Source organism: Ignavibacteria bacterium (genome assembly GCA_025612375.1).
GTDB lineage: Bacteria > Bacteroidota > Ignavibacteria > Ignavibacteriales > SURF-24 > JAAXKN01.
This window is the reverse complement of sequence record JAAXKN010000024.1, coordinates 1-57,671: the sequence shown is the minus strand read 5'-3', so window position 1 is coordinate 57,671 and position 57,671 is coordinate 1. Positions and strand designations below refer to the sequence as shown.

Sequence of the window (57,671 nt, the reverse complement as noted above, 5' to 3'; positions counted from 1 at the left end):
ATCTCCGTCATCCATGCCTTCAGCCCCTGTGCCTGCAAATGTCCTGCTCGTATTCTCCGCGGGGTCCACTATTTTAATTTTATTATTATACGTATCTGCAACATAAAGTTTCCCGTTAAAGTATGTAATGCCAAGCGGGTGCTGCAGCCTTGCGCGCCTGGAGTCGCCGTCTGTGTCGCCAAAATCAAAGAGCCCTTTTCCTATAATAGTCGAAACCTTTCCGTTTACAGGATTAAAGTCGGCGCTTCTTACAGCGCTGACCTCGCTGTCGGCAAAGTAAAGCCTTTTTCCGTCAGTTGTAATACCGCTCGGCTGTGAAAGAAGGGCACCTCTGAGCTCGCCGTCAACTATGTTCTCGTTTCCCGTGCCTGCGTGAATGCGGATTGTGTTATCGGCCAAATTCAAAGCCCACAGCTGATGCTGCCCGGCCATGGCGATGTAAAGAATGTTATCGTTTATCGTAAGATCCCACGGCGAATTAAGCCCTGCCTGTTTTGCGTCTCCTTTGGGGTTTCTGTTATATACCTGTCTTCCAAGTCCCGCAATTGTTGAAACCCTCTTTGTCTTAAGGTCAGCCTTGCGTATAAGGTGGTTTTCCGTATCGGCAATATAAAGCTCCTCACCCTTAAGCGCGAGCCCCTGCGGGCGGAAAAAAGAGGCCTCATTAAATGGTCCGTCCTTCTGCCCCGGTTTTCCGGATCCTATAATGTCCTGCACGTTCCCATCAAGGTCTGAAATAATAACTCTATCGTGGTTTGAGTCCGTAATGAAGAGCCTGCCGGAAGTCTCATCTGCCAGCACCTTGCCCGGGAAGCTAAGTATCGATTCGGACCTCTTATTTTTCTCAAGACTCAACTTTATATGCGTTTTGTTAATCGAAGAGCTGTTAAGCCTGATAATATCACCGATTGCGCCATCCATGCTTTCAAAAACACCTTCGCCCGAGTGATGCCCTACGACGTCGCCCCGGGGGTCTATTAGCACAACCGTCGGCCATGCGTTTGCGCCGTAACTTGTCCATATCTTAAAATCCTTATCGTTTACAACAGGGTGCTCAATGTCATAGCGAAGGATTGCCTGCCTTATATTGCCGGTTTCCTGTTCGGTGAGGAATTTTGCCGAGTGGACTCCTATAACAACAAGCTCATCGGGATATTTCGCCTCAAGCTTTTTCAGGTCGGGTATAATGTGCATGCAGTTAATACAGCAGAAGGTCCAGAAATCGAGAAGCACAACTTTTCCCCTCAGGTCCTGGAGTTTAATCGGTTTATCCACATTAAGCCAGTCTAGTCCCCCAGGGAATTCAGGTGCATCCCCGTGTGTATACCTGTTAGCCATAGCTTCACTTCCTTTGTAGTTTTTATCTGTGCAGCCGGTAAAACTGAATATAAGCAGAAGTGCTAATGCCGTTAAAGCCCTCATATAAATGCCTTTTTGATTCTGCCATGTTTAATATTCAACAAGTGCCGGAGGGATTTAGTTTCGAAGGGTTGCATGCCACAACCCTATGTGTTTAAATTTGGGAAATGCAGGACTAAATTTTCTTTTCCCCGCAGGGAAGATTTCGGCAGGCTGCGTCAAATTCCTGAATTAGCTTTTCCAAAAGACTTTTTACTGTAGGTATGTCTTTAATTATTCCCACACCCTGACCGGCTTCCATCATGCCCTGATCTCTGTTGCCTTCAAAGATGCCGAGGCGTTCACGCTTTTTTCCCAGAAGCTCTTTTAATTCTTCCGTACCGGCACCGGAGGCCTCGGCCGCCTGCACCTGGTCGGTATACTGGTTCTTAAGCGTCCTTACAAGTCCGATCTTCTTTAATATCAGAACGGTATCGTTGTCATGTGCCTCGCAGATCCTTTTCTTGTATTCCTCGTGCGCCGAGGATTCCACCGTTACGGCAAAACGCGTTCCTATCTGCACCCCTTCGGCGCCAAGAGAAAGTGCTGCCAGTATGCCCCGCCCGTCGGCAATTCCACCTGCCGCCATAACAGGAATACTTACGGCATCTTTAAGCTGCGGGATGAGGACTATTGTCGAAAGCTCATCAAAACCGTTATGCCCTCCGGCTTCAACGCCTTCACCTACAATGGCATCGCAGCCGACACTTTCGGCCTTAAGGGCAAATTTAAGAGATGGGACAACGTGCGTAACCTTTATGCCGTGCTTTTTTAATTCTTCAATGAATTTACCCGGATGCCCCGCTGAGGAGAACACAATCTTTACATCTTCTTCAATTACCGTTCTTACCAGCTCTGATGCATCCTCGCGCAGAAGAGGTATATTAACCCCGAAGGGCTTAACTGTTGCAGCCCTGCATTTTTGTATGTGTTCTCTTAAAAGCTCCGGCTTCATGGAGCCTGCACCAATTAGACCTAGTCCCCCGCAGTTGGATACTGCTGAAGCGAGTCTCCAGCCCGAGACCCAGACCATTCCGGCCTGCACTATGGGGTACTCGATATTAAAAAGTTCTGTAATGCGGTTTTTGATTTTCATGGCTTTAAAATAACAAATCCTGAACAAATTGAAATAAATTATATCTGTTCAGGATGGCATACCTGCTGAAACGTAATGATCTGCTGAAATATTATGGCACTAGAGCGTCCGGGCCAGCTGCGATCCTTTTTCCTCCATATTTGCCTTTACGTCTGCAATTTCCTTTTGCAGAAGAATGATCTTTTCTTCCCCCTTTGAAATTACATCCTGCAGCTTTGAAATTTTGGCCCTGCACGCCTTATCCACAAGCGCCAGGCTTTTGATTTCGCACTTGCAGCTGCTCAGCTGCCTGCTATAGCCGTCTAGTTTTGAAATCAGGTTCTCCTGAAACTTAGGATCACTTAACTCTTCCTTTGCAGCTGAAACAAATTTCTGTGTATAAACAGAAAGAGTGTCGTTAATTTTATCCATACGGGCTATAGTCTTACTGATGCTTTCCTCAGCCCTGGACTTCTCTTTTAGAGAAGACTTTTCCTTCCTGCTGCAGCCCGGGGCAATAAGAAAGACGGCCAAAAGAAAAATGGCATACTTCATAATCCCTCCTCGTTGCACGGACAAATTCTACCGGTCTAACTTATACCGGAAACTAAGCACATTTCTACTGGTACATTAAGGATCTATGACAAACATTCGGAATGGAGGCATAACTTGGGTAACACATAAATGTATGCTTATTTAACGCTATATGCAAGTATCGCACATCACAATATGCCGGGGAAATAATCCCCTAATCAACCAGATAAAGATAATTTGGAAGCTTTATTTTTATGCCCGTGTAGGCCCCTTTAAGATCGCTTAACTGGTCGCCTACGCAGCCTTCAATTTTGTAGCCCATATCGGTAAGCACCGTGCGCTCAATGCTCTTGAAATTCTCGGCCGGAGCCTTCAGCATACTGCCCTGCCGCACAATAAGCGTATCGAATGTTGTATAGCCCGCCTGCTTAAGATTCCTGTACGTGGCTTCGTACTGCGCCATCGTCCTTCCTGTAATAAAAAGTATGCGGAACTTCCTGCCTATGAGATAATTATAAAGGTTTTTTACGCCTTCAATTGCAGGAGCCTTTTCCTCAAGTATCCATCTGTTCCAGTGCTCTCCTTCAAAACCGAAACCAACACTTTTTATTTCGGAATAGTTCGATAGGACCGTCTCGTCTACATCAAACACTACGGCTGAACTGTCACGGACTTTTACGCCGTCAAAATCTTTAATTGCGTCTTCCACCACTTCCTGAACGTCTTTATCGTACTGGCCTGACTCGTAGTAAAGCCCGACTTCTTTTTTGGCAGTGTCAAGATTGAGCAGCTTGGGAGCAGAGGAGCACCCCGCAAGCATTGCGGCAATGACTATGATTGGTAAATAACTGATTGTACGGACATTAAAGTATTTCATAAAAATCCCAAATCAGAAAACAATTTTTTTAAAGGAACTAAAGGTATGAAACTTTTTACTAAATAAAAAACGGGCGGATTTTCCACATTAGAGAAATCCGCCCGCATAAAATCAGTTCATGTTAAAGTATGTATTTGCTCAGATCCCTGTTCTGAACAATCCTCTCAAGCTTATCCTTAACCATTTCACCATTGATCATTACCTTTGAGCCGGGGATCTGGTCGGGTACATTAAAGAGAATGTCGTCCAGTAGAGTGGTCAGAATTGTGTGAAGCCTTCTTGCCCCGATGTTTTCCACCTGCTCGTTTACTATGGTTGCAATGCGGGCTACTTCCTTTATTCCGTCCTCAAGAAATTCAATCTCAACGCCTTCTGTCTGCAGGAGCGCTGCATACTGCTTAAGAAGCGCGTTCTGAGGAATAGTAAGAATCTTGATGAAGTCGTCCTCGGTCAGGCTCTTCAGCTCCACGCGTATAGGGAAGCGTCCCTGAAGTTCCGGTATCAGGTCCGATGGCTTAGAGACGTGGAAAGCTCCCGAAGCAATAAACAAAATGTGGTCCGTCTTAACAACGCCGTACTTTGTATTTATGCTCGAGCCTTCAACAATCGGAAGCAGGTCCCTCTGCACGCCTTCGCGCGACACGTCAGGCCCCTGGCCTTTTCCGCCTCCTGCAATTTTATCTATCTCATCAATAAACACGATGCCCGAATCCTGCACGCGCGTAATTGCTTCTTTCTGCACGGCTTCCATATCTATCAGCTTCTGAGCCTCTTCCTGCGCAATTACTGCGCGGGCTTCTTTGATCGGGGTTTTCCTTTTCTTCTTTTTCTTGGGCATTATGTTGCTCATGATCTCCTGTATGTTTATACCCATGTCATCAAATCCGAATGGCCCCAAGACCTGCATCCCGACCCCGCCCTGCGCCGATGAAGTATCGAACTCCACCATCTTGTCGTCTAACTCCCCGTTGCGGAGCTTCTGCCTCATCCATTCGCGCGTCTTCTGGTTCTGGAATGCCTCGTCGGGCTCGTCGCTGTTCTCCTCCTGCGGAGCTGTGCTCGGCTTCTTTACAGGCGGAATCAGCAGGTCCAGAATTTTTTCTTCTGCTATTCTTTCTGCTTTCTCCTGAACCTCTCCGGTCTTTTCAGATTTTACCATTGTTACGGCAAGTTCCGTAAGATCGCGTATCATGGATTCAACGTCGCGCCCCACGTAGCCCACTTCAGTGTACTTTGAAGCTTCAACCTTAATAAATGGTGCGCCTGAGAGTTTTGCCAGGCGGCGGGCTATTTCTGTTTTACCCACGCCGGTCGGGCCTATTAAAATTATGTTGTTTGGAAGAATCTCTTCTTTTAGTTTTTCTTCAACCTGCTGCCTGCGCCAGCGGTTCCTGAGTGCAATTGCAACTGCACGCTTGGCGTCATCCTGCCCGATTATGAACTTGTCAAGCTCTTTTACGATCTGGGTCGGCGTCAGATTTCTCATTAAATCATTTTTCATTTTATGTAAATCCGTTTTAATTCTTATGTATATTTCTGGTTACAGTTTCCGGAAAAATATCAGATAGTCTCAACGCTTATCTTGTCATTGGTGTAAATGCAAATGTCTGCTGCAGTCTTGAGGGCCTCTGCTACAATCTCTTTGGCCGAAAGGCTGCTGTATTTCTTCAGCATTTTTGCTGCTGCAAGGGCGTACATTCCGCCTGAACCTATGGCAACAATGTTGTCCTCGGGCTCAATGACGTCTCCCGTGCCGGAAATGATATATGCCTGATCCTGCGACAGAACGGCAAGCATTGCCTCCAGACGTCTTAAGTACTTGTCTGTCCTCCAGTCCTTTGCAAGTTCAACTGCCGCACGCCCCACGTTGCCTCTGTACTGCTCCAGCTTCTCCTCAAAACGTTCTAGCAGCGTAAATGCGTCTGCCGCACTTCCGGCAAACCCGCAGAGAACCTTGCCGTTATAAAGTTTTCTTATCTTCATGGAATTGTGCTTTACAACTGTATTGCCAAGCGTAACCTGCCCGTCGCCTCCGATGGCGGCCACGCCGTTATGAACAACACCCAGTATTGTGGTTGAGCGAATTTTTTGACCCACTTTTATCTCCTGTTGTTTTGCGCGTAAAATTAATGGTAATAAAAAACCAATCTTCAGATCCGGGACAAACGCATCTAACACGCCTCTTTGTCCGGGGTTTGAAGATTTAATTGTATCTAATCAATATAATAAATTAAAGTCTTAAAAATATCCAAATGCAGGATAAGGAAATTCCTGGCCTGAATATGACCTTTTTTAAGGTAAATTCGATTTATATTCTAACCAGGGGTTTACCCACTCCGTATAGGGAGCAGTCATAGGTACGGCCGGAAGCTTGCCCCCGAAGCCCATGAAGCGGTAGGTGAACATCGGAACGTTTATTACCTGTGTGGACTGAAGTGCTTTTTCATCTATCCTGAGGCCGTACTCGCCGGCAAGCTTAACCGTGTAATTTAAGACGGATTTATATGCCTTCTCAGTCGAAAGATTCTTCTTTATGGAATCCCTAAGTTCGGAAAAAGGTTTATCCACGTGCAGTGAGTCTTCTTTTTTTCCGGCTAACTTAAATATTGAGTATCCTTCCGGCACCTTTAATGGGCCGTAGACGTCCCCGATTGCCATATTGCCTGCAATGCGGCCGATCTCACCATATTCATTTATGGAAAAGAAACCGGTCTCACCCTGCGTCTTCTTTGTCGACTCACGTTTTGAATACATGCGCGCAAGAACGTGCATATCCACGTCCTTCTTTACGGCATCCAGCACCTTCTCGGCAACTTCAAGGCTGTCTGTAAGCACTTCAACAATGTTTACCTGTGCGGTCATCGGGGCACCCTGCTGCACCTTGTGGAAATACTGCTCCGCCTCAAGATCCGTAACGCTTGCAGAATCCCTGAATGTGGATCTGAGCATCTGCGAAAGGTAATTGTCCTTCCACATGTCAAGCTCTCTTTTTACCTCCGGCAGGTTCTGAAGCCCGCGCCTGTAGCCTTCGCGCGTCAACATCTCGTTTTCCACGTATTTCTTTACCACCCTGTTGAATATCCCGAAAACCATCCTGGGATCCGCCGTCTGGGTGCTGAAGCCTTCCATTGCAAAATCTTCAATGAACTGCCTTAAGCTTACAGGATTTTTTTCGAACTGAACAAAATCCATATTCAGCACTTCAGGCCTGAAGGCGCCTTCAAGCTTAAGAATGTCCGGGGGCTGAAGGCTTACAAGGGTGCTGTCTGATATACTGCCGTTATTTTTTTTCTCTTTTATAATCTTTACAAGGTTATCCGCAAGCTCCTTAAAAAGCCTGCTGCTGACGTTCACTTTCTGATTGGAGAAGAAGCTGCGGTAGAACTTCTGATATACCCTCGCCGTGGCCCTCTCGTTTGTAATCTTTTTAACCAGCTGCTCTACTTTCTGCTGGTCTTTTGGGTCCTGCTTCAGTTCAACTATATCCCTGAGGCGGAAGATGCACCAGCCGTTTGGGGTAAAGACGGGTGAGGTATATTGTCCCACCATTAAGTTGTAAATTGCGTCCTCCACGGCTTCTTCCATCATGCCGTATGAAACGGTCAGTGTATCCAGCCCTTTGCTTCCGTTAGACTTCAGAACAGCATCAAAAGAGGTCCCTTTCTGAAGACGTTCATACATGCTGTTAATTTCTTTTTCAGATCCTGCAATAAGGTAATCGGTCCTGTAGGCAAACCGGGTTCTTAAATATCCCTTTGCTTCTTCACTCTCAGGAATAACGGTCTTGTCCTTAATCTCAAGCTTCCAGAGGGCGTCTCTTACATACATCTTTTCCAGCGAACTAAAGGCCATCTTAACGGCACCTGAGGTATCAAGCCCCATTTCCTGCGCCTTTAAGGCCCAGAGCTTCTCGGCGGCAAGCGAATAAAGAAATCCCAGTTTCAGGTTTTCAGGCGTTACTTTCTTTGGCGGACGCGGCCACGGCGTCATTTCGAATCTTTCCAGGAACTCTTCTCTTGTAATTGTTTTACTGCCGGCTTTGGCCAGGATTTCATCATTATTTGCCTGTGCTCTTAACAAAGCAGGGCAGAGTGCGATAAAAGTGAAAAGTAAAAAAGCTTTTTTCATTTTCTGTTTTTATAATTTTAATTTTGCCGCTTAAATTTAAGCGGAAAGATTCTGGAAACTCTTCCTTTGTAATCGGTATATTCCTGCCCGAACCTTTCTGTAAGTTTTCTTTCTTCGTAAATTGAACCCAGGTAAAAATAAGCCGTTAAACAGATAAAAGAAACCAGGTAAAAAAGATCCATCTGCGGCCTTAAGCCCAGAAACAGTATTGAAAACAGGTAAACCGGGTGGCGGCTTATCTTATAAAGTCCTTTGGTTACTAAAGTTCCTTTTTCATCCAGATCCTCCGCGCTGTAGTTTCCGTTATACCACCGCACAATCTGTTTAATACCTAAGAATTCCATGAGATCGAAATGTGTAAAGGACCAGATGAGGAAGGCAAGGCTTATAACCTGAAGAACAAAAACAATTATGTCGTAAGGAGCATCTAAGTCATAAATAATGCTGTCGGGTTTCGGAACGAATTCCAATAGCAGCATGAAAGAAAGAAAGGAGACTACATTGTACGTGAGCCTGTAGAAGGCAATATAGTCTCCGTACTTTTCTGCAAATAATTTTTTTAGCTTCCGGGAGGCAAGAACGGAATGCACGAGGCCGAAAAGGAAATAGGAAAAAACTATTACAATAACGTCCCGGAAAAGACTCATAATTCCTTGCGCAGGCGTGCAACCGGTATCCTGAGCTGCTCCCTGTACTTGGCTACTGTCCTGCGCGCAATGTGAATGCCTTTTTCATTCAGCAGTTCTGCTATTTTGTCGTCGCTGTATGGAGCGTTCTTGGTCTCAGAGTCGCAGATCTCTTTTATCAGCTCTTTAATGTGCTTGTTCGAGATCTCCTCGCCGTCGTCGGTCGAAAGCCCCTCGCTGAAGAAATATTTCAGCTCGTGAATTCCTACGGGGCTCTGGACATACTTGCCGTTAACAACCCTGCTAATGGTTGATATATCCATCCCGATCTCCTCGGCAATATCTTTATATATCATGGGGCGCAGGGCCTTGGGACCGTATTCAAAAAACGCGTACTGCTTTTCAACAATGGCGCGCATGATCTTCATCAGCGTCTCACGGCGCTGCTGGATCGAGGCAATGAACCATTTTGCCGACTCGAACTTCTCCCTTAAGAACTTGTGGGTTTCTTTCTCGCGGTTTGAAATGTTCCTTTTCCTCTTATTTGAATTCAGCATCTCAAGATACGTGGAGCTGATTGTAACAGAAGGGACGTGGCGGTCGTTAAGTGAAATAATAAAGTTGTCGTCCACTTTCTCAACTAAAAAGTCGGGCGTTATCTGGTTTGCCTGGTCTGACTCTATGTTGCCTTCCCCCGGCTTGGGATTAAGCTTATGAATAAGGCTGATAGTCGATTTCAGAGTCTCAGTCGTAAGATTCATATTCTTCTGTATGGCATCAAAACGCTTATTTATAAAGTCGTTGAAATGATCCAAAAGAAGGTGTTCTGCCAGATAGGAGTAATAAGGGTCAAAAGATGTATTCTTTAACTGTACCAGGAGGCATTCCTGCAGGTTCCTCGAGGCAATTCCTACAGGGTCAAATGTCTGTATCTTTTTTAAGAGGCTTTCGGCTTTCTCCAGCGGAACCTCAACGTGCTGAAACATATTGAGCTCTTCAACTATGCTCTTCAGGTCGCGCTTTAAGTATCCGTCCTCGTCCAGGTTTCCTATTATCTCTTCGCCCAGGGCGAACATGTCTTCGCTTAAATCCAACAGGTAAAGCTGGCGCGTCAGGTGCTCGTTTAAGGTCTCCCTTAAAGGTGCAACGGGCTGGGTCCTGTCCTCATCGCCGTTCTTGTTATAGTATTCGTTCTCCGGCTCAGAGTCGGCGTCGTTCATAAAGTCTTCTAACTCAAACTCGTCGTCGCTTGTATCTGCAATTTCCTCGTCGTCACTCTCGCCGTCAGTAGCAGCGTCATCCACGCGGTCGTCCTGCGGCTTTTCTTCGTCCTGGCTCATTTCAAGTTCATAATCATCCAGGAGTGTTTCTTCCAGGATCGGGTTAAGCTCAAGCTCGGTTTTTATTCTCTGTTCAAGTGAAAGCGTATTAAGCTGCAGAAGTTTCTGGTACTGTATCTGCTGGGGCGAGAGCTTCTGAAGCTGTGAAAGTCTTTGATTTAATGATAACATTTTACTTTTCCCTCCTGGCTATCCTTAATTTTTCATACCAGGACTCTCCGTAAAGCCTGACTAAAGATTCCTTGCAGAAATCGGCAATTCTAACACCCAGCTTTACGCCGTTTTCCACGGCAGCGTAGCATTCGGGAATTCTTTCATACCTCAGTATGTCGCCCCCGAACCTCGATACACGGATAGGGAAGAGATGGCAGGATATCGGCTTATTGACGCCTATTTTGCCTTCTTTAAAAGCCTTTTCAACTGCACACTTGGCAATGTCACCTTCATAATATACAAAGACGCAGGCCCTGTCGTTGACGCTTCTGGTTAAAAGTTCACCCTCTTTTTCCTCCCAGAAACCATTAGCTTCAATCTCTTTGATGTGCCTGGGGGAAAGATATTCCTTTACCACAGGGAGGACCTTCTCAATTTCATCAATTTCTTCTTTTTTTATCGGGGCGCCATACTCGCTTTCCATTGTACAGCATGCCCCTTTGCACTTCGTTAAATCACAGACGAAGTGCGAATCAACTATATCCTTGCGGACAGTTACGCCATCTATTTGTAATACGTTATCTAAATACATGCACTCTATTCTGATTGGGGTTAAACTTTGGAATAATTTTTGTTAAAAATAATAATAATAAAACTAATTGGAAAGAATATTAATTAGCTCTTTTCCATTTTACACGGCAGTAATTTTAGCCTTTTCACCGGTGAAAAGGAGAATACATAATGCTAACAAAAATCCAGGCTTCCAAATTCAATTAATTAAAATAAAAGGATCCGTCCTGCGGGTAAGTAAAACGTAATATTATTCCGGTTTTATTGGAAAGCCTGAGAGTTTAATACGTTTATAAGCACCCTTCTTCTCATCGGGATGGGGAGAATAACCAAGGATGGTAATATCACCTTTGCCGGGACCGTAAGCCCAGAAGAGCCGGCCAGCAGCAGGGGTATTGTTTTCCAGATAAGACTGCCAGACCTTAAAGCCAAACTCACGGCTTAGTTCGTCAATTTCGTGAGTCCTAAGGCTGTTATGCCTGGGATTAGAGCTCAGGAGCTTCATAACCTTACCAATCTGATTAAATCTGCGGCGTTCGTCTTCAGACATCGTATTAGAACGGTATTTATCTGCGAGGCGGTTCCATAGCTCTTCGAAATCAGGAACGCCAAGTCTGATCTTAAAATTCACTTCAGGTGTTATTCCTTATCAAAATCGAATTCATTCAGGTTAACGGGTCTGGAAGCTTTACCCTTCTTCAGGTTTCCGGCAGAGTCCTTAATCATATTGTATGTGTCTTCTGAAATATCATCCAGGTCAACAAGAATCTGAGGTTTGAGCGTAATAGTCCCGTCCCTGCGTACCTGGACCTTATAGTGCTCGAATTTCGAGTCTCTAATGATCAGGCGCCTCTTGCTGTCAAGTTTAGCGGAGTATTCTTTTACAACCGGTGCCATAGCATGACATCCTTTCTATGTCTTAGTTCAATGAAACAGTTGAATATGATAAAAAGTGGGATATCCCACCTATAAAAATACGCAAGCGCATGAATAAAAACAAGGGATGTTTCCTTGACTAAACTTTGTACCAATATATCCGGCCGGAATTACGGAAAGACTGAAAGGGCAGCAGATATGGGTCTCCAGGAGCATTTCAGGTAGATTTTTTATCCCTAAAATTAGAAATGTAATTTGATGTGAACTCCGAAAGCACCAGCTTCCCCGATATCTCGGCCCTCGTCTCAAGCAGGGTGTCCCAGTGAGCTGTGCCTTCCCAGAGTATCGATTTCAGCTTTGCCATAGCCTCGGGATTCGTCTTTGAAAGCCTTACTGCCACTTCCAGCACCGCTTTGTCCAGCTCCTCTCTTTCCTGAAAAACATCCGTATAAAGACCGCTGTTCTCGGCCCACAGGGCATCCCGCCAGTTCGTATCTATCGAAAGCGCACCAAATGCGCTTTTGCCGATCTTTCTTTCAACCGCGGGACCTACAACAAAGGGCCCGAGGCCCAGCTCCAGCTCGCTTAACTTAATTGAGGCCGATGAATGCGCCAGCGCATAGTCCGATGCCGCAATTATCCCCACGCCTCCTCCAACAGCCTTTCCCTGAACACGCGCGATGATAAACTTGGGACAGTTTTTCATGGCGTTAATAAGATGCGCAAAACCCATGAAAAACTCTTTCCCTTCTTCATAACTGCTGATGTTTAAGAGCTCTGTAAAAGACGCCCCCCCGCAGAACGCCCCTTCGCCCTTGCTGGCAAGTACAATAACACGCGTTTCATCATTGTCTGAAAGACTCTCTATATCATCAGCCATACTTTTTAAAAGCGCCGAAGGAAGGCTGTTCCCCTTGGGATGGGAAAATGTGACTACGGCAATGCTGTTGTTTATCTTAACCGATACTTCACCAGTCTCTTCCATAAACTTACCCCTTTGCTTTGTGTTAAAACAGCTGTCCTTTGATATACAGATACTTTTACTTATTTAACCTCATTACTGCCCACTATGTCAATGATTTCCTTCATATCGGAAATCAGGTAATCGGGATTTTCTTTTTCCAGCTCCTCTTTCTGCCTGTAGCCGAAGGTTACGCCGCAGGTAAGAGATCCTGCATTCTTCCCGCACCTTATGTCAAGCTCTGAATCCCCGACCATCAGTGTCTCAGCGGGACCCACACCAGTCTCTCTGCATATCTTTAAGAGGGCATCCGGGGCAGGCTTTATAGCCATGCCGTTCTGGCGGCCCGTAATAATTGAAAAATAATCTTTAAGTCCAAAATGTTCAAGTATTCTTTCTGCCTGGTCCTGCGCCTTTGTTGTAAGAAGGGAGGTGAGTATGCTGTTTTCTTTCAGGAATTCCAGCACCTTAAGCACATTCGGGTAAACTTTCGATTCATCTATAAAATCGAAGTAGAGGGATTTATATCTGTCAATAAACCCTTCCAGATCGGGAACCGATATATTGAAATCGGCAAATATATCCTTAAAGTGGTATCCGATCTTTTTGTTGAACTCCTCTTCGGAAAGCTCGGCTGCAATGTTGAATTCCTGGAAAGTCCTGAGTGTGCATTTGTATATCGTTGCACTTGAGCTCATGAGTGTTCCGTCTAAGTCAAATACAACGCTTCTGATTTTTGGGGTGCTGTTCATATAATTCCGTAATTTTCTTTGAATGTTTGAAATAACTCCATTAATAACAACTTAAGCTTAAAATTTATTCCATTTTTTCACAATAATTCCAAGTTTGTAATGTTATAAGGTTTCATCCTTGCAAAAATATCAAATTATAACTAAGTTTAACGTTTAATTTTAGGCAAGAAGAAAAGATTTTAGCTATTAAAATCAGAAATATAATCAAATAAATCCAATAGGAGTGTTAATATGCCCGTTGTAGATTATAAGAAATATTGCGAAATGCTGGATAACGCAAAGAAAAATAAATTTGCTTACCCTGCAATAAACGTTACCTCTGAAGCTACGGCAAACGCTGTGCTTGCTGCACTTGCAGAAACAAAGAGCGATGGTATAATTCAGGTTTCCACAGGCGGCGGTGAGTTTGCCTCAGGACAGGCTGTTAAGGATGCTGCCTTAGGTGCAATGTCAATTGCACAGCACGTTCACCTTATAGCTGAAAAATACGACATTAACGTAGCTCTGCATACAGACCACTGCCCGGCTAAGAAACTTGATTCTTTCGTAAGGCCTCTGATCGCAGAATCACGCAAAAGAGTCGCTCAGGGATTAAAACCGCTGTTTAACTCACACATGTTCGACGGAAGTGAACTCCCGTTAAAGGAAAACATGGACATAGCAGTTGAACTCCTGAAAGAATGCGCAGAACTGGGAATTATTCTTGAAGTTGAAGCCGGCGTTGTCGGCGGTGAAGAAGACGGCGTTAACAACGAAGGCGCCCCTGCTGAAAAACTTTATACAACTCCTGCAGATATGGTTGAGGTCTACAGACGCCTCTCATCTGTTAAGGGTGCAAGATTCATGTTCGCTGCTACTTTCGGCAACGTTCACGGCGTTTATAAACCGGGTAACGTAAAACTCCGCCCCATTATCCTCAAACAGGGGCAGGATGCCACAGCAGCTGCATTCGGTAAGGATGCCTCCTTTGACCTCGTATTCCACGGCGGCAGCGGCTCTTCACTCGAAGAAATCAGGGAAACTCTCGAGTACGGCGTAATTAAAATGAACGTCGATACTGATACTCAGTACGCCTTTACACGCCCGATGGTCGACCACTTCTTCAAAAATTACGACGGAGTCCTTAAAGTTGAAGGCGAAGTTGGTAATAAGAAAGTTTACGATCCCCGCGCTTACCTGAAAAAAGCTGAAACAGGAATGAAGGAAAGAGTAATTCGTGCCGTTAAGGACCTTTGCGGAGAAGGTACTACTTTAGGCAGATAATTCTGTCATTGATTTATTTGGGGCACAGCCGTAATTTCTTTATGGCTGTGCTTTTTATTAACTGCAGGTTTTGAAATTTGTAAACAAAAATGGACTGGCTTCTAAATACTCCTATTACCCATCGCGGGCTGCACGATAATATAACCGTACCCGAAAACTCTATGGAAGCTTTCAGGCGCTCTATTGAGGCGGGATATCCTATTGAACTGGATGTCAGACTCTTAAAGGACGGCTATATTTGCGTCTTCCATGACATATACCTTTCCAGAATGACGGGTGAGAAGGGCTCAATACTGAAAAAAACTTCAAAAGATGTCAGAAGTATCCGCCTGCTCGGAACAGATGAATATATTCCCCTCCTTTCGGAAGTCCTTAACCTTGTTAACGGGAAGGTTCCGCTCCTGATAGAAATTAAGAACAGAAGAGGCGTCGGACAGCTGGAAAACCGCCTTTTGAACCTCCTCTCGGTCTATAAGGGAGAATATGCCATAGAATCATTTAACCCTCTTGTGGTCAAATGGTTCAGGGATAATGCCCCCGGAATTATACGCGGACAGCTCTCGGGAGCCTTTGGCGCAGCACGCGCGCTCAGCAGAAGAGCATTCTTAAGAGGACACCTGTTCTCACGGCTCTGCCGCCCCGACTTTATTGCATATGATATAAGATACCTGCCCGCAAAAAGGGTCAATAGCTTCCGCCTGAACGGCGTCCCGGTAATAGGCTATACCGCAAAGAGCAGGGAGGAATACAATAACGCTAGCTTCTACTGCGACAACATCATATTTGAGGGCTTTACTCCTTAAAACCTTTTGCTTAAAACCATTTTGCTTAAAACCTTTTCGGAAATTCTATTCTATCTTGATTGCCCGTTTTTTCTTATTTTAGTGCAGACTCTTTGCACACTCTCAAAATCCAATATCTTAGCAACCAGGAGATTCTCATGATTCAAAAGAAATACCCTGTTAAAAACTTTTCAAAGATTATGGCCGGATACATACTGGTTCTCTTAATCCTTTTCATAAGTATTCAGGACATATCTGCCCAGGCGGTAAAGACTTCTGTAAAACACCCTGCATGGACGCGCAACAAAATGATATATGAGGTGAATATTCGCCAGTATACAAAAAGCGGCACTTTTAAGGAGCTGGAGCGTGAACTCCCTAAACTTAAAAATATGGGAGTGGGTATCCTCTGGCTTATGCCGGTTAATCCGATAGGCGAAAAAAACCGCAAGGGATCACTCGGCAGCTACTATGCCGTAAAAGACTATATGGCTGTTAACCCTGAATATGGTACAATGAAGGACTTTAAGTCGCTCGTTGGCAGAACCCATAAGCTGGGTATGAAAATTATAATCGACTGGGTGGCAAACCATACCTCCTGGGATAATGTGCTTACCAAAACCCATCCGGAATTCTTCAGAAAGGATTCCATAGGAAATTTTGTGGCTCCTGTAAGGGACTGGACAGACGTCATTCAGCTCGATTTCGATAACAAGGACCTCCGGAAATATATGATCGGAGCACTTAAGTTCTGGGTTAAAGAGGGAGGCATTGACGGCTTCCGCTGCGACGTGGCAGGAATGGTCCCGACCCCGTTCTGGGATGAAGCCCGCAAAGAACTCGATAAGGTTAAGCCGGTCTTTATGCTGGCTGAGGCTGAAAACGCCGAACTCCACAGGAATGCTTTCGACATGACTTACGGCTGGGATCTGCACCACCTCATGAACGATATAGCACAGGGAAGAAATTACGCTTCTGCCATTAATAATTATCTTGCAAGACAGGACAGCCTTTACCCACGTGACGCCTACAGGATGTATTTTACAACCAACCACGATGAAAATTCCTGGAACGGTACCGAGTTTGAACGCATGAAAGGGGGCGTTGAGGCTTTCAGTGTGCTTACGTTTACTCTTCCGCAGAGTATGCCGCTCATCTATAGCGGCCAGGAAGCAGGCTTAAATAAACGCCTCGCATTCTTTGAAAAGGATCCTATCGACTGGAAGGATTCCGAGTACAGAGGGTTCTATACCGCATTAATTAAATTAAAGCTCGTGAATAAGGCCCTTGCCAACGGAGTTGAAGGCGGGCAGATGCAGCTCCTTTCTTCCAGAGACGATAAGGCTGTATACGCTTTTACAAGGCAAAGAGGCAAAGATAAGATACTTGTTGTAGTTAACCTTACAGGTGAAAACAAAGAGGCTCAGCTAAATGGCCCAGGCTTGAAGGGAAGCTACACTGAACTCTTTACAAATGACAGGAAGCCCTTTGCCGAAAAAGAGACGTTAAAACTAAACCCGTGGGAATACAGGGTGTATGTAAGCGGAAAATAATTTTTGTTTGTTTAATTCGGCGGACCCGCTAACGGGTCCGCCGAATGTCTTAATGGTTAAAAGTTTAAGTTTGTGCCTACCTTAAAGACCGGAAAACCTCCTCTGAAGCTTCCGTTGCTATTGCTCGTCATTAGTCCTGCTGCCCAGAAGAAGTGAAAATATCTGTCCGGAATAATGTTATCGCCGCCCACAGTCATTACTGTAATGCCTTCCTTGCTGCTGCTGAAAAAGTTGGCCAGCTCTCTGCTGTACTCAACAGAGACGTTGTTAAAGCCGGGACCCGAAAAGTAGCCTGTCAGCTTCATGCCGGCAGAGAATTCCTTGAATTTGGGGTTTGAATAAACATTCCAGTTGAGCACTCCGGCTACACTCAGGTAATCCAGAATCTGATAGCCCAGCTGTGTATGAAGAAGGTCCGGGTATCCTGTTCCGCCTGCCAGAAAGAGGTGTCTTTTTTCTTTCAGAGTTTCAACCGCGCTTTCCTCTTTTTCTATAGTGCTTTTTTCTTTCCCTGGAGCTGAGGCTAAATTAAAATTATAACCCAGGCTTAGTTTTATGATGTGATAAAGCTTCTGGTAATCGGTTTGGCGCTCCATGTTTTCGTCCAGATAATAACTCCGGAAGAACTTTTCGTTCAGCGTTTTGTAGTAATGAAGCTCAACTGTAAATTTTTCCGTAGCATTAAAACCTATTCCAGCCCCGAGCAGCGTATGGAATTCGTCTCTTCCCGTACCGTCCTGGCCTTGGTATCCGAAATAGCTGTGAAAGTTTATTCCGCCTAAGGCGTAGAAGTTATCCTGCAGTATATTTCCTCTGGCATAAAGCCCGTACTGCTCGCCGCTGAAGTCACCTGCAAATAGAAGTCCCCACCTTCCCTCCAGGGAAAATTTGTCTCTGAGCTTTATACCCAGGCTTATCGCGGGTTCTAAGTTAAAAGGGGCCTGGCGCACTGAAAGGTCTGTTACCAGGAAGTTCGGCTCAAGCCTGATGCCGCCGTAAATATTCTGTGCGTAAGAAAACCCCTGGAATAATAATGTGAAGCAGAATAAAAGTAAAACAAGTGACCTCTTCATATTCGGATATTCCTTAAAGCTGTAACATCGCGGGTTAAATTTAGTAAAACTACTGTTGCCTGACAAATATTAAACGGAAGGGGATAGATGTGTGTGTTTGCTTAATCCGGCGAACCAGAATCGATCCGCCGGATTATTGTATGGGGTAGTGTCAAACCTTAAAACCGTTTTCTTTCTAGTCTGCTTTGCCGCAGAAAAAAACCACCGTATTATTTTCAATGAAATGCACAAGAGTGCCGTACCTCGCAATGCCTGAGATCCTGGATGCCTGAGAAATCTCTTTTTTAATTGCATCAAGCGCTTCTTCGTAAGAAAGCAGATTATTGTAGACTACAATGAACCTTGCTTCCTCATTTGTCATCTTCTGCCAGTTCCTTTCCGACAATTCCTGATAAAAATCCCTGCACTGTTTTATTGTGGGATCTCCCGGCAGATCAATTTTTAGTACTGCTTTTATTTCCATTTTCTCCGGTTCCAATCATATGCGGCTCTGATTCATTCTGATCAGGCAAGAATAAATTTTGAACTTCCCAGATAGATTTCTGCTTTGATCTTTTTTATTCCGGCCTTATCGAGAGCAAAATTTATATCTGATTTAATTACATCGAAAATGTTTTCTCCGGACAGGCCCTCTTCAAAGATGGTCTGCCATACTGTGTTTAATTTATCAAGCTTCTGCCAGTCGCGCCTGAGGAGTTCATTGGAAAAACTTCTGCTTTGCTCAAAGGTCGCGCTCCCGTCAAAATCAATTGTCATCATGGCTCTTTTCATAATGGGGCTTTCTTTTTAACTCTTCTTTCCCTGTCTGCTAGTTTACCATGCTCTGGGCAATCGTCGTTTTAATCGTCTTAAGCAGGTATTCAAGTATATTCTGATACTTCTGTTCATAATCTTCACGGCTTAAGGATTCCATGTGTGTATCCAGATAGCTATGCAGCCCGTGGCATGAAAAGCCGTGCTTAATATCCCAGGCCATATCAGCTATTGCGGCCTTCAGCGATCCGGCCTCATGGCTGTTTAATTTGTTTTTCCCAAGATAGAATTTATCCAGCTTTGCTGCCGATTTCGAGATCGCATAGCTGATCATATCATTAACATGGATTGAATCGTCCATGTAATTTATGCGGCTTTCTGTTATTGCTTCAGAATTATCCCCGGGGTTTACCTCGCAATCGTACTCTTCGTCTCCTCTCAGGTACCTGAGCCTTCTGATGAGAATATTGACGGGAATTGCCGGAACAAAATCTGTCTCCGACTCCAGGAATGCTGCTATTTCTCTCAGGATCGTTTCATCGTTTGAAAGAAGATAGTAGGGAATTGACTCAAAAGCCTCCTCGTCAATAAACTTCCGGCAGGCAAACGTTACATCCGGTTTTGCAAAGTAGGTTTTGCCGCTGTGCTTTATGATCCTGAAATTCTGCTTCCTGGCAAAATGATAAATTGTCCTCTGCAGCTTTATGTAGTAAGGATCGGAATTTCTTATTGATTCGGACAGATGCTGCTCAACCCTGCTTTTAATGAGCTTATGAAGAAATGCAATGGCCTCAGACTGGGTGCTGATCGGGCTGCCCCAGTTCTTAAAAGCAGTTCTGATCGAGTATTCATTCTGCTGGTTGCGCAAAAATAAGGGGGTTACAGCGCTGATGGCGAAATCCTTGTAATTATATTCGCCTCCTAAAAAGCAGGGGGTTATCTTGTTCCTGTTTTTAATTACAAACATGTAGGAAATATTACAGCAGAATTTTGCAAGTTCGTTTAACTCGCCGGGAGTAATATTTTCCTTCTCAAGAATCTCAAGCGTATTTATAATTTTCCTTTTTCTTTCAGTTTTCATGGGTCCAGCAATTTTATTACATCTTTTGCTCTTGTTTAATGCTGCCTTTGAAAAGGCGGCTTGAAAAAGAGCAGAATTTAATGTCGGTTTTTTATGGGAAGAAATATAAAGAGCACATATTCAAAAAAAATCAGTACCCCTTAACATTAATTGAAACAAGATACTGAGTACTGATTAAGAAATGTGCACAATTGAAGCGTCTTTTACGGAAAAAACGTCCTAAAAATGCCTGGCTGAGGGCCGTTAAACTCTTTTTTTGAAGAAAAATATGTGAAAAAGCGCGATTTTAAGCTGAAATCGCGTATCAGTATGCCTTTATGCCTAAAATCAGTATAAATACTGATTTTTTTTAATTTTTCAGGTCGTATATTTAGTATTAGCTAAAAAAAATAAACAATTTTTTAACAGGGGACCGGTAAAGAATTTTATTTTGACTCAAAGCATATAAACTTTCTGCAGATAACGAAACTATGCTCCAGATGAAAGAACTTGATATTAAGGATGCCCAGCTTACAGCACTGTTGTCGGACTTTAATCCGGAACCGGTAATCAGCATCAATCCCGAGGGCCGGGTAATTCATGCTAATGAATCCTCTATTGCTTTATATCCTTCACCCGATCTTCTGAGGAAGAACCTCACTGAATTTATAAAATTCCCGTTTGACCTCGGGGAATATATCAAAAACGACTGCTCAACTCATTTTTCTGAAAAGATCAACGGCCGCCACTATTCCGTTTACTTCCAGGGTATCTCATACCTCCAGATGGCACAGATTTACCTGCATGATATTACTGAAGTAAAACAGCAGGAAGAAAGGCTGATCGAATCTGAAAGAAGACATAAAGAAATTGCCGGCGTACTGAGGGAGAAGGCTGAACTGGAAAAACAGACTCTGGCAAGACAGCTCTATGATGAAGTAAATCAAAACCTGTCTGTCGTTCGTCTAAAGCTGCAGAATCTGAACAAGCTCCGCGATAACGACCGGGAGTCGGAAGAATACCAGCAGACGATCGGTCTGTTGGAGAGTACAATAAACGTTCTGAAGAACATTTCCTATAACCTGAAGCCAAAAATCCTGGATGAAGTGGGCCTGGGGCCTGCAGTAACCAGCCTTTGTAACGAGGTCTCCAGGCAAAGCGGCATTAAAGGAAGCGTTAACATCATGCAGACGGATGCTAACATGGATAAGAAATGCGCCACTTATCTCTATAGAATAATACAGGAAGCACTGAACAATATTGTTATGCATTCCAGGGCAACTGAATTCAGCGTGCAGCTCATTGATAATGAGAAATTTACCAGGGTGTTCCTCTCCGATAACGGCATTGGATTTGAACCCGATAAAATAATAGACGGACAAACTAATGGTCTTGGACTTTTGAATATAAAGGAAAGAACTGAAGCCTTGAACGGAAAATTAAAAATTGATTCGTTCCTGCAAAAGGGAACAGTTATAATTGTTGAAGTACCAAAACAAGCAGGATTTTTACATGCCTAACCCGAATAGTATAAGAATTGTTGTCGCCGATGATCATTCCCTTTTCCGCAGCGGTATAATCAGCCTCCTGGAAGATGCGGCAGAGATATTTGTGGTTGGCGAGGCTACCGACGGCGGAGACCTCTATGAAAAGTACTTCGAGCTTAAGCCCGATGTTATACTGGTGGATATATCTATGCCCGGCGTGACGGGAATAGAAGCCCTGAAGAAAATCCTTGCCCGCGACCCTTCGGCAAAAGCCCTCTTCCTTTCAATGCACGAGGGAGAAGAATACGTCTACCACATTCTCAAGTCGGGCGGAAAAGGACTCATCAGCAAAAATGTCATGAAGGGTGAACTGGTCTACGCCATTAAAACAGTCTATAGCGGAAAGAAATATTTCGGCGCTTACTGGACTGAGGAAAGACTGGAAGAGCTCAGAGAGAAGTATTCCGGCGGCGACGGAGGCGGCATAAGCGTTCAGCTTGCCGAGGCCTCCTTGACACAAAGGGAAATTGAGATCCTAAGGCTTATCGGCGAGGGCTACACCAGCAACGAGATTGCCTCTAAGACAGGCCTCAGCAAAAGAACCGTCGACACGCACAGGATTCACCTTATGAGCAAACTCGGCATCAAAAGCCTGCCCGAACTCATAAAATATGCAATTCAGTACATGATTCAGCACAGAGATTAGAGCTTACTCTAATCTCTTCCTGAACCTTAACGAACTTGCAATTAAAATTACCACACCGATTAAGAACAGAACAAGCGTCTCAAGCCAGAGCTCCGAAAAACCCGTCCCTTTTAATATTATCCCCCTTAATATCGTAATGTAATACCTGAGGGGAATGGCATACGTAATTACCTGTATTATCTGAGGCATATTCTCAATAGGAAATGCAAAGCCTGAGAGATAGATCATCGGCATCATTAAACCGAACTGCGCAACCATCATAGCCTGCTGCTGCGTTTTTGAAATCGTCGATACGAAAAGCCCCAGGCCCAGCGTGGACATTACGAATAAAAGCGAGGAGAATATCAAAAACAAAAAGCTCCCCCTTACCGGAATCCCGAACCAGAGAGTCATAATTGACGTTACGAGCAATACTTCAAGAAACCCTATGATCATAAAAGGTACCATCTTTCCTATTATCAGCTGATAGGGCTTGATCGGGGTTACTATAAGCTGCTCCAGCGTCCCGATTTCCCTCTCCTTTACAACCGCCATCGACATCAGTATCGTTGTAATTACCATCAGCACCAGCCCCATTATGCTCGGAACCATGAAGTTCCTTGTCTTAAGATCGGGATTGTACCATACCCTGACCTCAGGCGTGAGTGTGCCTGAAATGGAAAGCTTCATTCCGCTTTTCTCCCTCGCCTCAAGAAGTATGTTTTTTGAATAGCTCGATGCAATAGACTGCACGTAGCCGAAGGCAATCGAGGTCTTATTCCCGTCGGAGCCGTCAAAGATCACCTGCAGAGGGGCGGTCTGCATGGTGTTGACCTTCTTCTCGAAGTCAGTCGGAATTACTATGGCGTCAAGCACCTTGCCGCGGTTCACGAGGTCCACAATCTCTTCGTAGCTGTGAACGTAATAATCTATGGAAAAATATCCTGAGCGCTCGAAACTCCTGATAAACTCGCGGCTCGTTACGGTTTTATCCTGGTCGAAGACTGCTGTGTGAACCGTGTTTACGTCCATCGTTGCGGCATATCCTAAAAATATGAGCTGCAGAATGGGAGCCATAAATACAATTCCGAAAAGCCTTTTGTCGCGCCTTACCTGTATGAATTCCTTAATAATAATGTTTATAATTGTTTTCACTTTTTGTTTTCCTTATTCAAACTATACGGTTCTCATCTTCCTGTTCCTTAGGGTCGCTATGCCTAAAAATACGCCGGAGAAAATTAAGAGGTATACAACCTGCGGCCAGAATGATTCCAGCCCCACTCCCTTTAAGAGTATATCGCGCAGAATAATTGAATAAAATTTTGCCGGCGTAATGTTTGAAAGAATCTGTACAAACAAAGGCATGCTCTCAATCGGGAAAATGAAGCCGGACAGTATTACAGAAGGGAGCATCGACATTAAGGTCGCCATCTGAAAGGCCACCTGCTGGTTGTTGGCAATGCTGGAGACGAAAATCCCCAAGCTTAAAGAGGCGAAAATAAATACAAGCGTCGTCAGAAGAAGAAGAATTAAATTCCCCTTTACAGGCATGCTGAAAAGTAAGTAGCCCGAAATGAGTATAAAAACCGCAACCATCAAAGAGATAAATGCATGGGGAAGAGTCTTCCCGATTATAAGCTCAAGTGATGAAAGGGGAGAGACATTGATCTGCTCTATTGTCCCAAGCTCTTTTTCGCGCACAATTGAAAGCGAAATCGATATTACAGCCGTAATAATCATTATCATTGCAATCAGCCCGGGTATTAGGAAATGCGTGGAGTCCAGACTCGGATTAAACCAGAAGACCGGCTCAACATCCAGCGGAACGTACGTGCCGCGTCCTGAGAGTGCAAGCGTCTCTTTCGAGAAGTTCTGCGAATAGCTCATTGTCGCAAGGTTGAGATAATTCATGATAAGAGTTGCCGTGTTCCCGTTTACGCCGTCAACCAGAATCTGAACGCGGGCATCGCCCTTTGAATACATTGTGCGAGACATGTTCTCAGGGAAAACTATTACAGCCTGCGCCGTCTGCCCGTCAAGATATTTCTTAATCTGGCTGTCATTGGTTATTGTGCCCACAAGGTCAAAGTAGCTGGAACTTGTTAGCGCGTTTATAAATGCACGCGTGTCCTCCGACTTGTCGCGGTCGTAGATGGCTATCTTTATATGATGTACATCGAAATTTATCGCATATCCGAAAATTACCAGGAGCAGTATCGGAAAAAGGAATATAATAAGAAGCATCCTTGTGTCGCGCCTTAACTGGCGGACTTCCTTTTTAGCCAGTGCAAGAATTCTGTTAAGCATTTTATTTTTTATCCTTCTCCAAAAGGTGAATAAATACATCCTCAAGAGTAGGAACAATCCTGTCTATTCTTTTAACCGGGATTGAGTTTTTCTCCCCGAGAATCCGCCTTATCTCATCCTCTCCCGTGTATTTGCTGTTGACTGCTATGTGCATGTTGTTTCCGAAAATTGAAACCTCATCCACAAAGTCCTCTTTCTCGAGGATCTCCATGGCCTGAACCGTACGCTCACACTCAATCTCGAGAATGGTGTTTGAAAGGTAATTTGTCTTAAGCTCCTTCGAACTCCCTTCGGCAATAAGCTTCCCGGCATTAATGAGTATGATGTTGTTGCAGAATTCAGCCTCTTCCAGATAGTGTGTGGTTACAAATACGGTAATTCCGTGCGAGGAAAGCTCATTTATTAAGTCCCAGAAATTCCTTCTTGAAATAGGATCAACGCCTGAGGTCGGTTCATCCAGAAAAACTATCTTGGGCTCATGTATTACCGCAGTACCAAGTGCCAGGCGCTGCTTGATTCCGCCTGGAAGCGAGCCCGTAATTGTCTTCTCCCGCCCTTCCAGGTCCGCAACCTTTAAGACCCATTTTTTTCTTTCCCTGAGCTTGTCATTATAGAGCCCGTAGACACCGCCGAAAAAATTTATGTTCTCTTCAACTGTAAGATCGTTGTAAAGGGAAAACTTCTGCGACATGTAGCCTATCTGCGTCTTTACCTTGTCGGGCTCATTCTTGATGCTGTAGCCCCCGACAAGCGCGTCGCCGCCCGTGGGCTCCAGTATGCCGCAAAGCATTCTTATCGTAGTCGACTTTCCCGCGCCGTTTGCACCCAGGAAGCCGAAGATCTCTCCCTGCTCAACGTTAAAGGAAATGCTGTCGACTGAAACAAACTTCCCGAACTTTTTTGTCAGGTTTTTAACCTCTATTGAATTCATCAGTATATCCTTCTTCCCAGTGACTTTTCAAGCCTTATCTTTGCAATTTCATAGTCAACAAGCGCATTATTGTAATTTGTCTCGGCCTGCAGAACCGCGGTCTCGGCATCAATCAGGTCCGTGCTGGTTGCAAGCTGGGCGTTGTATTTGTCGTTGATGATGCGGTAGTTCTCCTTTGCCTGGAGCACGCTCTGACGGCTTACGGATATCTTTTCACTTGAACGCTCATAGGTGAGGTAATTGGAATAAACTTCCAGCTCAACGGCATCATTTAACTGCGAAAGAGAGGCCTCTGCCTGCACGCGGGTCTCTTCTGCCTGCGAGGTCTGAGATGAGGTGAGCCCCCAGTTCCAGATGTCCCAGTTAAGCGTAACTCCAAGGTCCCACGTATTCTTGAAAACGTCTATTGGAGGCTGATAGCGCTGGTTGGGACGGTTGTAGTAATAGTTTGCGCTGAGGTATACGGATGGAAACCAGCCTGAACGGGCGGCACGTATCCCTTCGCCGCTTGCTTCAAGACGGTACTCCATCGATTTAAGCTCGCCGCGGTTTTCCTTGGCTTCTTTTAGAATGTCTTCAAACCTGTAGCCCGTAATGGAAGTGTCAATTGTGCCTGCGTCAATTGCAGTCTGTGAATTCAATGGAAGCCCTAGTGCCTGGTTAAAAGACATTTTTGCTATGTCAAGGTTGTTCTGCGCCTCGATCTGCTGAAGCTTTGTATTTGAATAAACCACTTCAAGCTTTAATACGTCGTTCTGTGTAACAAGGCCGTTTTCCAGGTTGTTTTTTGTATCCTGAAGATGACGCTCATTCTGAAGGAGAGTCTCATTCAGGAGGTTTAACATCTCTTCTGCCTTATAGAGCTGCCAGAAGGAGGACTGTATCTTAAACGACGCCTCGTTGACGTCTTTTGAATAATCTGTTTCAGCTGCCTTGCTGTTTAGCTCCGCGGCACTCTTAAGCGAGGTGAGCCTGAGGCCTGTAAACAAGGGCTGCTGAAGAGAAAACCTGATGTTGTAGTTGTTTAATATCACGTCCGAAATCTTTATCGGAAATGGTGCCCCGGGTATTGATACCTGGAAAGGCGGTACACTGCTGAGCCTGGTGTAGCCTGCTGCAAATTTCAGCTGCGGCAGAAGCTGCGAATTTGCCTCTGTAACTTTGCTTTCAGCTGTTGTCGCCTTCGACTGCGATATCCTGAGATCCTTGCTGTTCTTAAGACCCAGCTCAATGCTTTGCTGAAGCGAAAGCTTCTGTGCCTGTGCAAACATTATGGCGGGCAGTAACAGGTTAATGAACAAAATCTTCTTCATTATTTATTCCTATATTTATTTGGCGCTTGAAATTAAATGAATAAAAACGTTTTCCAGTGATGGGGGAACTACCCTTAAATCTGTAATTGTAACCGATTCCTTCGTAAGGAGATCCTTAATCGTCTCGCAGTCCGGATCGCAGTTATCTACAACCACGTCTATTCTGTCGCCGAACATCTGTACTTCAAAGTGCGTATTTCCCTTGATTGCCTTATATGCCTGGCGCGAAGGGTTGCAGACTATTTCAACCACGTCCTTGCCGAGGGAAGCCTTCACGTTCTGCGGGGTGTCGAAACTTATAATCTTCCCTTTATTCATCAGTGCCACGCGGTTGCACCTTTCGGCCTCGTCCAGATACGGAGTTGACATAAAGATTGTAATTTCCTCTTTTATAAGGCTTGCCAGAATTTTCCAGAAGTCACGCCTTGAAACCGGGTCGACTCCTGTAGTCGGTTCATCTAAAAAAATTATTTTCGGCTTATGAATGAGCGTGCAGGCCAGGGCAAGCTTCTGTTTCATTCCTCCCGAGAGCTTGTCTGCCAGGCGGTCGCGGAACGGCGTAAGCCGTGTGAATTCCAGGAGCTCATTTCTTCTTTCCCTGTAGCCTTTAACACCGTGGATGTCGGCAAAAAATTCTATGTTTTCGTCCACTGACAGATCGCCGTAAAGACTGAACTTCTGGGACAGGTAACCGATGTCCTTTGTAATGTTTTTCCTCTGCTTTACGAGGTCAAGCCCCAGTATCCTGGCCTCTCCCGAGTCCGGTTCAATAAGGCCGCAAAGCATTCTTATTGTTGTTGTTTTGCCTGCGCCGTCGGGTCCAACAAGGCCGAACATTTCACCTTTACCCACCTCCAGGCTGATGCCATCTACGGCATGAACATCCCCGAAACTTTTCTTAAGGCCTTCTATTTTTATGGTTGTTTCCATGATGCTGATTTTTCTTTTTTCTATTAATACTTTATCACTGCGTCGGCCGGCATTCCGGCTTTAAGGTCGAAGTTCGGGTTAAGGATCTCAATTTTTACTGCAAAAACCAGCTTTGTCCTTTCATCCTTTGTCTGTATGTTCTTTGGCGTAAACTCCGCCTCGGGGGAAATATAGATTACTTTTCCTTCAAATGTTTTATTCTTAAATGCATCCACCGATACTTCAGCCTTCTGCCCCAGCTTTACTCTTCCCAGCTCCTCTTCAGAGACGTAAATTACAAGATCCACAACCTTCAGGTCCGATATCCTGAAAAGTGACGAGTTGGGACCCACGGTTTCTCCTGCTTCCACAAATTTCTTTACCAGAATCCCGTTCATGGGGGAGGTAACATAACTGTCCTGTATGTTTTTCTTCAGGAGCTCCACACTTGCCTCTGCCTTGCCAAGGTTTGCCTCTGCCTGCCGGATCTCCTCGGGGCGGGCGAAGTTTTTCATCTTCTTCAGGTTGTCTTTTGCGGCATTAAATTGTGCCCCGGTAAGCTGGTACTTTGCCATGGCGTCTTCGTACTGCTTTTTTGTGATCGATTTCTGCTCGTAGAGCTTCGTCATTCTGTCTTTATCCCTCTGTGCCATGTCAAGATTTATCTGCGCCTGGCGCGTGTTTTCCTCTGCCTGGCTGATATCCTCGCTCCTGGCTCCCTTGCGAAGAAGCTTAAGCTGCGCTTCGGCAAAGTCACGCCCTGCCAATGCCTGGTCCAGTTGAATGGAAAGCAGATCGTGATCTACGGTCAGAAGGGTATCGCCTGCTTTAACATTGTCCCCTTCATCTTTATAAATTTTCTGAACCTGGCCTGCAACTTTGGAACTGACGGTTACATTTGTGGCCTCTATTGTGCCTGAGGCTTCAATGGTATTCTTATCGTTTCCGTTTCCGCAGCCTAAGACAAAAAGTCCAAAGCTCAATGCACCTATTAACAATGTGGTTTTCATCTATTTATCCTGATTTTTAGTGTTTTTAAATGTCATGGCTCCCTTATCGGTCAGTATGCCGTTTAAGAGTATCTGAAATGTCATTTCAAGTGCTTCATTATGGGAGAATTTGCTGTTTAAGAGAAAATCGGGGTTTACTATAGCCCGCAGGGAAGAGGTGAATATTACAAGAAGCAGTTCAATCGGCCTCTCTTCAAAGAGCCCTTCTTTTTTCCCCTGTTCGAATATCCTGCCTATATTGGTATACATTATCCGGGTTCTGAAGTTGTCAATTTTTGCCCAGAGTTGGGGCGTGTGATACTGCATATCCTTTAACCAGTGGTCGCTGATCTTAATGATAAGATTGCTGAGAATGCCGAGCAGTGCCTTAATTTTACTTACAGCATCCATATCTTTCTCAAGCACCTGATGGATTTTCTCTGAGTTTTCGCTCATCATGCTTTCCACTACCTCTTCAATTAGCTTTTCCTTTGAAGGGTAGTACTTGTAGATGGTCTTCTTGCTCATTTTGAGCTCGCGTGCAAGCTCATCCATGGAGGTCTTATAAAATCCCTCTTTGAAGAACTTTTCACGTGCAAAAAAGAGTATCTTTTCCTTATCTTCCATTTGGGCTCCCTTGGAAACTATTATCGTATTACTAGTTTCCAATTTAACAAAAGGAAACTAATTTGTCAATATTAGTTTCCATTTTTCTTGATTTTTTCTGGCGGGAGAGCTCCCTTGGGGCAATTTTGCGGATAAAGGCTCTTTTGCTAGGCCTCAGGATGTTCTTTTGTGCCGGTAAACCTTATTACAACCGCCTCGCCATGGTGGTATTTCCCCTCACTTAGCTCAATTACTTCCTTGCTGAGCTGCTGGAAGTCGAGATCGGTAAATTCATTTACAATGTCCTCTAAAGAGTAGAGGAGTTCCGGATCCTTCGGGCCCCCGGAGGATTTCTCTATCTGGTCTTTTTCAAAGACTTCAAGAATGAGTTTGCCTCCCGCTTTCAAAGACGAGATGATTTTCCGGTTTACCTCTGTGCGCAATTCTTCAGGAAGATGCATGTAGATAATTCCGGCGGCATCGTAATAATCCTCTTTTGGAGAGAAACTCTCCAGGTCCTGAACTGTATAGTTTATGGTTGTATTGTTTTCTTCGGCCAGCTTAAGGGCTTTTTCTTTGGCCGCCTCGCTGTAGTCGAAGCAGTCCACCTGCCAGCCCTCTCGCGCGGCATAGACGGCGTTGCGCCCTTCGCCTTCGGCAACGAGCAAAAGCCTTCCGGGCTTTAATTTATCAATTTCCTCCCTGAAAAAAGCGTTCGGTTCTTTCCCGTATGCGTAGCCTTCTTCAGAAAACCTCTCATTCCATTTTTCAAGCATCTTTAACCCATGAATTTGTTACTATAAATATAATCCGGTTTTTCCTAAACAGAAAAGAATTTTTTCCCCGGGGAAATCCTGCCTCTTAAAGAAAACCTTTTTGCCCGGGAATTTGTTTGGTTAGCAAGGGCATGGTATGACTTCTAATTACTTAGATTTTCAGGCATATCTTTGCTATATTTGTATTCAAACAAAGAGAGAATTGATGGAACTGATCGACAAATTAAGGGCAATTAAAGAGAAATTCGAGAAAATTAATGAACAGCTGGCTGACCCCGCCAATCTCAACAACCAGGAAAAAATAGTCACTCTCAGCAAGGAAAGAAGCGAACTCCTGGAAGTGGTGGATGCTTTTGAACGCTACGACAAGGTGCTTAAGGATATTGAAGGCAACAGGGAGATTATTGAACTTGGAGAGGACAGGGAGCTTTCTGAAATTGCCCAGGCTGAACTTGAAGACCTGAAAAAGGAAAAGGAAAAGCTGGAAGAGGAGATCAAGTACATTCTGATCCCAAAGGACCCGAACGACAATAAGGACGTAATTGTGGAAATACGCGCCGGTACCGGGGGCGATGAAGCGGGGCTTTTTGCGTTCGACCTCTATAGGATGTATTCCAGGTTTGCCGAGGTCCGGGGATGGAAAAAAGAAATTATAGATATAAGTGAGTCCGGCATGGGCGGCATTAAGGAAGTGGTCTTTTCCTTGAACGGACAGGGCGCATATGGCGATATGAAGTTCGAAAACGGCGTACACCGCGTGCAGAGAGTCCCTTTAACAGAAACTAACGGAAGAGTGCATACTTCAGCCGCTACAGTGGTGGTTATGCCCGAGGTTGAAGACGTGCAGGTGGATATAGACCCAAACGACCTCAGAATTGACGTCTATAGAAGCGGCGGCGCAGGCGGACAGAACGTCAATAAAGTCGAAACCGCAATAAGAATCACTCACATACCTACAGGTCTCGTCGTACAGTGCCAGGATGAACGCTCGCAGCTTAAAAACCGCCAGAAGGCGCTCAAGGTCCTGAGAGCACGCCTTTACGACATGAAACAGAAAGAGCAGACAGATGAAATTGCCGCCCAGAGAAAATCAATTGTCCGCTCGGGCGACAGAAGCGATAAGATACGTACCTATAACTTCCCGCAGAACAGGGTAACTGACCACAGAATAGGCCTTACGCTCTATAACTTGTCAAATATAATTGAAGGTGACCTTTCGGAGCTGATTGAGCAGTTAAAACTTGCCGACAGGGCAGAAAAACTCAACAGTAACGTGGAAGCTTAAAACTGTTAACCCTGAAGGCACTCTTCAGGGTTTTCTTCTATATAGCCTATTTCCCGATTCCCGGCTCTTTTTCCTGAAAATTTTCCAGGAACTTTATTAAAAATACGAGCACAAATCCAAGAAGCGAAAGCGTAACGTCTGCAATATCAAGGCTGAACTTCGCCTGGCTGCCTACTAAATAACTGAAATATTTTATCCCCGAAAGGAGCCCGAAGAAGGCTGCAAAACCGAAAATTCCTCCTTTTACAGGATTCAAAAAGTAAGATTTTATATTCTTAAATACCTGGCTGTCCTGACTTTCTGTGGCACTCTGTTCTGTAGCACTATTCGTAGTAGAAATATTCTTCATTTACTTTCCTTCTAATAGTTGACGATTCCTTAAGACCAATAATAAATCCATTCCATACTAATATATATGGTGACGAAGACCGTTTTCGGAAAATTTTATCAAAAAAAATAAAAAATATTTAATAAGGAATAAAATTCCTGAAAATAACAGCCGGCAAAATATGGGAGGCTGTGTCCTGTTTACCGGGCGCAGGGCTTTTATGTTCCCAAAGGGTAAAAAGATGGTACCATAAATAGAAATCCGGGGTCACTAAATAAAGGACATAATTTCTGTCTATAAAACCAGGAAATTAATCCGATAATAAGACTTCATAAGGGGGAGAGTTCATAATGCGGGCTTTTATCTTTTCTTAAACTCCCATCAGGTCGTTGAAGAAGTTTGCATTAGGCGAATCCAGCCTGGAAATTATAATTTTTATGATTGCGGTTAAAGGTACTGACAGTATTGCCCCTACAATTCCCCATATATAACCCCAGAGCAGTAGGGAAAGGAGTATTACCAGGGGGTTTAAGCCCAGGCGGTGCCCGAAAATCCTCGGCTCAACAACATTTCCAAAAACATTATGCAGAACTACCAGAATGCCGGCAACAATTAAGGCATAACCGATCGATCCGAACTGTACAAGCGTCATTAAGGCCGGAAGAACAGTTGCAATTAGCGAGCCGATATTCGGAATAAAATTGAAAAGGAATGTAATTACAGCCCAGACAACCACAAAATCGACCCCGAAAAGCAGAAGTACTATTGCCGTTGCAATGCCCACAAGAAGACTTATTACAAACTTTGCAATAACATACTTCTGAATCTGATCCGTAATTTCCTGAAATGTGCTCTGCAAGGTCTGCTCTCTTTCCCTCCTGGCGCGGTACTTCTCAGAAACCTGCAGCGAATCTGGGCTGATGCTTTTTGATCTCGCTTCAGCTTCCACCTCCGGTGTCTTCAGGTCCTCAGGCATGTGGCTCATCAGATAACGCCTCTTTATGGCGCCGTAAATATTCTTATGCCCCGACATGATAAAAATGAAAAAGAAGAGCACGAATAAAAAGCTTCCGAGAAAAGAAAATGTCGATGAGAAAACATTCCCGGCTAAGGGGCCGTAATCTATTCTCTGCAAGAGATTCGTAATCTTGAAATTCTGAAACTGCCTGTCTTTAATTCCAAATGAATTGGCGGTTGATGAGACAATCTGGTTGAGCTTTGCCTCATAGCCCGGAAGTGCCTCTCCAAGGGCGCTGAAGGAGTTGACAATTACAGAAGAAAAACTTCCAAGTACAATAATTATTATGAGTATGTCCAGAATGGCAACGGCCGAAATGGGAACCTTTCTGCTTTCCAGAAGAGCGTTTAACGGAGAGAAAACAAAAAAAAGAAAATATGCTATTATAAAAGGAATAAAAATCTCAGCAAGCGATTTCAACACAATAAAAATAACAACGATGCCTATAACATTGACAAAAAAAGCACTGGTTGCAGAAAAACGGGACTTTTCCGTATGCATATTATTTTCTTTTATTTATGAACAGTTCAGGAAATTTATCTGTTTAAACTTAATGCATTTAAACAAAAGATAAGCAAATAAAAATATACAATAAATAGCAATAACAATAGTATATTTGGTTGACCAATAACTGAAATTCTCTTAAAGTATGAAAAAAGTCCTGTTTATTACCTTTTTCTGGCCTCCTTCGGGTAAAGCCACACTCCACTGGCCGCTTAAAATTATAAAGTACCTGCCCTCCTCAGGCTGGCAGCCCTCTGTACTGACAGTAAATGAGGATACGTTTTCAGCTAAGGATGAAAGCCTCTTGAAGGAAATTTCTCCCGAGCTGGAGGTAATGAAAACAGGCTACTTCGATCCGTTCAGGCTCTACAGGAAGTTTCTGGGGAAATCTCAGGATGAACCCCTCGTTGCCTCCGAAACAATATCAAAAACAAACAAAAGCTTACCCCACAGGATTTCCATCTGGATAAGAATGAACCTCTTTGTGCCTGATGCCAGGATCGGCTGGTACCCTAAGGCGGTCCAAAGGGGAAAAGAATACCTGAAGAGTAATAAAATAGACGCCATTGTTACCGTCGGCCCCCCGCACTCGACGCACCTTATTGGAAAAAAGCTTTCAAAAGCCTTCAATATCCCGCACGTGCCCGTGTTAATTGATCCCTGGATTGATATAGTTTATTACAGGGGATTTAAGAGAAATCCCGTAACACTGGCGCTGGATAACTATTTTGAAAGGTCCGTTATGAAAGAGGCCTCGGAGGTCGTCTTCGTAACTAAGAATACTAAAGAGGACTTTGTAAAAAAATACCCCTTCTTAAAAAGTAAGTCGCACGTTCTTTACTGGGGCTATAATGAGGACAGCTTTGAAGGCCTTGAGGTGAAGCCTCCAAAAGACGAAAAGATTCTCCTTCATGCGGGTAACATATTTGACTACCAGAACCAGGTGCCTTTCTGGAAGACTGTTAAAAGCCGGATCGAAAAAGGCGGTAACATAAAGCTGAAGTTTATCGGCACCGTTGGGCCCCACATTAAAAAGTCGCTTGAAGATCTTGGCCTGAATGACAGGGTGGAGTATTCAGGGTTCCTCCCATATAGCGAGGTCGTAAAAGAGATGATGAGGGCTTCATACCTCCTTGTCTGTGCAACAGAACCCAGGCACCTGCCGGGGAAACTCTTTGAATACCTTAGAACGGGAAAGCCCATAATTGCATTTGGCGATGATAATGACGAGGTGGAAGAAATTTTAAGAAAGACAAATGCAGGCATGCTATTCCCCTATAACAGCCCGGCAGAGGAATTTTTTGAAAAAGCCGATGCACTGAAAACTGACCTGGAGAAGGTAAGAAAGTTTGACCGCAAGACAATTGCCAGAGATATGGCGGAGATCTTAAACCAATTAAAAATTAAAAAGTAGAAGAAAGTTTATCTTTCACTTTCTTCTTATTTTCTTTTCGAAGAGCTCATAGTAGCTCTCACTCATACTTTTAAGCGAAAAGTTCTCTTCTGCAAATTTCCGGCTTTTATGCGATAACTCCTTCAGCTTTTCATCCGAAGTAAGAAGGCGGAGAGTTTCCCCGGCAAATTTTTCTATATTAAAAGGCCCTATAAGGCAGCCGCTTACGTCATTTTTTATTATCTCTTTGCACCCTCCTACGTCAAATGTAACGGCAGGCGTGCCCGAGGCGACGGATTCAATGAGCGCATTGGATAGATTGTCTGCCCGCGTGGGGTATACAAACAGATCCGCCATGGAAAGATATTCCGCTACCTCTGCCTCATCTCTCACGTATCCGGTCGTATGGACGGTAAAGTTGTTAAAAAGCTCCAGTTCCTCAAGCCTTCCTATTCCGAGAATAAGAAGGTGCACTTTTTTTTCTGTCCTGGCATTAATGATCTTTAAGATTTCAATTAAGTCCCTTCCTCCTTTATAAGGATTCTTATTCAGCTTTTCAGCGCTGAACATAATAACCCTGGCATCAGGGGGAATATTAAGGCTTTTTCTTAACTCCTCCCCGGAACGGGGCTTAAATATGTCAAGATCAATTCCGTTAAAAATGTGATGAAGCTCTTTTCCCGCAAAAACCGGGCTTTCTTTGGCCAGACTCAAAAGCCAGTCTGAAGGAGTTACAACGGTAATGTCTGACTCAGAGTAAATTTTTTTCTTCTGCCTGAGCAGCATACTCCCTGTATTTATACCAATGGATGGATAAATGCGCGTGTTTGACCTGCTGTTTTTCATCTCCTTCCAGGACACGTCGCCGAAGGTGTGGGCTGAGTTTCCGGTAAAGGCCCACATGTCGTGCAGCGTCCAGACGATGGGAGCCTCTTTGGAAAGCTCTCTTATAAGGGAAGTAGTAAAGTATCCGCCAAGAGTATTATGGAGACTGATAATGTCTGGCTTGATTTCACGTGTTTTCTGGAGTATGACTTTAGGAGAAAAAGGAAGATACTGGTACTGAATTCCAAGCAGATTTGAAAAAATATTAAACCACTTTTCAGCTACCTGTACAAAGCCGCTCTCCCTGGTAGGAAACACATTTTTATCTGTTGAAGCTTTACTCCTTACCACAAAGAAGTTTTCGGTATTATGGTACTTTTCCAGCCCCATGCCCAGGCGCCTTGCGGCAATTGCAGCACCGCCTACGATGTCTGAAATATTTATGAATAGTATTTTCAAATGTTTTTAGGCTTTAGTGTATTTTGCGTCACAAATGGGTAATTATTTCATATTTATTTGTGAAATTAGTTCAATAATTACCCGGAATTTGATTGCCATTTAAAATTAAGAGTTATAATTTGAGTAGTGTAAAATAAGATAAATCTCGCGGAATATAAATCATTTATGTTATTTTAATTAATAATCCCCAGGGGCAAAAATGAAAACCCTTCTTACCGGAGTTCTGTTCATATTCTCTCTCTTATTTTTAAGCAGCTGTTCAAAAGACAGTTCTACAGGCCCCCAGGAAAAACCTGCAGATCCTGCGCTGGGAAAGGTTTCCTTAAGGCTTGATAAAATTAACGCTCCATCAAATGTTGCGCTCGTTACGGCAACCCTCTCAAGAGCTGACTGCGACACACTGGTTAAAAACCTCAGCATGTTCGATTCTTCAGATGCAGAAGTGTCATTTGAAAATATTAAGACAGGCACATGGCACCTGAAAATTGAGGCTAAAAGCAGCACAAATGTCCTGCTTTATTCGGGCGAAACTGACCTGGTGGTCGAGGATTCTAAAACGACTGACGTATATATGACACTTACACCTGTGCCGACAGGAGTGGGAAGCGTATATATAAGCGTTAAATGGCAGTCTTCGGGCTGGATCGATTATGCAAATAATCCGATATTTACCAGGTATGATGCCTACAACAACCCTTACGGCGGCGTAGCTGCAGGGAAAGTGCTTTATGAAAACGGTAAGTACAGAATGTGGTATATGCATACCTATGAAGCCGCTAGAGCCGACATAAATTATGCTGAATCCATTGACGGCATTCACTGGCATAATGTGTTTCAAAGACCTGTCTTGTCGCACGGCGCGGCGGGCAGCTTTGACAGCCGTTCGGTTGGCATTACAGCTCTGCTAAAAGATGATGACGGCTATAAAATGTACTACGCGGGCTACAGCAATGAAAATCCGGATTACTACTCTATGGGACTTGCCGTGAGCCAGGATGGGCTTACATGGGAGAAAAGGGCCGAGCCCATCTTCTCAGTGGCAACTGAACCGAGTCTTTGTGTCTCAGGCGTTGTAAAGAAAGATGGCGTATATTACATGTATTATACTTCTATTAACCCCATCTTTAATCTTAATATGGCTCAAAGCCAGGACGGGATACACTGGACTAAGTACTCCGGAAATCCAATTCTCCTGCCGGCGGAAACATGGGAGTTAAGCGGAATAGTTTATCCAAGCGTAATTTATGACGGGACCAGGTTCATGATGATCTACGATAACTGGGACCGCACAGGCTTCGGAATGGCTACTTCAACAGACGGCGTTACATGGAAAAAAGACCCGAAGAACCCGGTCTTCGGATTAAATAATACTTACAGAAACTGGGCATCCCAGATAAATTATCCATATCTGTTTAAGAACGGAAACAAGCTTAGAATTTATTATACCGGAGTTGCCAACGGGGTCTTCAATATGGCTGTTGCCGAATATCAGTAATTGAAATGTCAGTAAGCACATTTAACTATTAAACTTAGGACTAAATAATGAAAAGATTTATTGGCATAGTGCTGATCTCCTTATCAGCTTTCTGCCTTAGCAGCTGCTCCAAAGAAAATACAGTTGAGCCGGGCAGTAAAACCACCCAGACACTGGGCAGTGTGTCATTTAAGATTGATAAGGTAAATGCCCCTTTGGAAGTTACACTGGTCAAGGCATACCTTTCAAGGCCTGATTGCGATACGCTGAAAAAAGACCTGAACATTTTTGCAGATTTGTCCTCCTCATTAGCCGATATCTTATTTGAGAACATTAAGACCGGATCGTGGCACCTTAGAATAACCGCAGAAAACAATGCGGGTGAAGTTCTCTACACCGGAGAGACAGATATAATGATAGAGGATTCAAAGACTACTGAAGTATACCTGACGCTGACACCAAAACCTAGCGGTGTTGGAAGCATCTATGTGAGTGTGAGGTGGGGAAGTACATCCTGGATAGACTATCCCGCAAATCCTCTGTTCTCAATTTATGACAGTCCTGCAAACCCTTTGCTTGTCTCGCAGGGTAAAGTCTTGTATAAAGACGGTAAGTACAAAATGTGGTATTTGAATACCTACTACAGTGCAAAAGCAGACATCGGCTATTCGGAATCCGTAGATGGCATACATTGGAATTCAGCATCAGCAAAACCGGTCCTTTCTCCGGGCTCTGCCGGCGCATGGGATGATTATGCCGTAACAACAGGAGCGGTTTTAGAAGATGGAGGTGTATATAAGATGTATTATTGTGGCTTCCATGACCAGAATGGAACAATGAGTGTTGGCCTGGCTGTCTCACAGGATGGAATTTACTGGGAGAAACACCCTTCGCCAGTTTTGACCGCCTCATCATTTGAAGAAAAGGTATGGGCCGGCAGTGTCATTAAAAAAGATGGTACATATTATATGTTCTACAACTATGCAAAGATTAATGGCGACAGAGCCATGTGCCTTGCAACTTCGACAGATGGTGTTCAATGGACAAAATATTCAGGAAACCCTGTCTTAAAGGCAAACCAAAGCTGGGAAGGCTCCGGAATATTTTCTCCCTCAGTAATTTATGATAACGGCCAGTTTAAGATGGTCTATATGAACTATTATAACGATGGTTTTGGCATGGCAAACTCGATTGATGGGATTAACTGGACAAAAAAATCCGAGCCGTTCTGGAAAGTGGGTCAGCTTAAATGGTGTACAAAAATTGCCTATCCCTATATAGGAAAATTTAACAACGAATACAGGCTGTATTATACCGGGGGTGACGGTACCAGTCTGTGGATGGGAATGGCAAGTACATCGGTATTATAATAGCAGATAATTTAGTGCCCGGAGTGAGCCTGAAGAAAACTTTGCTCTGCATTTGCAGTCTTCAGCATTTGAATTTTATCTGGCAATTACGGCAAGTTCGGAGAAAAATTCAGGCCACCTACGGGCAAGCTTATCCATCAGGGCTTCACTTATTATCCCACCGTAAAAGTAACCTAATTTTGTTACGGAACTAAAGCCGCATCTGCTCAGGAGCATTTTTGAAAGGGCACTGTACGTAAAGTAGTGGAGATGCCCTTCGTCGTAAAGATCAACGGGCTTATTGTCGTAGGTGGTCAGACCCTCATTTTTTGAAGCCGTCGAAGGGAAAATTCCTCTTAAAAGTTTGAGCCTCCTGTGATAGAGTGCCATATTGGGAGTGTCAATATAAACAATGCCCCCCGGCTTAAGAAGTTTACGCACATTCTGCATTACTCCAAGAGGATCTATCAGATGTTCAATCAGCGCTATCATGATGACAGCATCATACCGGGGCAGGCTTTCTACAGGTATGTTCTCACAGTTAATCTGCTCGACCCTTATTCTGGGGTCAATAACACTTTTTTTCATCCCTTCAACACGTACACTTGAAAAATCGCTTATTGTATAACTCTTAAAACTAATACCTGCATTTATAAAGCTCCGGACGAGCATTCCCGATCCGGCACCAAGTTCCAGAACGTCGCCCCCGTTAAAATTAAGAGGAAAATACTTCAGGCATGATTCTATTCTGGAATGAGGAAATTTTTTTAATCCTACATAATCATCATAAACCCTTTCGGTTTCTATTTTATACTTTTCGTTGTAGTGCTGTGTTAATCTTTCATTTTCCTGCATGAAGTTCCCTCAAAGTTGTAGCCCTGAAACCTCTTGAAATCAGTTGCTTTATGCTTAAGTTTACGCTTTTTCTCTCGTTATCTTATAGCACTCTGCCTTAAAGCGTAACTATTTTATTTTTCAAGAAGATTGACAGCTATATATCTTTTAGCTTTTTTAATCAGGCTGTATTTGTATATGTTTCGAAATGCCTCCAGTACTTTTTCATCTGTGAAGGGAGGCACAAACGTAGGATCTATAATACTTTTGCTGAGATCGTTGTTATATTTATATATGGGCTTGCAGTGTACGCCGCTGCCGTCGAAACCAATGTTATCAATGTAAGAGAACCGGGGATATACGGCTAAGGCATTATTCTTAAAATGACTGTAAGTCCAGCGTATGGACCAGGAATCTATTCTGCCTTTTACCTGCTTAACCAGCAGATTTGTTAAATCATCGCCGGATTTATTGAACAGCTTCTGCTTCTTTTTATCCAGCATAAACTCATTATAATCCGGCAGTTCCCAGTCTGCACGCTCCCACCTGTCACGCCAGGTTCCCCAGCCATATGAACTGTTTCTGTAGGAAAAGAACACGTCAAAAGCGTAATCTTTATTTATTTTCATTATACCCGGGTTATGATTGAAGCCGCAGACCGTAAAGACATTTTTATAGCCTTCATAGTAGTTAAGGCCCTCGTTCATATACTTTAGAAAATATGGGGAGGAGATTAAATCATCTTCCAGCACTATAACTTTGCCGTATTCATTGCAAAGCTTTGTTACCCCGCTTATAATGGAGTTGGCTAAGCCCAGATTTTCTTTCTGTTCTATAATGGTGATGTTCTTAAAGCCTGATATTTTCTTTACAATTTCTCTAACCTCATTTACCTGCGGAATATCCTTGGAGCTCCTGGGGCCGTCAGAAAAAACAAATAATTCGCTTTCAGCTGCATACACGTTTTCTTTTAAGGCTTTCAGAGTCTCAGAGGTATGGACCGGCCTGTTATAAACAAATAGGGCTATTGGGGCAAGATTAATCATAATTTATCAGAAGATTCACATTTTAAAACTTTATTTTACGTCTAATGAACGGAATTAAAATAACGGATATTTACCTTCTTTTCAATATACTATTTAGTATCGGACACTTAAGCTGAAGCAGCATCTGTAGATGCCAGAAATATTATTGCCTCAAAAGGCTGCTGGACTATTTCCTCTTAGCTACCAGAACCATGATGTCGCGGGAGGGTTCTTCATCTTTTTCCTCAATTATTTCATAACCCTTTCTTTCTAAAAGTTCTTTTACAAGTGAGGTCGGTGAACCCAGGTCTCCATGCGATTCAACAATGATCACCCTTGGCTGTATGCCAAGATTTGCTAAAACCTCCTTTTCGCCGCTTTCACAGTCCAGCTCAAGTATATCGCAGTCGGGTATCTCTTCAATTTTATCTGCTCCTTCCATCTCTCCCCAAACATTTACCGGAGACCCTACATAGCCGTGTATGACTGTGCCCTTTAACTTATATTCTTCCCATGTCTTTAGAATATCTTTGGCTCTTTCCTTGCTGGCTTCAATAAGGGTAACCTGGCCCCCTTTTTCCATCGCCACAATCCCTGTGATGCCGTATCCTCCGCCGACAATAGTAACTCTGTCTCCCTGACTGACAAATCTCCTGAGAGCCGCAATGCTGTTCTCTTCGTAGTTTTCCACATCAATTTTTTGCCGTGTGCGGGGAAACAGTCTGTCAATCTTTGCCAGTGAAGGGTCTTTTACCCAGTAATCTCCCAGCTTTATATATGCTCCCTTGGGACTTAGTTTCCTGATTAACATCCATAAAGGACGCACTAATGAAAATGTCTTTTCTGATAAATTATCTTTGTTTTTGTCCATCTGCTGCTTTGAATATAATGGTGAAATAATGCTTGATCCCTTCATTCTTCGAGGGAAGGTTAATCATCTTACATAATCCTGCGGAAATCGTTTAATGAACTTGTCCCCCGGAATACTTTTGGGCAGCCTTCCCGGTCTGTTCATTAAAGCTGCTTCCTGTGAGCTTTGAAAAGCAGTAAAATAACCAATCTTTGGAAGATTATCCAGATCTATAAGCAGGAAGAAATGCTTCGGGGGAGTTATTAAAAAAGTTAACCCAAATATGCCGTATCTTTTTTCCCCAAGTTTCCTTTTAACCCGTCTTTAATAGCCAGCTTAATTATTTTACTGTAACTGATATTTTTGTTCGTCAATAATACTACTTTTAAAATCACAAAGTAAACAAATTTGTTAAAAGAATATAGGAGGCTGCTGGATTTGGTCCTGTATTTTTCAAAATAAATCCGGTTTCTGATCTGGTAATAAAACCGGTGCTTGTTGGACTCATTCATTAGTGGCAGCTTAAGGCAGGTGATTTTGTCTTCAGGTGAATGCCATTTCTCGTCAACATCATCTATCCTGCTGTTAAACAAAACTATGATTTTACCACCCTTTCTGACTATCCTGTTTGAATATTCAATATCATCTGAATAAACAAAAAGATCCTCATTGGGGTAACCGATTATGTCCAATAAACTTTTATGAAAAAACAACCCGCCGTAATAAGCAGCGGCAACATTACCATGCGAAACTGCATCCCTGCTGCCTGCCTCTTTTTTGAAAAAAGAACGGGCTATCCTGGAGAAAAAGCCGGTGACGGTGAAGCCCATGAAGCCATTGATATCTCCAATAACCAGATCGGGGTTGTTTTGTATAACGGCAGTCTCATAAATTTTCCTTCCGGGCCTCGAAGACAATAGCGCAATAGAGCTTTCTTTATCCGGGGCAGTTAAGCTGCTCCAGAAATTTCTTATTACCTCAAAGGAATCTTCTTTTGGGACATTATCGTCATCCAAAAGCCAGACAAAGTCACACGACTTTTCATCATAAAATTCCCTTAAACCCCTTGCGTAGCCCCCTGCGGATCCGGTATTTTCATTCAGATATAGTACCTTCAACCTGGAAACGTTATTTTTTTCTAAACTTATAAGCTGGCTTCTGCTTTCGTCTTCAGAGTTATTGTCTACAACTATGATTTTTTGAACATTGATCCTGAAAAGGCCGTCAATTACCTGCTTTAGAAGATTAAACCGGTTATTATAAGTTACTATTACCGCACAAACATTCATGTTCTGTCTTAGCTGCTGTTGTTAGGGTTTATTATTTAGCTTACCGGAAACCATTTCCCTGTCTTTCCGGTAAAATCACCGGCATCGACTCTCTTTATTCCGAAGGTCTAAATTTACGGAAAAATTTTATATATAATTTTATTTAAACGTTATGATATTCCGGCTTTTGGGAGCACTACAGGCCATAATTGAAGATTTTTTATAGCATAAAATTAACTATATTTGTGTTTCAAAGATCCGAAAAGCCGATATCCTATAATGCCTTTGCGGCAGGATAAGGGACGGTCAGGATTGGAAGTAATGAAATTCAAGGAAACAAAGCAGGTTCTGTTAAATGGGAATTGTAATACGTCAGAGCGCTAAAACATTAATAGTAACGTATCTGGGATTTTTAATTGGGTACGTCAATACTCTCATTTTTTACCCGCTTGCACTTTCAGTTGAGCAGATCGGCCTGCAGAGAATACTGCTCGATGTTACAGGTTTTTTTGCCACCTTTGCAGCCCTGGGGGCAACTCATATCCCTGTCAGGTACTTCCCTTATTTCAAGGACCCCAAAAAAGAACACAACGGTTTTCTTTTTTTTCTATTCTGCCTGAGTTTTGTGGGATATATAGTTTTTGTGGCGCTGTTTTTTATCTTCAAGGATACACTTATCGGGATATATTCCCGTAATGCCGCCCAGCTGACTGAGTATTTTTATTATCTCATCCCTTTTACATTTATTCAGCTCTGCCTGTTTATTCTTGAGGTATATATGCTGGTTCAGCTAAAACCGGTGGTGCCCCGGTTCATCCGGGAGATTGTTATCAGGGGTTTGCTGACTCTTGGCGTACTTGGAATTTTATATCACATGATAACGTTTCATGTATTCATAAATTTCATCTTTGTAGTTTACGTAATAGCACTGCTGTTGCTTGTCATATATGTCTATTCCAGGGGGGTCCTGTTTCTCCGCCCGAACTTTTCGGTATTTAAGAACCCTATGCTAAAAAGTATGCTGGTCTTCGGCGGCTTTGTGCTCCTTGGAAATACAAGCGATATAATAATAAGAAATATTGACAGCCTGATGCTGGGGTCATATTCAGGCCTTAAGAGCACAGGAATCTACACCATTGCTCTTTATATAGCGCTTGTGCTTGAAATTCCCAGAAGATCCATGTCGCAGGTGGTTATACCTCTGGTTGCTGAGGCTACAAAGAATGGCGACATGAAAAAAATTGCGGAAATATACAAGAAGTCATCAATTAACCAGATGATTATTGGCGGACTTGTCTTTCTGGTAATCTGGTGCAATATTGACAATATTTTCAAATTTATACCCAACGGAAGTGTCTTTATTGCGGGTAAATATGTGGTCTTTTATTTGGGAATAGGAAAACTGTTCGATATGGCTATGGGTATAAATGCCGAAATTATGACTACATCGAAATATTACAAGTACGACATTTTCTTCTATGCGTTCTTAAGTTTACTGGCAATTGGAACTAATATGCTGCTGATCCCAATTTGGGGAATCCTGGGAGCCGCAATGGCAAGCGCCATCTCAATAATAATTTATAATCTGGTCAGGTTTGCTTTTATTTGGCGCATTTACAGGATGCAGCCCTTTTCAAAGCAGACCGTTAAAGTACTGCTGATTAGCTTGGTTGTACTTATTTTTAACTATATGTTCCCCCACGTGTCTGGACATTTTGTCTGGGACGTTGCAATAAGAGGATTTTTTATTGCTGTCCTTTTTTCTCTGCTGGTTCTGCTTTCCAGGGCTTCAGAAGATATTAATGCCGTACTCTCAAGAACAATAAGAAGATTTCTGGAAAAGGTTCAGTAGGAATTTTTTCGAAATGTGCTTTTATTGTTTATAAGAGGAAAGTAAATATTATAAATAAAAAACGGGCGTTCAGAACACTGAACGCCCGTTTTTTTTAAATCACTGTATTACCGCTCTAAAGGCCTCTGCCTCGGGCGGCAGAGCTTTTGGGAATTACTCCTGAACTGCCTCTTTTCTTCTTTTTGAAGTTATCAGGCTGAATATAAATACAATCACAATTAAGGAACTGAGCGTAAGAGCCAGGTATTTGCTTATTACAAAGCTTACAGGCTCAAATTTGAACTCTATTTTGTGCTCGCCTTTTGGTACCACAATTCCGCGGAATGCATGATTTACACGGTAAATCTTTGTTTCCTGGCCGTCAATTAAGGCCTTCCACCCCTTCGGATAATAGGTGTCGCCTAGGAACAGAAGGTTGTTTCCGGTTGCCTTTGCCTGAATTGAAATAAGTTCATCTTTGTACTGGTTTATCTTTACATATGCCTGCGTCGTGTCGGGCCTGTCCACACTGATGCCGCCTTCTTCTAAAAACGCCAGTTCCTTCGGATCAAACGCATTGTTCTTTATCAGATTCAGTATCTGTATGGCCGGCTTAACCTGTACGTTGCTTACGAAATACGCCCTCGGAAGCGCCCTGTCGTACCTGTAGACAACATCCTTTTCGCCTTTGGATACTTCTGTCAGATCTGTGAAATTTATCTGACGGTCGAAGACAACGTATTTTGTATTTAGCATCCTCCAGAGCGTCGGATTTGCAGGAGTCCCGACTACATCCATTATATCCTGATAGGCTCTCGGCTTGACACCTGAATAGCCGAAAAGATCCTGTACAAGGAAGTATGCATTAAAGTTGGCATCGTTCCCGACTGAACCAAGAGAACCGTCCTGCTTCAGATTAATTATACGGAAAGGCTCCTTGTCGTTCTGAGACTTAATGGCTGAAACATAGAACGGCTGCCTGAAGGCTTCCTCCATATTTGCCTGCTGAACATATTCTGCGCCGCGGTTGTCAATCCTCCACAGGTCAAAAACCGTAAATACTAATACTGCCAGCAGCACCACGTCACGGCTTATCTTCTGATTGACGTACGTTAATGCCAGGCCGAAGGTCAAAGCTGCAAGTGCAAGCACTATGTGTGTATCCGTAAGGAACATGTCAGCTGCATAGTCGGCAAGCTGCTTGAGGTACTGCGGATTTTTGCCCGACTCGGTTACCCTTGCTGTAAACCAGTCCCTGAGAACTCCGTTTAAGAGGAAAGAAAGAACAAGCAGTCCCGTAAACCCGAAAGCTGCAAATTTTACTATCTTCTCAGCCCTTAAGTCCTTCTCACTCCTCAGGCTAATGATCTTCCAAAGCCCGATGCCGGCTAAAAACGGGAAGCTCAGCTGCACAAGCACAAGTATCATGGAAGGTACCCTGAACTTGTCAAATGCCGGGAAGTAATAAAACATCAGATCGAAAATAGGGGAGAAGGTCTTCCCGAAGGATATAAAAAGCGCAATGCCCGAAAGAATTGTAAGGAACTGTACAAACGGGTCCTTCCAGCAGGTGAAAATGGCATAAAGCCCCAGTAAGAATACCAGGACTCCCATGTACATTGCAACATCCACAAATTCCATCTGCCCGAAGTATGTGTTGACCCTGTATTCCTGCTCATTTGTCAGCGGCCCCTGGTATGTTGAATTTCCAAACCCGTAGTAAGAAGGGATAAGAAAAGTCATTACTTCACCGGGAGAAAATGACCACTGTGTGTGGTAATCATAATAAGCCTGCCCTGAGGTCGGTTCACCCTTTGCTGCAGGACCCTGGTTCTCAACAACACTCTTGCCCCCACGCGTCGAATAAGGAGAATACTCGTAGATCTGTGTCAGGTTGTCGCTCTGAATGAGTATGGCAATCATTGCTGCTGCGGCAAAGACACCTAAGGACTTAAGGAGCTGTCGCTGGAGCTCGCGGTCTTTCTTTATGAGGGAACGGATAAAGTAATAGACAAAGTAGATCCCGACTGCAAAAAGTGTGTAGAAGATGATCTGTACGTGCCATCCCTGCACAAAAAGCTGAAGTGCGATGGTCAGGATTGCAAAGTCCAGGAGCCTGACCTTCTTCTGGAACTTCAGTAGCATCAGGAATATAAGGGGGTACATGCAAAGTGAGGTCAGCTTTGTTACGTGACCAATGAAAAGGAAGATGACAAGCCCCGTTGAAAATGAGGCCGCAATGGCTGTAAAGAGACTTATTAGAGTGTTCCTGGTCTTATACTTCATGAGGAAATAGCTCGTAAATGAGAGTATAATGAGGTAAAGGCTCCAGACAGCGTATTCAACAGAGAAGAGTTTTGCAAAAAGCCACTTCATGGCCGTAAAACCCACATAAATGAGGTTAAACCACTTAAATCCCACACCCAGTGAGTAGGCGGGCATACCGCAGAATATGTAAGGGTTCCAGAGCGTATAGCCCCCCTCGTGAGTCGTAACATAGGTCTGAAGGCTCTTGCTCGTTATTATGTCACCCGACTGCAGCGTCTTGCCCCCGAAATACATGGGAGAGAAGAATATGAGGAACAGTATCAGAAGTATTGCAAGTGAGAGCGGGGTCTGGTATTTCCCCGGTATTATCTTATCAATTGTAAATCCTTCAGTTCTGGTTTCCCTGGCTGCCTTGCCAGCCGTACCGATTGTTCTTTTTGTAGTTTTAGACATTTTTTCTTAGCTCCGGTTTTCTTGCAATAAAATTGATTCCCGCTCCGACTTTGTTATTAGCCGTATAATCCATATACATCATTAAGAGCGTGAAAGGGAAAGTGAAAGTGTAATATAGAGGCAGTAGTATAAAAAGCAGTTTTGATTTGTTAAGCATCTGCATCGGGTACTTGATCCCAAGGCGCCATGCCCTGTCACCCCAGGTGCCGTATGTGTACTTCGACTGGTAGAGTTCAAATCCCAGCGGCTCAAGCTTGCCTCTTAGATCCTCAACCGAATAGCCTATCCTTGCATGCTCTCCGATGAAGCTTTCCTCCTCTTCCTCGTGCACGTCACTGCCTCCATAAATCGAGGGGGTGTTGATCATTAAATATCCGCCTGGACGAAGCGCCCTGTGAAAATTCTCGAAAACTTTCACGTCTTCAACAATGTGCTCCATTACGTCAACGGAAAGTATAAGATCAAAGCCTGCTTCGTGGCTGATCTGAGTCAGGTCCTCAACGCCAAAAGATACATTATTTAAGTTCTGGCTCCTGAAAAATTCCCTGCAGTCTTCTATCCATTCTTCTTTTACGTCAATGGCGTAAATATTATTGGGCGCCAGATTCTTAGCCATAAAGTAAGCGTACTGGCCGTATCCTGTTCCCGCATCATATATGCTTATCTGCCTTTTTCCAAATTCTTTTCTTAGTTTCTTAAGCTCCCGCCTTACATACCAGGAACGCAGAAACATTACGTCTAGCATCTTATAAAACCAGATGCGTAAAAAGGGAAATCTCTTTATCCACCTGGCGAAAATGTTTTTTATTGGGTCATAATGCATAAGGTTGTCAATCGCTGAAATTTGATGTTTCTGAATATGCTTTTATAATTAGCCTGTTTTGGTCAAGAACTCTTCTGGTCACAAACTGCTCTGGTGCTGAACAATTTTATCTTTTATTTTCCCGCAAGCTCCAGCACTCCTTCGGCAAATTTCCTCCAGGAATACTTGTCAACTTCGCCTTCAATATTCTTCTGAAATTCGGCTTCTTTTTCTTCGGCGTAAAATTTCATTATAGCCTCAGCCATTTTGGCCGGGTCCTCTTTCTCCACTATGTAGCCCGTCTTGGCCTCAAGCACCACCTCTTCAAGACCTCCCACGTTTGTTGCAATTACCGGTTTGCGGAAATTCATAGCTATCTGTACAATCCCGCTCTGAGTGGCGCTCCTGTAGGGAAGAATTACTGCGTCTGAAGCGCAAAAATAATATTTGACTTCAGAGGTGGGAATAAAATCTGTAAAAAGATAAAGCGAGTCTTTAATGCCCAGCTTTTCAATCAAACTTTTGTACTTGTCCTCGTTTGAGTAAAATTCACCTGCAACCATCAGTTTTACATTAAGCCTGCCTTTTAACATGGCAAGGGATTCCATCAGTATGTCGAGCCCCTTATAATCCCTTATAAAACCGAAGAAGAGTATAAGTTTCTCGTCTTTAAGACGAAGGTGACTCCTGGCTTCACTTTTTGTAACCGGAAGACCGAAGTTGGAATAAACGGGGTGGGGAAGAACCTTGTTTCTGGCATTTGGGAAAAGACTCAGGAGATCTTCCTGCACTTTTTTAGACAGCAGGACAAAATAGTCGGCGCTGGAGAAGAAGTACTTTGTAAAGGCCCTGTCGCCCGGGCGCCCTTCGTGCGGAATCACGTTGTCGCAGATTACCAGCACCTTCGTCCGTCCGTTCTTCTTTGCAATTTTCGAGATGGTCCCGAAGCAGGGACCGAAAAAAGGCATCCAATACTTGAATATCAACAGGTCGGGCGCATTTTTCTTTATCTTTTCTCCAACGCTGATCCAGTTGAGAGGGTTGACTGAATCTACCAGGACCTCAGTCGGTATGGCTTCCACGGTTTCTCCCGATTCGGTCTGCGACTTTCCCGGGAACAGTATGGAAGGATATTGCCTCTTAAAGGTAATTACATTGACGTCATTGTTTTTTGAAAGCTCATTATAAAGCAATCCGTTAAAATGAGCAATCCCCCCGCGCAGTGGATAAGCAGTTGATAGAATTGTTATTTTCATCGGGGAAGAAGTTTTGTGACTGAATTAAATACCCTGTCGACTGTTATATAATTCATGCACTGGTACTCTGGATTAGTACAGACGGCGCTGTAGAAACACTGGCATTCCTTCTCGGGTTCTATTATTTCTCCAAGCCCGAAGAGCTCAAACTCATGGCGATTAAAAATATTATTGAACAGAACAATCTTTTTCCTGAGCCCGAGCGTTATATGCATTGCCATCGTTACGCCTGTAACCACAAGCTGGCACTGGTCGACAAGGTTAATAAATTTTTCAAGCTGGAAGTGCCCGAAATACCTGCCTCCGGTTGCTTCGGCAAACATTCTGTTTTTTGCGTCTTCCTGCTCGCCTCCTAAGAACACCACCTGATAACCCTTTTTGATGAGCCTTTTTGAGAGCTCTATCCAGTTCTCATCCGGCCATAGGCGCGAGGTCCACCTGCCGCCGCATCCGGTATTAAGCCCGATAACAGGTTTAGCCTTCTCAAGGTCCCAGTCCCCGGCATACTGGCTGAAATTGGAAAGCACATATTTTTCACCTTTATAGCTGAAGCCGCAGATCTCAAAGATTTCTTCAAGATAATTCCTGGTGTTTGCCTTGTTTATGTCGTCAAAAACCCCGGTCATATACTTGGCTTCGGCATCCTTGTCGGCAGGATATGGGACTCCGTCTTTTAATACGTAGCCTTTTTTTACCTGCCCATTAAGAATTTCCATGAGCGCGCAGGCTTCTTTGTCCTTATCCAGGTTTACTATGTAGTCAAATTCCAGAGCCCGAAGAAACGTTGCGCCTTCGGCGTTAAACTTAACTATTGTATCCACTTCCTTTGGTACAACCGAAGGGGTATATGTAAGCCAGTATACTTTTGCCTCCGGATACTTTTCCTTCAACGGAGAAAGAATCGGAGTAGTGCGTATAACGTCACCTACGGCACCCAGCTTTATAATTAACACTTTCCCTTTGGTGGCCTCATAGTAAGGGCAGTCGCTTCCATCAGCCTCCACGCAGTGTACGCCGTGGAGCTTGTGGGGTTTGCAGGGAATGTCACCCCTGAAGAAGCGGCAGTTTATTTTTAAGTCCGATATCTTCAAATTAATTATAAGTTAAATTTGTAAATAATGGCTTTTCGGCAAAAGCCGTTTAATTTCTCATAAGAAAGCCGGTTTTTCAGCGGGCTGCTGAATGCCCGGCTTAGTATGAATTTTGCTTAATTTTTCAGCTCTTGTCCTTTATTGAATACTCTTTGTCGTTCTGCATTGAGTGAACCATCATCTCACCTAAAAGCCCTACAGAGAAGAACTGAACACCCACAATTATAAGGAGCATGCCGAAGAACAGAAGAGGCCTGTTGCTCAGGCTGCGGCCCAGCATCCATTCTATGGAAAGATAACCGTTAACCACAAAACCTATTAAGAAGGCAATTGCACCTAAAAATCCGAAGAGATGCATCGGACGCTTTATATAGCGCGTTGTAAATATTACGGTCATCAGGTCAATAAAACCCTTGAAAAAACGTGAGATTCCAAACTTTGTCGACCCGTAACGGCGCGGATGATGCTTAACCGGAATTTCTGAAATAGTGAAACCCTGCCAGTCTGCCAGTACAGGCATGTATCTGTGCAGCTCACCGTAAACATTCAGGTTCTTTACAACTTCACGCCTGTAAGCCTTAAGGCCGCAGTTAAAGTCGTGTATCTTTATTCCGCTCATAAGCCCCGTTACATAATTGAAGAACTTGGATGAGTGGCGCTTGATAAAGGGATCAAAACGCTGCTTTTTCCACCCTGAAACAAGGTCGTAACCTTCTTCAAGCTTCTGCAATAAATTTACTATCTCGCTCGGATCATCCTGCAGGTCGGCATCCATTGTAATTACAACGTCACCTGTAACCTGCTTGAATCCCATCTGAAGAGCTGCCGATTTGCCGTAATTCTTACGGAAGCTTATATACTTAAATTTGGGGTCAACCCTTGAAATTTCTTTCAGAACTGACAGAGACTTGTCTGTTGAACCGTCGTCTACAAAAACGACTTCGTACTCTGCCAAAATCAGCCTCATCGCTTTTTTGATCTCGTTGGCCAGGGGCCTTAAAGACTCTTCCTCGTTGTAAAGCGGCACAACTATTGAAATTTTCTTAAAGCTCGTCTTCTTCGGGCTTGCTTCGGCTGGTGTTGCAGTCGGACGGTTGTAGCTGCTGCTGTAATGTTTTCCCCTGTACCTGCTGTAATGAGGTTTGTTGGGGCTTTTAGGAGGCACTATCTTTGCCTGCCCTCTCTGTGGCTGCTGCTTTCCCTGCTGCTGCTGAGGCTCAGATTTTCTGGCCTGCTGCTCCGGCCTCGGCTGCCTTTCAGACTGCTTGTCTGATTCCTGCCTGGGCTGTCTTTCTGTCTCGTGCCGGGGCTGCCTTTCAGACTGTCTGTCTGTCTGCTTCTCAGATTGCTTTTCAGCCTGGGGATTTTGCTGCCTGGGCTGTCTTTCCTGATGGGAGCCCTGCGGCTTATTCTGCTTTTCCCCCTGATTATCCTGTGGATTGGGGGCGTCATTTCCATCGTTAATACGTTTCTCGTCCAATTAAAAATCCGATTTTGTAAAAAAATACCCATAAAATTAAACTAATAAATGACTAAAATCAATTTAACTTTTCCGGGTGGAATTTAATTTCAGACTATGGCTTATATCCCTTTAAGCTTAAATGATTTTTCCCCCTTAATGGCCCGTAAAGAGGCAGTAAGGCACAAAAATTACCCCTAAAAGAAAAGTTGATAATAGAACGTAAGCTGAATACATTAAATTATCCACATATGCGTTGTGCGGGAACAAACTTATAAAGTGTCTTAAGGAACAGGAGTGGATTTTAATGCCGGACGATTTTGCTGAATACATCGGAAACCTTCTCTTGAAATGCGAAAAGGATAACTTTACGGAAAACTACGGCAATCCTGAAGTCTCAATTGTTTCCGGCGGAAAAGATATATATATAGTAAGCGACCTGCATATTACCCAGACCAGAAATAACGGGAAAAACCTCCCCCCTTCGGATACCCCTAAGGACGATGCATTTACAAACTTTATGAAGTATTTAACCCGCAGAACTGCCTCCGGCAGGGGAATACTCATAATAAACGGCGATTTTATTGATTTCCTCCGCATTACAGGGCTGCCTCAGACAGATACGGATTTTCAGGAATGGAATCATATCTTAAGCAAAATAGGAATCAGTAAACCGGTAGAATATCTCAAATCCTCTATATCAAAAAAAGAACTCAAATACGGGCTTAATACGGACGACTTTAAGTCCGTCTGGAAGCTCCACATTGTTGCAAAAGAGCATTTCAGAATCTTCAGTTCCCTTATGCAGTGGATCGAAAAGGGGAATAAACTCATAATTGTTAAGGGGAATCACGACCTTGAGTTCTACTGGTCTGCCGTAAGAAACTATATGCGGCTGGCTCTTGCTGAGCAGGTTTCCGGCAATGGCAGCCTGGAAAATGTCCTGAAAAATAAGATCTTCCCGAACCTTCTGTTTGTGGATGATTCGCTCATAATTGACAATAAATATTATATAGAGCACGGGCATAAGTACGACAAGTATTGCCATTCCATAGGGGGACCCCTCCTGAAGAACAAAAAAGAGATAAATATGCCTTTTGGCTCTTTCTTTAACCGCTATCTCCTTAACCACATTGAGCTGGCTTACCCGCCTTTTAAGAATGTGCGCTTAAAAAGGAGCATACTCCCTCTACTTGTTGAAAAGAGGTTCTTTGTAGGTATAAGAAAACTCTTTGAGAACATACCCCCGCTGTTTCTCGTTATCCCTATGCGCTACTACCGCTATCTCTTCGGACGCGTGCTCATGATAGTCCTTACTGTGTTTCTTCCTCTGCTTTATGCAATGGATAAGTTCTGGAATATAATTGAACCCCTGACTCTAAGGCTGGATGCTGAAAATGAAAGCCCCTCCTCAAGACAAAACCTCCTTAAAATGCCGGGACAGAGCATGCTGGAGAATCTCGGGCTTTTCCTGGTCTCGTTTATTATGAGCAGGGCTTCTTCTTACATTCAGCTTGAAGAACCCAATAGCCTTTACCAGTATGCCCGCAGGAAGTTTTCTGAAAACACGCGCTACCGCCTTATAACCTTTGGCCACACGCATAATCCTGAAGCCTTCAACCTAAATAATCAGTGGTTTGTAAATACCGGAAGCTGGATTCCTACTGTGGAGCTCTTTGCCTCTGAAAAAAAGAAGGATAATGCATGTACATTTATGCACCTCTACAGAGGAAGCCGCGAGGGAAAAGAAGCCGGCTTTCTTCAGCAATGGAATAACGACACGGAACAGCCGGTCCTCCTTGCTGCCCTTGGCGGGGAACTGTCCGAAAACGAAACGGGAAACAGGGAGCTCAGAATTCAGAGGCATGAATAAGATAATATGGGGCTTTTCGTGAAGTCCTTTAGAAAATACTCATTTCCGCGATTTGATAAATTTTATTATTCTTTCTGCATGATATCTCGATGACTCGATATTCCAGCGGCTCGTGTTCATTCCTCCGCATACACACCCGGCTAAAAAAAGGCCTTCCTTGTTCGTCTGAAAAGTCTCCCCGTCGTAGTAAGGCTCCCTGAGTTCATCATGGGATATTTTAACCCCCGCCTTTTTTAACAGTGTGTAGTCGGGCTGGTAGCCTGTCATTGCAAGCACAAAGTCATTCTTAATTGAAAATTCACCCTCCGGCGTGCAGAGGTCCACCTCATCTTCCCGTATCTCCTTAATGGTGGAATTAAAATAAGCATTAATAGAGCCCTCTTTTATGCGGTTGTCAATATCCGGCCTCACCCAGTACTTCACCCCCGGGTCGAGTTCACCTCCGGCTATTACCATCGTTACATGGGCACCCCGGCGGAAGGTTTCCAGCGCGGCATCTACAGCAGAGTTCCCGCCTCCAACAATGACCAGCTCCTGAGCGGCATAAGGGTGGGGCTCGTCATAGTAATGTCTGACTTTCTTAAGACTTTCACCCGGTATGTTCATAAGGTTCGGTACACCGTAGAATCCGGTGGCAATAACGACGTTGTTTGCCGTATAGATACCTTTTTCGGATTTGACCAGATATCCGTAATCCAGGTCCTTTATGTCCAGTACCCTCTCATAAGTCTTTACGCTAAGGTTCCAGGAGAATGTTACTCTTCTGTAATATTCAAGTGCCTCAGAGCGCGTCGGTTTGTAGCCGTGGGAGATAAAAGGGACGCCGCCAATTTCCAGGCGCTCACTGGTGGAGAAAAATGTCATGTTTACCGGGTAGTGATAAAGTGAGTTTACAAGGCACCCGGCTTCTATTATTAAATAACTTAATCCTTCTCTTGCTGCTTCAATTCCGCAGGCAAGACCGATCGGGCCTGCACCTATTATAATTATATCATATGTATGGGGCATATTCATCCTTTAATAATCGGCTGTTTATCAGCTCACCAGATTGTCTATTAATTCATTATACAAAAATTTATAAAAGGGACCAAAAAGTAACTGAAATTTTGAGCCCTCAGGTACCTAAGAGATTACTAAAGCCGAAAGCCCTGATTTTACCGGCCCCTTCTCCTGGATTTTATCATTGACGATTTGGAAAAATATCCATAACTATGTCTATAGAAAGAGGAGCGGCGATGATCACTTTTACATACCCATTGATTCCAAAACTTATTTACCGTTACGCAAACATTCCGGTAACATTTGTTCTGCTGATGTATCTCTTCATCTCCGTAATGGCTTTGAGAATCAGTTCATTTAGTATCATTCCTGCTGCTATTAATGTTCTGCTGATTTATTTTGTTAACCGTTATTATTTCAGGCTCTATAAGCTTTTTCCCTATAAGATTCAGGTGGATGACCAGAAAATGATCTGTTCGGATTTTCCCTTCAGCCGCAAGATCATCCAGATCAAATTTGAGGATATTGAAAAAGTAACAGGAAGCATATTTAATGAAATCAAAAACAGGCCTATTCATATCTACGACGGCAGACAGAATATTACGATAGCTTTTTCTCTGCATCTGAAAAGGATAAATGACCTTTTAACTATAATCTTAAGTAAAATCAGAAAAGAAAAAAGCGATGAACTGCTCTTTAAGCTGAGACAGCATAATACCGGAATGAAAAGCGAGGGGAGTAATCCTTAAAAAAAGGCCCTGAAGACTTTCCATAATCTTCAGAGCCTTATAAAAGTGCTTCTTAAAACCTTTGTCTACTCTACAAACTGTCTGGCATAGTATTTAGCCGTAAGCTTTTCTCCCGTTGCCTTTTCAATCATATCGTTCCAGTAGTATTTTCTTCCTGCCTCAAAAACATTTTTCTTAAGATAATCCCCGACCTCTTTTTTATTGAAGAAGCTCTGCTCTTTGGGGTTCGCTGCATTTAATACCTTGCCCGTTATGTGGAAATACAGCTGTGAGGCAAGGAGCTCACCTAACATATAATTGTGGTAATAGCACGGGTAGCTCGAGATGTGGATCTTTGACGCCCAGTCGGGTTCATTCCTGCCTTCGGGCCTTTTAAGCCCCTGGTACTTCTCAACCAGATCCCACCAGAGCTTGTTCAGGTCCTGATCGGGGTTCTCATACATGCTTTTTTCAAAACGGTAGACCACCTGCACCCAGCGGCTGAATACCAGCTGCTCAAGCCTTAAGGATTTGAAGCCCGCATCTCCGATCTTAGTCTTTTCTGCATCTGAAATACCCAGGGCATCCTGCATCCATTTGGGGTTTGAGGCAAAGCGCCCGAACATCATTGCAATTGCCTCTGTTGTAAATGTGTGCGCGGGCTCTCTTAACTGCCAGGGGAGGCTGTGGTCTGTAAATTTGTCATAAACCGCGTGCCCGAATTCGTGAAGCGAAGTGTTCATCCAGTTGTAGTTCGGTTTAACGTTCATTACAACCCTTACGTCATCATCGCGGTCTATCGATGTGCAGTAGGCATGCTGGTACTTTCCTTCCTTTTCATAAAGGTCGCTTTTTTCCGCCAGGTCACTCATCGGAAGCCCGATGCCCTGATAGTAGGATTTTGTTATATCAACAATATTCTTGTCTTTATAGTACTTATCCAGGTCAACCTCATATATTTTCGGGGCTTCCTGGAAGAACCTGTTCTGGTAGTGCCACGGCATTAGTTCACCCGGTGCAACATTATACCTTTTTGCAAGAACCCCGTCCATTTCACCTTTAAGCTTCATGAAAGAGTCGCGTGTCAGGTTGTCCAGCTCGTCAAAAAGCTTCTCAATTTCCTGCGGATCCTGTTCGCTGAGCTTCAGGCTCATTTCATGATAATTCTTAAAGCCGAGCTCACGGGCCGATTCATTTCTCATTTTGGCAAGCTTTATGACGTCACTGGCAACAACTCTCCCGATTGCCTTGCTGCCCAGCCATGCGGCTTTAAGTTCCCTGGAGTCGGTTGAATTCTTAAGTATCTCTTCAATCTCGTTATCTGTCAGTTTTTTGCCTCCTACCTCGGCGCGGAAGGTGGAAAATTTGTTCTCCACGTCTGTCCTGAGCTTTATGATCTCTTCAAGTTTTTTCGTATCCACCTGGTTTTCCAGATAAGCGTTATAAAGAGTTTCAAGCTCGCGCTTTAACGTGGGGTCTGTTATAAGCCCCGATTCCTTGAACTTCTTTATCTTCTCAAAGTCCTCCTTGCTCGTGTAAACCATACTTCTTTTAATTTCAAGCTCGGCAGACTTGTCGTAATCTTCCTTCTTGCCTGAAATGGTGGCGTTAAAATATGCCAGGTTTGCATCCCTCGAAAGAGGAATGACCTTGGCCTCGTAATCTTTTACGAATTTTTGAAAGTCCTTTTCCATTTGATCCTTATTTGTACTTGCACAGTTAAATAAAGTTATGGAAAACAGGAGAATAAAAAAAGCATGAAAGGCGGGATGAAACTTTCTTTTTAGCATTTGTCACCCTTTGTTTTATTGGAGAAAAGTGTTGCCCTAAAGTTAAACAGTTTGTAATGATTCTTCAAGAAGGTTTATATGAACGGACTGAGAAATAAATGATTGGACCAAAACGGTCCTGGAATTTCAGGTTTCATAGTATTGTAACATTTAAGAATACTTCTAAATCAAAGTCTCCTTGTTAATAAGCTTATATTTCTTGTTCGACTGCAGGGCCAGGAATCCCTGCTGCTCCAGGCCTTTTAAGGTCTTTTGAACGGTTGTCAGGCCTACACTGGAATATTCTGCAATTTCACGTAAGGGATTTTCTTCCAATCTGGGATTACAAAGAAGAGTAAAAATCAGCTGCAAACCAGCAGGCTGAAAGACTCTTCCAGGTCTTTGTACCCTTTCTGGTTCTTTCAGGCGCCTGCCCTGAATGTCTATATATAAGGGAGGCAATTTTATGAAAGCGCTACCTGCAGTATCCATAAAATTTATATCCAGACCTCTGAGTACTTCCGCCATTTCAGGATTTACATACCTGACAACCAGGAGAAACAGATTATGGTTTAAGTTAAGCTGCGACTTTAACAGTCCGATAGTACTTCTGCTGATATTCTGCTTTACTTCAGCATTAAATATTAGATTGTAATCTTCAACTTTTAAGAGCAGCTGAAAATCATTCCCCTGCAGCAATGTCAAGGGCCATCAAAACCAGCCACCCAGGGCCATGAAAACCTGCCACCTGTT

53 protein-coding genes (1 of these 53 running past the window's edge) are annotated in these 57,671 nt (G+C 43.8%); 12 read left to right on the top strand and 41 right to left on the bottom strand.

What is annotated here, in order from left to right; genetic code table 11:
- The 14 genes from HF312_14005 to HF312_13940 all read right to left on the bottom strand — a co-directional run.
- Positions 1 to 1,338: the 5' portion of a redoxin domain-containing protein gene (locus HF312_14005; GenBank protein MCU7521331.1), read on the bottom strand. Its footprint begins 537 nt before the window's first position; 1,338 of the gene's 1,875 nt are visible here — the first part of the coding sequence; the start codon lies at positions 1,336 to 1,338; its stop codon lies beyond the left edge, outside the window.
- A 196-nt stretch (positions 1,339 to 1,534) separates the two neighbouring features.
- Complete coding sequence (locus tag HF312_14000) at positions 1,535 to 2,488, bottom strand: nitronate monooxygenase (protein MCU7521330.1); 954 nt, start codon at positions 2,486 to 2,488, stop codon at positions 1,535 to 1,537.
- Positions 2,489 to 2,593: 105 nt separating this feature from the next.
- Positions 2,594 to 3,028, bottom strand: coding sequence for a hypothetical protein (locus tag HF312_13995; GenBank protein MCU7521329.1), 435 nt, complete (start codon positions 3,026 to 3,028; stop codon positions 2,594 to 2,596).
- Positions 3,029 to 3,221: 193 nt separating this feature from the next.
- Positions 3,222 to 3,884: a hypothetical protein gene (locus tag HF312_13990; GenBank protein MCU7521328.1), complete on the bottom strand. Its 663-nt coding sequence runs from the start codon at positions 3,882 to 3,884 to the stop codon at positions 3,222 to 3,224.
- 121 nt (positions 3,885 to 4,005) lie between these two features.
- Positions 4,006 to 5,385: an ATP-dependent protease ATPase subunit HslU gene (hslU, locus tag HF312_13985; protein MCU7521327.1), complete on the bottom strand. Its 1,380-nt coding sequence runs from the start codon at positions 5,383 to 5,385 to the stop codon at positions 4,006 to 4,008.
- A gap of 59 nt (positions 5,386 to 5,444) precedes the next feature.
- Positions 5,445 to 5,987: an ATP-dependent protease subunit HslV gene (hslV, locus tag HF312_13980; GenBank protein ID MCU7521326.1), complete on the bottom strand. Its 543-nt coding sequence runs from the start codon at positions 5,985 to 5,987 to the stop codon at positions 5,445 to 5,447.
- A 189-nt stretch (positions 5,988 to 6,176) separates the two neighbouring features.
- The gene (locus HF312_13975) at positions 6,177 to 8,012 is read right to left on the bottom strand and encodes a hypothetical protein (GenBank protein MCU7521325.1); all 1,836 of its coding nucleotides are present in this window, start codon (positions 8,010 to 8,012) and stop codon (positions 6,177 to 6,179) included.
- Between the two features lie 17 nt (positions 8,013 to 8,029).
- A complete protein-coding gene (locus tag HF312_13970) occupies positions 8,030 to 8,659 on the bottom strand; it encodes an isoprenylcysteine carboxylmethyltransferase family protein (GenBank protein ID MCU7521324.1) in 630 nt (209 codons plus the stop codon).
- On the bottom strand, positions 8,656 to 10,149 hold the full coding sequence (gene rpoN, locus HF312_13965) for an RNA polymerase factor sigma-54 (GenBank protein MCU7521323.1): 1,494 nt from the start codon (positions 10,147 to 10,149) through the stop codon (positions 8,656 to 8,658). Before rpoN ends, HF312_13970 begins: the two co-directional genes overlap by 4 nt.
- A gap of 1 nt (position 10,150) precedes the next feature.
- Positions 10,151 to 10,723: a DUF3109 family protein gene (locus tag HF312_13960; GenBank protein MCU7521322.1), complete on the bottom strand. Its 573-nt coding sequence runs from the start codon at positions 10,721 to 10,723 to the stop codon at positions 10,151 to 10,153.
- A gap of 228 nt (positions 10,724 to 10,951) precedes the next feature.
- Positions 10,952 to 11,332, bottom strand: coding sequence for a hypothetical protein (locus HF312_13955; protein MCU7521321.1), 381 nt, complete (start codon positions 11,330 to 11,332; stop codon positions 10,952 to 10,954).
- Positions 11,333 to 11,340: 8 nt separating this feature from the next.
- The gene (locus HF312_13950; GenBank protein MCU7521320.1) at positions 11,341 to 11,598 is read right to left on the bottom strand and encodes a hypothetical protein; all 258 of its coding nucleotides are present in this window, start codon (positions 11,596 to 11,598) and stop codon (positions 11,341 to 11,343) included.
- A gap of 196 nt (positions 11,599 to 11,794) precedes the next feature.
- Entirely contained in the window at positions 11,795 to 12,562 is a 768-nt protein-coding gene (locus tag HF312_13945) for an enoyl-CoA hydratase/isomerase family protein (protein ID MCU7521319.1), read from the bottom strand.
- A 59-nt stretch (positions 12,563 to 12,621) separates the two neighbouring features.
- Positions 12,622 to 13,290, bottom strand: coding sequence for an HAD-IA family hydrolase (locus HF312_13940; protein ID MCU7521318.1), 669 nt, complete (start codon positions 13,288 to 13,290; stop codon positions 12,622 to 12,624).
- A gap of 231 nt (positions 13,291 to 13,521) precedes the next feature.
- Between HF312_13940 and fbaA the strand changes: the two genes are divergently transcribed.
- The 3 genes from fbaA (at position 13,522) to HF312_13925 (ending at position 16,888) form a co-directional block, all read left to right on the top strand.
- Positions 13,522 to 14,553, top strand: a complete 1,032-nt coding sequence (gene fbaA / locus HF312_13935) for a class II fructose-bisphosphate aldolase (GenBank protein MCU7521317.1) — start codon at positions 13,522 to 13,524, stop codon at positions 14,551 to 14,553.
- A gap of 89 nt (positions 14,554 to 14,642) precedes the next feature.
- On the top strand, positions 14,643 to 15,356 hold the full coding sequence (locus HF312_13930; GenBank protein ID MCU7521316.1) for a glycerophosphodiester phosphodiesterase: 714 nt from the start codon (positions 14,643 to 14,645) through the stop codon (positions 15,354 to 15,356).
- Between the two features lie 179 nt (positions 15,357 to 15,535).
- Positions 15,536 to 16,888 carry an alpha-amylase gene (locus tag HF312_13925; protein MCU7521315.1) on the top strand — a complete coding sequence of 451 codons (1,353 nt, stop codon included), beginning with the start codon at positions 15,536 to 15,538 and terminating at the stop codon, positions 16,886 to 16,888.
- A 56-nt stretch (positions 16,889 to 16,944) separates the two neighbouring features.
- Here HF312_13925 and HF312_13920 read toward each other — a convergent pair whose 3' ends face one another.
- The 4 genes from HF312_13920 to HF312_13905 form a co-directional block, all read right to left on the bottom strand.
- Positions 16,945 to 17,961 carry a hypothetical protein gene (locus tag HF312_13920; GenBank protein ID MCU7521314.1) on the bottom strand — a complete coding sequence of 339 codons (1,017 nt, stop codon included), beginning with the start codon at positions 17,959 to 17,961 and terminating at the stop codon, positions 16,945 to 16,947.
- A 175-nt stretch (positions 17,962 to 18,136) separates the two neighbouring features.
- Positions 18,137 to 18,424, bottom strand: coding sequence for a hypothetical protein (locus HF312_13915; GenBank protein MCU7521313.1), 288 nt, complete (start codon positions 18,422 to 18,424; stop codon positions 18,137 to 18,139).
- A 41-nt stretch (positions 18,425 to 18,465) separates the two neighbouring features.
- On the bottom strand, positions 18,466 to 18,732 hold the full coding sequence (locus HF312_13910; GenBank protein ID MCU7521312.1) for a hypothetical protein: 267 nt from the start codon (positions 18,730 to 18,732) through the stop codon (positions 18,466 to 18,468).
- A 37-nt stretch (positions 18,733 to 18,769) separates the two neighbouring features.
- Positions 18,770 to 19,795 (bottom strand): hypothetical protein, encoded by a 1,026-nt coding sequence (locus HF312_13905; protein ID MCU7521311.1) that lies wholly within the window; start codon positions 19,793 to 19,795, stop codon positions 18,770 to 18,772.
- A 479-nt stretch (positions 19,796 to 20,274) separates the two neighbouring features.
- On the opposite strand from HF312_13905, the gene HF312_13900 reads away from it, so the two are divergent.
- Positions 20,275 to 21,294: a hypothetical protein gene (locus HF312_13900; protein ID MCU7521310.1), complete on the top strand. Its 1,020-nt coding sequence runs from the start codon at positions 20,275 to 20,277 to the stop codon at positions 21,292 to 21,294.
- Positions 21,287 to 21,967 carry a response regulator transcription factor gene (locus HF312_13895; GenBank protein MCU7521309.1) on the top strand — a complete coding sequence of 227 codons (681 nt, stop codon included), beginning with the start codon at positions 21,287 to 21,289 and terminating at the stop codon, positions 21,965 to 21,967. The genes HF312_13900 and HF312_13895 overlap by 8 nt, the downstream gene beginning before the upstream one ends.
- Before the next feature lie 3 nt (positions 21,968 to 21,970).
- Here HF312_13895 and HF312_13890 read toward each other — a convergent pair whose 3' ends face one another.
- The 8 genes from HF312_13890 to HF312_13855 all read right to left on the bottom strand — a co-directional run bounded on the left by HF312_13890 (position 21,971) and on the right by HF312_13855 (position 29,777).
- Entirely contained in the window at positions 21,971 to 23,101 is a 1,131-nt protein-coding gene (locus HF312_13890; GenBank protein MCU7521308.1) for an ABC transporter permease, read from the bottom strand.
- Positions 23,102 to 23,122: 21 nt separating this feature from the next.
- Positions 23,123 to 24,253 carry an ABC transporter permease gene (locus HF312_13885; protein MCU7521307.1) on the bottom strand — a complete coding sequence of 377 codons (1,131 nt, stop codon included), beginning with the start codon at positions 24,251 to 24,253 and terminating at the stop codon, positions 23,123 to 23,125.
- Between the two features lies 1 nt (position 24,254).
- On the bottom strand, positions 24,255 to 25,184 hold the full coding sequence (locus tag HF312_13880) for an ABC transporter ATP-binding protein (protein ID MCU7521306.1): 930 nt from the start codon (positions 25,182 to 25,184) through the stop codon (positions 24,255 to 24,257).
- Positions 25,184 to 26,497: a TolC family protein gene (locus HF312_13875; GenBank protein ID MCU7521305.1), complete on the bottom strand. Its 1,314-nt coding sequence runs from the start codon at positions 26,495 to 26,497 to the stop codon at positions 25,184 to 25,186. The genes HF312_13880 and HF312_13875 overlap by 1 nt, the downstream gene beginning before the upstream one ends.
- A gap of 15 nt (positions 26,498 to 26,512) precedes the next feature.
- Positions 26,513 to 27,427 carry an ABC transporter ATP-binding protein gene (locus tag HF312_13870; protein ID MCU7521304.1) on the bottom strand — a complete coding sequence of 305 codons (915 nt, stop codon included), beginning with the start codon at positions 27,425 to 27,427 and terminating at the stop codon, positions 26,513 to 26,515.
- 23 nt (positions 27,428 to 27,450) lie between these two features.
- A complete protein-coding gene (locus HF312_13865) occupies positions 27,451 to 28,416 on the bottom strand; it encodes an HlyD family efflux transporter periplasmic adaptor subunit (GenBank protein MCU7521303.1) in 966 nt (321 codons plus the stop codon).
- Positions 28,417 to 29,022 (bottom strand): TetR/AcrR family transcriptional regulator, encoded by a 606-nt coding sequence (locus HF312_13860; protein MCU7521302.1) that lies wholly within the window; start codon positions 29,020 to 29,022, stop codon positions 28,417 to 28,419.
- Positions 29,023 to 29,168: 146 nt separating this feature from the next.
- Positions 29,169 to 29,777 carry a class I SAM-dependent methyltransferase gene (locus HF312_13855; GenBank protein ID MCU7521301.1) on the bottom strand — a complete coding sequence of 203 codons (609 nt, stop codon included), beginning with the start codon at positions 29,775 to 29,777 and terminating at the stop codon, positions 29,169 to 29,171.
- A 211-nt stretch (positions 29,778 to 29,988) separates the two neighbouring features.
- Between HF312_13855 and prfA the strand changes: the two genes are divergently transcribed.
- Entirely contained in the window at positions 29,989 to 31,062 is a 1,074-nt protein-coding gene (gene prfA, locus HF312_13850; protein MCU7521300.1) for a peptide chain release factor 1, read from the top strand.
- Between the two features lie 46 nt (positions 31,063 to 31,108).
- Here prfA and HF312_13845 read toward each other — a convergent pair whose 3' ends face one another.
- Both HF312_13845 and HF312_13840 read right to left on the bottom strand, forming a co-directional pair.
- Positions 31,109 to 31,411, bottom strand: a complete 303-nt coding sequence (locus HF312_13845; GenBank protein MCU7521299.1) for a hypothetical protein — start codon at positions 31,409 to 31,411, stop codon at positions 31,109 to 31,111.
- A gap of 349 nt (positions 31,412 to 31,760) precedes the next feature.
- Positions 31,761 to 32,909 carry an AI-2E family transporter gene (locus HF312_13840; GenBank protein MCU7521298.1) on the bottom strand — a complete coding sequence of 383 codons (1,149 nt, stop codon included), beginning with the start codon at positions 32,907 to 32,909 and terminating at the stop codon, positions 31,761 to 31,763.
- A 148-nt stretch (positions 32,910 to 33,057) separates the two neighbouring features.
- Here HF312_13840 and HF312_13835 point away from each other — a divergent pair, with 148 nt between their 5' ends.
- Positions 33,058 to 34,326, top strand: a complete 1,269-nt coding sequence (locus tag HF312_13835; GenBank protein MCU7521297.1) for a glycosyltransferase family 4 protein — start codon at positions 33,058 to 33,060, stop codon at positions 34,324 to 34,326.
- Positions 34,327 to 34,341: 15 nt separating this feature from the next.
- Here the strand turns inward: HF312_13835 and HF312_13830 are convergent, their stop codons facing one another.
- The gene (locus HF312_13830) at positions 34,342 to 35,589 is read right to left on the bottom strand and encodes a glycosyltransferase (GenBank protein MCU7521296.1); all 1,248 of its coding nucleotides are present in this window, start codon (positions 35,587 to 35,589) and stop codon (positions 34,342 to 34,344) included.
- A 199-nt stretch (positions 35,590 to 35,788) separates the two neighbouring features.
- Here HF312_13830 and HF312_13825 point away from each other — a divergent pair, with 199 nt between their 5' ends.
- Entirely contained in the window at positions 35,789 to 37,084 is a 1,296-nt protein-coding gene (locus HF312_13825) for a hypothetical protein (protein MCU7521295.1), read from the top strand.
- 47 nt (positions 37,085 to 37,131) lie between these two features.
- A complete protein-coding gene (locus HF312_13820) occupies positions 37,132 to 38,433 on the top strand; it encodes a hypothetical protein (GenBank protein MCU7521294.1) in 1,302 nt (433 codons plus the stop codon).
- A 75-nt stretch (positions 38,434 to 38,508) separates the two neighbouring features.
- Here HF312_13820 and HF312_13815 read toward each other — a convergent pair whose 3' ends face one another.
- The 4 genes from HF312_13815 to HF312_13800 form a co-directional block, all read right to left on the bottom strand.
- Positions 38,509 to 39,267 (bottom strand): class I SAM-dependent methyltransferase, encoded by a 759-nt coding sequence (locus HF312_13815; GenBank protein ID MCU7521293.1) that lies wholly within the window; start codon positions 39,265 to 39,267, stop codon positions 38,509 to 38,511.
- A 113-nt stretch (positions 39,268 to 39,380) separates the two neighbouring features.
- On the bottom strand, positions 39,381 to 40,292 hold the full coding sequence (locus HF312_13810; GenBank protein ID MCU7521292.1) for a glycosyltransferase family 2 protein: 912 nt from the start codon (positions 40,290 to 40,292) through the stop codon (positions 39,381 to 39,383).
- A gap of 166 nt (positions 40,293 to 40,458) precedes the next feature.
- A complete protein-coding gene (locus HF312_13805; GenBank protein ID MCU7521291.1) occupies positions 40,459 to 41,187 on the bottom strand; it encodes an FkbM family methyltransferase in 729 nt (242 codons plus the stop codon).
- Positions 41,188 to 41,393: 206 nt separating this feature from the next.
- Complete coding sequence (locus HF312_13800; protein MCU7521290.1) at positions 41,394 to 42,410, bottom strand: glycosyltransferase; 1,017 nt, start codon at positions 42,408 to 42,410, stop codon at positions 41,394 to 41,396.
- Between the two features lie 334 nt (positions 42,411 to 42,744).
- Here HF312_13800 and HF312_13795 point away from each other — a divergent pair, with 334 nt between their 5' ends.
- Entirely contained in the window at positions 42,745 to 44,241 is a 1,497-nt protein-coding gene (locus HF312_13795; GenBank protein MCU7521289.1) for an oligosaccharide flippase family protein, read from the top strand.
- Between the two features lie 153 nt (positions 44,242 to 44,394).
- On the opposite strand, the gene HF312_13790 is transcribed toward HF312_13795, so the two are convergent.
- The 5 genes from HF312_13790 to HF312_13770 form a co-directional block, all read right to left on the bottom strand.
- Positions 44,395 to 46,941: a YfhO family protein gene (locus HF312_13790; protein MCU7521288.1), complete on the bottom strand. Its 2,547-nt coding sequence runs from the start codon at positions 46,939 to 46,941 to the stop codon at positions 44,395 to 44,397.
- Positions 46,934 to 47,674, bottom strand: a complete 741-nt coding sequence (locus HF312_13785; GenBank protein ID MCU7521287.1) for a class I SAM-dependent methyltransferase — start codon at positions 47,672 to 47,674, stop codon at positions 46,934 to 46,936. The genes HF312_13790 and HF312_13785 overlap by 8 nt, the downstream gene beginning before the upstream one ends.
- 203 nt (positions 47,675 to 47,877) lie before the next feature.
- Entirely contained in the window at positions 47,878 to 48,999 is a 1,122-nt protein-coding gene (locus HF312_13780; protein MCU7521286.1) for a glycosyltransferase, read from the bottom strand.
- Complete coding sequence (locus tag HF312_13775) at positions 48,996 to 50,090, bottom strand: glycosyltransferase family 9 protein (GenBank protein ID MCU7521285.1); 1,095 nt, start codon at positions 50,088 to 50,090, stop codon at positions 48,996 to 48,998. The genes HF312_13780 and HF312_13775 overlap by 4 nt, the downstream gene beginning before the upstream one ends.
- A 124-nt stretch (positions 50,091 to 50,214) precedes the next feature.
- Positions 50,215 to 51,255: a glycosyltransferase family 2 protein gene (locus HF312_13770; protein MCU7521284.1), complete on the bottom strand. Its 1,041-nt coding sequence runs from the start codon at positions 51,253 to 51,255 to the stop codon at positions 50,215 to 50,217.
- A 601-nt stretch (positions 51,256 to 51,856) separates the two neighbouring features.
- Here HF312_13770 and HF312_13765 point away from each other — a divergent pair.
- Positions 51,857 to 53,422 carry a metallophosphoesterase family protein gene (locus tag HF312_13765; protein MCU7521283.1) on the top strand — a complete coding sequence of 522 codons (1,566 nt, stop codon included), beginning with the start codon at positions 51,857 to 51,859 and terminating at the stop codon, positions 53,420 to 53,422.
- 39 nt (positions 53,423 to 53,461) lie between these two features.
- Here HF312_13765 and ypdA read toward each other — a convergent pair whose 3' ends face one another.
- The gene (gene ypdA, locus HF312_13760) at positions 53,462 to 54,436 is read right to left on the bottom strand and encodes a YpdA family putative bacillithiol disulfide reductase (GenBank protein ID MCU7521282.1); all 975 of its coding nucleotides are present in this window, start codon (positions 54,434 to 54,436) and stop codon (positions 53,462 to 53,464) included.
- 221 nt (positions 54,437 to 54,657) lie between these two features.
- Here ypdA and HF312_13755 point away from each other — a divergent pair, with 221 nt between their 5' ends.
- A complete protein-coding gene (locus tag HF312_13755; protein MCU7521281.1) occupies positions 54,658 to 55,170 on the top strand; it encodes a hypothetical protein in 513 nt (170 codons plus the stop codon).
- A gap of 65 nt (positions 55,171 to 55,235) precedes the next feature.
- Here HF312_13755 and HF312_13750 read toward each other — a convergent pair whose 3' ends face one another.
- Complete coding sequence (locus tag HF312_13750; GenBank protein ID MCU7521280.1) at positions 55,236 to 56,843, bottom strand: M2 family metallopeptidase; 1,608 nt, start codon at positions 56,841 to 56,843, stop codon at positions 55,236 to 55,238.
- 258 nt (positions 56,844 to 57,101) lie between these two features.
- On the bottom strand, positions 57,102 to 57,623 hold the full coding sequence (locus HF312_13745) for a hypothetical protein (GenBank protein MCU7521279.1): 522 nt from the start codon (positions 57,621 to 57,623) through the stop codon (positions 57,102 to 57,104).
- Positions 57,624 to 57,671: the final 48 nt, after the last annotated feature.

Bases quoted from the DNA above. Each gene is read 5' to 3' on its own strand.
- rpoN (MCU7521323.1), bottom strand. From the start codon at position 10,149: ATGTTATCATTAAATCAAAGACTTTCACAGCTTCAGAAGCTCTCGCCC.
- HF312_13855 (MCU7521301.1), bottom strand. From the start codon at position 29,777: ATGCTTGAAAAATGGAATGAGAGGTTTTCTGAAGAAGGCTACGCATAC.
- HF312_13920 (MCU7521314.1), bottom strand. From the start codon at position 17,961: ATGAAGAGGTCACTTGTTTTACTTTTATTCTGCTTCACATTATTATTC.
- HF312_13795 (MCU7521289.1), top strand. From the start codon at position 42,745: ATGGGAATTGTAATACGTCAGAGCGCTAAAACATTAATAGTAACGTAT.
- HF312_13910 (MCU7521312.1), bottom strand. From the start codon at position 18,732: ATGAAAAGAGCCATGATGACAATTGATTTTGACGGGAGCGCGACCTTT.
- HF312_13785 (MCU7521287.1), bottom strand. From the start codon at position 47,674: ATGTTTCTGCGTTCCTGGTATGTAAGGCGGGAGCTTAAGAAACTAAGA.
- HF312_13875 (MCU7521305.1), bottom strand. From the start codon at position 26,497: ATGAAGAAGATTTTGTTCATTAACCTGTTACTGCCCGCCATAATGTTT.
- HF312_13885 (MCU7521307.1), bottom strand. From the start codon at position 24,253: ATGCTTAACAGAATTCTTGCACTGGCTAAAAAGGAAGTCCGCCAGTTA.
- HF312_13940 (MCU7521318.1), bottom strand. From the start codon at position 13,290: ATGAACAGCACCCCAAAAATCAGAAGCGTTGTATTTGACTTAGACGGA.
- HF312_13835 (MCU7521297.1), top strand. From the start codon at position 33,058: ATGAAAAAAGTCCTGTTTATTACCTTTTTCTGGCCTCCTTCGGGTAAA.
- HF312_13950 (MCU7521320.1), bottom strand. From the start codon at position 11,598: ATGGCACCGGTTGTAAAAGAATACTCCGCTAAACTTGACAGCAAGAGG.
- HF312_13960 (MCU7521322.1), bottom strand. From the start codon at position 10,723: ATGTATTTAGATAACGTATTACAAATAGATGGCGTAACTGTCCGCAAG.
- HF312_13755 (MCU7521281.1), top strand. From the start codon at position 54,658: ATGATCACTTTTACATACCCATTGATTCCAAAACTTATTTACCGTTAC.
- HF312_13750 (MCU7521280.1), bottom strand. From the start codon at position 56,843: ATGGAAAAGGACTTTCAAAAATTCGTAAAAGATTACGAGGCCAAGGTC.
- hslU (MCU7521327.1), bottom strand. From the start codon at position 5,385: ATGAAAAATGATTTAATGAGAAATCTGACGCCGACCCAGATCGTAAAA.
- HF312_13975 (MCU7521325.1), bottom strand. From the start codon at position 8,012: ATGAAAAAAGCTTTTTTACTTTTCACTTTTATCGCACTCTGCCCTGCT.
- HF312_13905 (MCU7521311.1), bottom strand. From the start codon at position 19,795: ATGAAAACTGAAAGAAAAAGGAAAATTATAAATACGCTTGAGATTCTT.
- HF312_13800 (MCU7521290.1), bottom strand. From the start codon at position 42,410: ATGAATGTTTGTGCGGTAATAGTAACTTATAATAACCGGTTTAATCTT.
- fbaA (MCU7521317.1), top strand. From the start codon at position 13,522: ATGCCCGTTGTAGATTATAAGAAATATTGCGAAATGCTGGATAACGCA.
- HF312_13895 (MCU7521309.1), top strand. From the start codon at position 21,287: ATGCCTAACCCGAATAGTATAAGAATTGTTGTCGCCGATGATCATTCC.
- HF312_13990 (MCU7521328.1), bottom strand. From the start codon at position 3,884: ATGAAATACTTTAATGTCCGTACAATCAGTTATTTACCAATCATAGTC.
- HF312_13860 (MCU7521302.1), bottom strand. From the start codon at position 29,022: ATGGAAGATAAGGAAAAGATACTCTTTTTTGCACGTGAAAAGTTCTTC.
- HF312_13865 (MCU7521303.1), bottom strand. From the start codon at position 28,416: ATGAAAACCACATTGTTAATAGGTGCATTGAGCTTTGGACTTTTTGTC.
- HF312_13765 (MCU7521283.1), top strand. From the start codon at position 51,857: ATGCCGGACGATTTTGCTGAATACATCGGAAACCTTCTCTTGAAATGC.
- HF312_13995 (MCU7521329.1), bottom strand. From the start codon at position 3,028: ATGAAGTATGCCATTTTTCTTTTGGCCGTCTTTCTTATTGCCCCGGGC.
- HF312_13815 (MCU7521293.1), bottom strand. From the start codon at position 39,267: ATGCAGGAAAATGAAAGATTAACACAGCACTACAACGAAAAGTATAAA.
- HF312_13780 (MCU7521286.1), bottom strand. From the start codon at position 48,999: ATGAAAATAACAATTCTATCAACTGCTTATCCACTGCGCGGGGGGATT.
- HF312_13825 (MCU7521295.1), top strand. From the start codon at position 35,789: ATGAAAACCCTTCTTACCGGAGTTCTGTTCATATTCTCTCTCTTATTT.
- HF312_13805 (MCU7521291.1), bottom strand. From the start codon at position 41,187: ATGAAGGGATCAAGCATTATTTCACCATTATATTCAAAGCAGCAGATG.
- HF312_13845 (MCU7521299.1), bottom strand. From the start codon at position 31,411: ATGAAGAATATTTCTACTACGAATAGTGCTACAGAACAGAGTGCCACA.
- HF312_13870 (MCU7521304.1), bottom strand. From the start codon at position 27,427: ATGGAAACAACCATAAAAATAGAAGGCCTTAAGAAAAGTTTCGGGGAT.
- HF312_13840 (MCU7521298.1), bottom strand. From the start codon at position 32,909: ATGCATACGGAAAAGTCCCGTTTTTCTGCAACCAGTGCTTTTTTTGTC.
- HF312_13820 (MCU7521294.1), top strand. From the start codon at position 37,132: ATGAAAAGATTTATTGGCATAGTGCTGATCTCCTTATCAGCTTTCTGC.
- HF312_13790 (MCU7521288.1), bottom strand. From the start codon at position 46,941: ATGTCTAAAACTACAAAAAGAACAATCGGTACGGCTGGCAAGGCAGCC.
- ypdA (MCU7521282.1), bottom strand. From the start codon at position 54,436: ATGAATATGCCCCATACATATGATATAATTATAATAGGTGCAGGCCCG.
- HF312_13810 (MCU7521292.1), bottom strand. From the start codon at position 40,292: ATGATTAATCTTGCCCCAATAGCCCTATTTGTTTATAACAGGCCGGTC.
- HF312_13925 (MCU7521315.1), top strand. From the start codon at position 15,536: ATGGCCGGATACATACTGGTTCTCTTAATCCTTTTCATAAGTATTCAG.
- HF312_13930 (MCU7521316.1), top strand. From the start codon at position 14,643: ATGGACTGGCTTCTAAATACTCCTATTACCCATCGCGGGCTGCACGAT.
- HF312_13945 (MCU7521319.1), bottom strand. From the start codon at position 12,562: ATGGAAGAGACTGGTGAAGTATCGGTTAAGATAAACAACAGCATTGCC.
- HF312_13970 (MCU7521324.1), bottom strand. From the start codon at position 8,659: ATGAGTCTTTTCCGGGACGTTATTGTAATAGTTTTTTCCTATTTCCTT.
- HF312_13915 (MCU7521313.1), bottom strand. From the start codon at position 18,424: ATGGAAATAAAAGCAGTACTAAAAATTGATCTGCCGGGAGATCCCACA.
- HF312_13880 (MCU7521306.1), bottom strand. From the start codon at position 25,184: ATGAATTCAATAGAGGTTAAAAACCTGACAAAAAAGTTCGGGAAGTTT.
- HF312_13900 (MCU7521310.1), top strand. From the start codon at position 20,275: ATGAAAGAACTTGATATTAAGGATGCCCAGCTTACAGCACTGTTGTCG.